General features: G+C 65.9%; 51 protein-coding genes (2 of these 51 cut by a window edge). 17 read left to right on the forward strand and 34 right to left on the reverse strand.

What is annotated here, in order from left to right; translation table 11 throughout:
• Nucleotides 1-1080, forward strand: partial view of a DHA2 family efflux MFS transporter permease subunit gene (locus MFF62_RS13385; RefSeq protein WP_238263621.1) — the 3' portion only. 468 nt of this gene lie to the left of the window's left edge; the window shows 1080 of its 1548 coding nt (coding positions 469-1548); the start codon falls outside the window, past its left edge; the stop codon is at nt 1078-1080.
• Between the two features lie 41 nt (nt 1081-1121).
• Nucleotides 1122-1367 carry an FmdB family zinc ribbon protein gene (locus MFF62_RS13390; RefSeq protein ID WP_238263622.1) on the forward strand — a complete coding sequence of 82 codons (246 nt, stop codon included), beginning with the start codon at nt 1122-1124 and terminating at the stop codon, nt 1365-1367.
• Here the strand turns inward: MFF62_RS13390 and MFF62_RS13395 are convergent.
• A complete protein-coding gene (locus MFF62_RS13395; RefSeq protein ID WP_238263623.1) occupies nt 1324-1515 on the reverse strand; it encodes a hypothetical protein in 192 nt (63 codons plus the stop codon). The two genes, MFF62_RS13390 and MFF62_RS13395, sit on opposite strands and share 44 nt — an antisense overlap.
• Before the next feature lie 237 nt (nt 1516-1752).
• Between MFF62_RS13395 and MFF62_RS13400 the strand changes: the two genes are divergently transcribed.
• Nucleotides 1753-3051 carry an Nramp family divalent metal transporter gene (locus tag MFF62_RS13400; RefSeq protein WP_238263624.1) on the forward strand — a complete coding sequence of 433 codons (1299 nt, stop codon included), beginning with the start codon at nt 1753-1755 and terminating at the stop codon, nt 3049-3051.
• 9 nt (nt 3052-3060) lie between these two features.
• On the opposite strand, the gene MFF62_RS13405 is transcribed toward MFF62_RS13400, so the two are convergent.
• The 4 genes from MFF62_RS13405 to MFF62_RS13420 all read right to left on the reverse strand — a co-directional run bounded on the left by MFF62_RS13405 (nt 3061) and on the right by MFF62_RS13420 (nt 7637).
• Nucleotides 3061-4662, reverse strand: coding sequence for an EAL domain-containing protein (locus MFF62_RS13405; RefSeq protein WP_238263625.1), 1602 nt, complete (start codon nt 4660-4662; stop codon nt 3061-3063).
• Between the two features lie 120 nt (nt 4663-4782).
• Nucleotides 4783-5625 carry a tetratricopeptide repeat protein gene (locus tag MFF62_RS13410; protein WP_238263626.1) on the reverse strand — a complete coding sequence of 281 codons (843 nt, stop codon included), beginning with the start codon at nt 5623-5625 and terminating at the stop codon, nt 4783-4785.
• A gap of 15 nt (nt 5626-5640) precedes the next feature.
• Nucleotides 5641-6549, reverse strand: a complete 909-nt coding sequence (gene ku, locus MFF62_RS13415) for a non-homologous end joining protein Ku (protein WP_238263627.1) — start codon at nt 6547-6549, stop codon at nt 5641-5643.
• A gap of 104 nt (nt 6550-6653) precedes the next feature.
• The gene (locus MFF62_RS13420) at nt 6654-7637 is read right to left on the reverse strand and encodes a cupin domain-containing protein (RefSeq protein ID WP_238263628.1); all 984 of its coding nucleotides are present in this window, start codon (nt 7635-7637) and stop codon (nt 6654-6656) included.
• Between the two features lie 173 nt (nt 7638-7810).
• Between MFF62_RS13420 and MFF62_RS13425 the strand changes: the two genes are divergently transcribed.
• On the forward strand, nt 7811-8353 hold the full coding sequence (locus tag MFF62_RS13425) for a carboxymuconolactone decarboxylase family protein (RefSeq protein WP_238263629.1): 543 nt from the start codon (nt 7811-7813) through the stop codon (nt 8351-8353).
• A 7-nt stretch (nt 8354-8360) separates the two neighbouring features.
• Here the strand turns inward: MFF62_RS13425 and MFF62_RS13430 are convergent, their stop codons facing one another.
• A complete protein-coding gene (locus MFF62_RS13430) occupies nt 8361-9449 on the reverse strand; it encodes a BamA/TamA family outer membrane protein (protein WP_238263959.1) in 1089 nt (362 codons plus the stop codon).
• 584 nt (nt 9450-10033) lie between these two features.
• Here MFF62_RS13430 and MFF62_RS13435 point away from each other — a divergent pair.
• Complete coding sequence (locus MFF62_RS13435) at nt 10034-10474, forward strand: MarR family winged helix-turn-helix transcriptional regulator (protein ID WP_238263630.1); 441 nt, start codon at nt 10034-10036, stop codon at nt 10472-10474.
• 84 nt (nt 10475-10558) lie between these two features.
• Here the strand turns inward: MFF62_RS13435 and MFF62_RS13440 are convergent, their stop codons facing one another.
• From MFF62_RS13440 to MFF62_RS13475, 8 genes are all read right to left on the reverse strand, one after another.
• Nucleotides 10559-12397, reverse strand: a complete 1839-nt coding sequence (locus MFF62_RS13440) for an NAD(P)-binding protein (RefSeq protein ID WP_238263631.1) — start codon at nt 12395-12397, stop codon at nt 10559-10561.
• Nucleotides 12394-13689, reverse strand: a complete 1296-nt coding sequence (locus MFF62_RS13445; RefSeq protein ID WP_404990746.1) for a c-type cytochrome — start codon at nt 13687-13689, stop codon at nt 12394-12396. Before MFF62_RS13445 ends, MFF62_RS13440 begins: the two co-directional genes overlap by 4 nt.
• 34 nt (nt 13690-13723) lie before the next feature.
• Complete coding sequence (locus MFF62_RS13450; protein WP_404990755.1) at nt 13724-15226, reverse strand: glycine betaine ABC transporter substrate-binding protein; 1503 nt, start codon at nt 15224-15226, stop codon at nt 13724-13726.
• 82 nt (nt 15227-15308) lie between these two features.
• Complete coding sequence (locus MFF62_RS13455) at nt 15309-15653, reverse strand: cupin domain-containing protein (protein ID WP_238263632.1); 345 nt, start codon at nt 15651-15653, stop codon at nt 15309-15311.
• A gap of 27 nt (nt 15654-15680) precedes the next feature.
• Entirely contained in the window at nt 15681-18890 is a 3210-nt protein-coding gene (locus MFF62_RS13460) for an FtsK/SpoIIIE family DNA translocase (RefSeq protein ID WP_238263633.1), read from the reverse strand.
• Between the two features lie 97 nt (nt 18891-18987).
• Nucleotides 18988-19596: a DUF4136 domain-containing protein gene (locus tag MFF62_RS13465; protein WP_238263634.1), complete on the reverse strand. Its 609-nt coding sequence runs from the start codon at nt 19594-19596 to the stop codon at nt 18988-18990.
• A gap of 10 nt (nt 19597-19606) precedes the next feature.
• Nucleotides 19607-20020 carry a DoxX family protein gene (locus tag MFF62_RS13470; RefSeq protein ID WP_238263635.1) on the reverse strand — a complete coding sequence of 138 codons (414 nt, stop codon included), beginning with the start codon at nt 20018-20020 and terminating at the stop codon, nt 19607-19609.
• Between the two features lie 113 nt (nt 20021-20133).
• A complete protein-coding gene (locus MFF62_RS13475) occupies nt 20134-21132 on the reverse strand; it encodes a LysR substrate-binding domain-containing protein (RefSeq protein ID WP_238263636.1) in 999 nt (332 codons plus the stop codon).
• 114 nt (nt 21133-21246) lie between these two features.
• Between MFF62_RS13475 and MFF62_RS13480 the strand changes: the two genes are divergently transcribed.
• Entirely contained in the window at nt 21247-21867 is a 621-nt protein-coding gene (locus MFF62_RS13480; protein ID WP_238263637.1) for an FMN-dependent NADH-azoreductase, read from the forward strand.
• A 238-nt stretch (nt 21868-22105) separates the two neighbouring features.
• A complete protein-coding gene (egtB, locus tag MFF62_RS13485) occupies nt 22106-23401 on the forward strand; it encodes an ergothioneine biosynthesis protein EgtB (RefSeq protein ID WP_238263638.1) in 1296 nt (431 codons plus the stop codon).
• Between the two features lie 12 nt (nt 23402-23413).
• Here egtB and MFF62_RS13490 read toward each other — a convergent pair whose 3' ends face one another.
• Nucleotides 23414-24562 (reverse strand): Fic family protein, encoded by a 1149-nt coding sequence (locus tag MFF62_RS13490; protein WP_238263639.1) that lies wholly within the window; start codon nt 24560-24562, stop codon nt 23414-23416.
• A 235-nt stretch (nt 24563-24797) separates the two neighbouring features.
• A complete protein-coding gene (gene prpR / locus MFF62_RS13495; protein WP_238263962.1) occupies nt 24798-26720 on the reverse strand; it encodes a propionate catabolism operon regulatory protein PrpR in 1923 nt (640 codons plus the stop codon).
• Between the two features lie 372 nt (nt 26721-27092).
• On the opposite strand from prpR, the gene prpB reads away from it, so the two are divergent.
• The 5 genes from prpB to MFF62_RS13520 all read left to right on the forward strand — a co-directional run bounded on the left by prpB (nt 27093) and on the right by MFF62_RS13520 (nt 34532).
• Nucleotides 27093-28001: a methylisocitrate lyase gene (prpB, locus tag MFF62_RS13500; RefSeq protein WP_238263640.1), complete on the forward strand. Its 909-nt coding sequence runs from the start codon at nt 27093-27095 to the stop codon at nt 27999-28001.
• 103 nt (nt 28002-28104) lie between these two features.
• Nucleotides 28105-29262: a bifunctional 2-methylcitrate synthase/citrate synthase gene (gene prpC, locus MFF62_RS13505; RefSeq protein WP_238263641.1), complete on the forward strand. Its 1158-nt coding sequence runs from the start codon at nt 28105-28107 to the stop codon at nt 29260-29262.
• Nucleotides 29263-29341: 79 nt separating this feature from the next.
• Complete coding sequence (gene acnD / locus MFF62_RS13510; RefSeq protein ID WP_238263642.1) at nt 29342-31939, forward strand: Fe/S-dependent 2-methylisocitrate dehydratase AcnD; 2598 nt, start codon at nt 29342-29344, stop codon at nt 31937-31939.
• 22 nt (nt 31940-31961) lie between these two features.
• Nucleotides 31962-33155 carry a 2-methylaconitate cis-trans isomerase PrpF gene (prpF, locus tag MFF62_RS13515; RefSeq protein WP_238263643.1) on the forward strand — a complete coding sequence of 398 codons (1194 nt, stop codon included), beginning with the start codon at nt 31962-31964 and terminating at the stop codon, nt 33153-33155.
• Between the two features lie 255 nt (nt 33156-33410).
• On the forward strand, nt 33411-34532 hold the full coding sequence (locus MFF62_RS13520) for an asparaginase (RefSeq protein ID WP_238263644.1): 1122 nt from the start codon (nt 33411-33413) through the stop codon (nt 34530-34532).
• A 35-nt stretch (nt 34533-34567) separates the two neighbouring features.
• Here the strand turns inward: MFF62_RS13520 and MFF62_RS13525 are convergent, their stop codons facing one another.
• Nucleotides 34568-35011, reverse strand: coding sequence for a PaaI family thioesterase (locus MFF62_RS13525; protein WP_238263645.1), 444 nt, complete (start codon nt 35009-35011; stop codon nt 34568-34570).
• Nucleotides 35012-35181: 170 nt separating this feature from the next.
• On the opposite strand from MFF62_RS13525, the gene MFF62_RS13530 reads away from it, so the two are divergent.
• On the forward strand, nt 35182-35436 hold the full coding sequence (locus tag MFF62_RS13530) for a DUF1289 domain-containing protein (protein WP_238263646.1): 255 nt from the start codon (nt 35182-35184) through the stop codon (nt 35434-35436).
• On the opposite strand, the gene MFF62_RS13535 is transcribed toward MFF62_RS13530, so the two are convergent.
• The 4 genes from MFF62_RS13535 to MFF62_RS13550 all read right to left on the reverse strand — a co-directional run bounded on the left by MFF62_RS13535 (nt 35437) and on the right by MFF62_RS13550 (nt 40941).
• A complete protein-coding gene (locus tag MFF62_RS13535; RefSeq protein WP_404990748.1) occupies nt 35437-36168 on the reverse strand; it encodes an MOSC domain-containing protein in 732 nt (243 codons plus the stop codon).
• Nucleotides 36144-36863 carry a glutamine amidotransferase gene (locus MFF62_RS13540; protein ID WP_238263648.1) on the reverse strand — a complete coding sequence of 240 codons (720 nt, stop codon included), beginning with the start codon at nt 36861-36863 and terminating at the stop codon, nt 36144-36146. Before MFF62_RS13540 ends, MFF62_RS13535 begins: the two co-directional genes overlap by 25 nt.
• 77 nt (nt 36864-36940) lie before the next feature.
• On the reverse strand, nt 36941-39406 hold the full coding sequence (locus MFF62_RS13545) for a penicillin acylase family protein (protein ID WP_238263649.1): 2466 nt from the start codon (nt 39404-39406) through the stop codon (nt 36941-36943).
• Nucleotides 39407-39510: 104 nt separating this feature from the next.
• Entirely contained in the window at nt 39511-40941 is a 1431-nt protein-coding gene (locus MFF62_RS13550; RefSeq protein WP_238263650.1) for an aldehyde dehydrogenase family protein, read from the reverse strand.
• A gap of 201 nt (nt 40942-41142) precedes the next feature.
• Here MFF62_RS13550 and MFF62_RS13555 point away from each other — a divergent pair, with 201 nt between their 5' ends.
• On the forward strand, nt 41143-41808 hold the full coding sequence (locus MFF62_RS13555; RefSeq protein WP_238263651.1) for a hypothetical protein: 666 nt from the start codon (nt 41143-41145) through the stop codon (nt 41806-41808).
• 97 nt (nt 41809-41905) lie between these two features.
• Here the strand turns inward: MFF62_RS13555 and creD are convergent, their stop codons facing one another.
• From creD to creB, 3 genes are all read right to left on the reverse strand, one after another.
• The gene (creD, locus tag MFF62_RS13560; protein ID WP_238263652.1) at nt 41906-43255 is read right to left on the reverse strand and encodes a cell envelope integrity protein CreD; all 1350 of its coding nucleotides are present in this window, start codon (nt 43253-43255) and stop codon (nt 41906-41908) included.
• 125 nt (nt 43256-43380) lie between these two features.
• A complete protein-coding gene (gene creC, locus MFF62_RS13565; RefSeq protein WP_238263653.1) occupies nt 43381-44820 on the reverse strand; it encodes a two-component system sensor histidine kinase CreC in 1440 nt (479 codons plus the stop codon).
• Nucleotides 44821-44844: 24 nt separating this feature from the next.
• Complete coding sequence (gene creB, locus MFF62_RS13570; protein WP_238263654.1) at nt 44845-45540, reverse strand: two-component system response regulator CreB; 696 nt, start codon at nt 45538-45540, stop codon at nt 44845-44847.
• Here creB and MFF62_RS13575 point away from each other — a divergent pair.
• Nucleotides 45539-45694 carry a hypothetical protein gene (locus MFF62_RS13575; protein WP_238263655.1) on the forward strand — a complete coding sequence of 52 codons (156 nt, stop codon included), beginning with the start codon at nt 45539-45541 and terminating at the stop codon, nt 45692-45694. The genes creB and MFF62_RS13575 overlap by 2 nt on opposite strands.
• A 232-nt stretch (nt 45695-45926) precedes the next feature.
• Here MFF62_RS13575 and MFF62_RS13580 read toward each other — a convergent pair whose 3' ends face one another.
• From MFF62_RS13580 to MFF62_RS13610, 7 genes are all read right to left on the reverse strand, one after another.
• On the reverse strand, nt 45927-47549 hold the full coding sequence (locus tag MFF62_RS13580) for an ABC-F family ATPase (RefSeq protein ID WP_238263656.1): 1623 nt from the start codon (nt 47547-47549) through the stop codon (nt 45927-45929).
• 157 nt (nt 47550-47706) lie between these two features.
• Nucleotides 47707-48627 (reverse strand): muramoyltetrapeptide carboxypeptidase, encoded by a 921-nt coding sequence (gene ldcA, locus MFF62_RS13585; protein ID WP_238263657.1) that lies wholly within the window; start codon nt 48625-48627, stop codon nt 47707-47709.
• 45 nt (nt 48628-48672) lie between these two features.
• Nucleotides 48673-49272 carry a tRNA adenosine(34) deaminase TadA gene (gene tadA, locus MFF62_RS13590; protein WP_238263658.1) on the reverse strand — a complete coding sequence of 200 codons (600 nt, stop codon included), beginning with the start codon at nt 49270-49272 and terminating at the stop codon, nt 48673-48675.
• A gap of 2 nt (nt 49273-49274) precedes the next feature.
• On the reverse strand, nt 49275-49751 hold the full coding sequence (locus MFF62_RS13595; protein ID WP_238263659.1) for a 6-pyruvoyl trahydropterin synthase family protein: 477 nt from the start codon (nt 49749-49751) through the stop codon (nt 49275-49277).
• Between the two features lie 3 nt (nt 49752-49754).
• Complete coding sequence (gene queE, locus MFF62_RS13600) at nt 49755-50390, reverse strand: 7-carboxy-7-deazaguanine synthase (protein ID WP_238263660.1); 636 nt, start codon at nt 50388-50390, stop codon at nt 49755-49757.
• A gap of 198 nt (nt 50391-50588) precedes the next feature.
• Entirely contained in the window at nt 50589-51098 is a 510-nt protein-coding gene (locus MFF62_RS13605; RefSeq protein WP_238263661.1) for a DUF1993 domain-containing protein, read from the reverse strand.
• Nucleotides 51099-51212: 114 nt separating this feature from the next.
• Nucleotides 51213-52256: an endonuclease/exonuclease/phosphatase family protein gene (locus tag MFF62_RS13610; protein WP_238263662.1), complete on the reverse strand. Its 1044-nt coding sequence runs from the start codon at nt 52254-52256 to the stop codon at nt 51213-51215.
• 408 nt (nt 52257-52664) lie between these two features.
• On the opposite strand from MFF62_RS13610, the gene MFF62_RS13615 reads away from it, so the two are divergent.
• Nucleotides 52665-53900: an MFS transporter gene (locus MFF62_RS13615; RefSeq protein ID WP_238263663.1), complete on the forward strand. Its 1236-nt coding sequence runs from the start codon at nt 52665-52667 to the stop codon at nt 53898-53900.
• Nucleotides 53901-54002: 102 nt separating this feature from the next.
• The gene (locus MFF62_RS13620) at nt 54003-55175 is read left to right on the forward strand and encodes a GGDEF domain-containing protein (RefSeq protein ID WP_238263664.1); all 1173 of its coding nucleotides are present in this window, start codon (nt 54003-54005) and stop codon (nt 55173-55175) included.
• Nucleotides 55176-55265: 90 nt separating this feature from the next.
• Here MFF62_RS13620 and guaA read toward each other — a convergent pair whose 3' ends face one another.
• The 3 genes from guaA to guaB all read right to left on the reverse strand — a co-directional run.
• Nucleotides 55266-56885 carry a glutamine-hydrolyzing GMP synthase gene (gene guaA / locus MFF62_RS13625; RefSeq protein ID WP_238263665.1) on the reverse strand — a complete coding sequence of 540 codons (1620 nt, stop codon included), beginning with the start codon at nt 56883-56885 and terminating at the stop codon, nt 55266-55268.
• Nucleotides 56860-57534, reverse strand: coding sequence for a hypothetical protein (locus tag MFF62_RS13630; RefSeq protein WP_238263666.1), 675 nt, complete (start codon nt 57532-57534; stop codon nt 56860-56862). The genes guaA and MFF62_RS13630 overlap by 26 nt, the downstream gene beginning before the upstream one ends.
• Nucleotides 57535-57631: 97 nt before the next feature.
• Nucleotides 57632-57671, reverse strand: partial view of an IMP dehydrogenase gene (gene guaB / locus MFF62_RS13635; RefSeq protein WP_238263667.1) — the end only. It continues 1424 nt past the right edge of the window; 40 of the gene's 1464 nt are visible here — the last part of the coding sequence; its start codon lies off the right edge, out of view; it ends in the stop codon at nt 57632-57634.

Below are 57671 nucleotides of genomic sequence, written 5' to 3' on the forward strand. Positions count from 1 at the left end.
CCGATCCTTGGCCCGACGCTGGGTGGCTGGCTGACCGACAGCTACAACTGGCGCTGGGTGTTCTTCATCAATGTGCCGATCGGCGCGTTTGCACTGTTCGGCGTGCTCGCCACGCTGCCAGACCGCGCCCCAGCGCGCAGCATGCGCTTCGACGCCTTCGGATTTGCCACGCTGAGCCTGGCCATCGGCGCCCTGCAAGCCATGCTCGACCGTGGCGAGCAGCTCGACTGGTTCAGCTCGCTGGAAATCCGGCTGGAGGCGCTGATCTGCGTGCTCGCCTTTGCCTACTTCGTTCTCCATACGGCCACCGCCGGCGAACGCTCGTTCTTTCGGTCGACCCTGCTCAAGGACCGCAATTTCGTTACCGGCGCGTGCTTCATCTTCGTGATTGGCGCCGTGATGTACGCCACCCGCGCGCTGCTGCCGCCGATGTTGCAGAACCTGATGGGCTATCCCGTGGCCACCACGGGGCTCGTCACCGCGCCGTCGGGCATCGGCACCATGGCGGCGATGATGCTGGCCGGGCGCCTGCTGCGGCGCGTGGACGCCCGCCTGCTGTTGCTGTCCGGCTTCCTGATCTCGGCGTTCGCGCTCTGGCAGATGATGGGATACACGATCGTCCTGTCGGTATCCGACATCGTCTGGCCCGGCGTGATCCAGGGCTTTGGCCTGGGGCTGGTCTTCGTGCCGCTCTCGGCGCTCACGTTCTCGACGCTGGCCCCGCACCTGCGTGCCGATGGCACCGCTACCTACAGCCTGATGCGCAACATCGGCAGCAGCATCGGCATCTCGCTGATCCAGACCCTGATGACGCGCAACGCGCAGGTGGCCCACAGCGACCTGGTGACGCACATCAATCCGTACAACCCGGCCGTGCAGTCCCTGCTGGCACACGGCTCGCGCGTGGACCTTGCGCTGCTGAACCAGACCATCAACCAGCAGGCCGCGATGATCGCGTACCTGAACGACTTCAAGGCCATGTTCATCGCCACGCTGGTGGTGATACCACTGATCCTGCTGATCCGCCCCAGCGGCAAGCGCGCCGACGACGACAACCTTGCACACGCCGCCATGGATTGAGCTAAGCTGGTCGCCAATCTGGCCTGTCCCCTGGAGCGGCGATGCCGACGTACGATTACCGATGTTCAACCTGCGGCGATTTCTCCGAGCTGCGCCCGATGGCGCGCCGCGATGAGCCCGCAACCTGCCCGGGCTGCGGCCAGCCTTCCGCCCGCGCGCTAGTCGCCGCGCCGGGCCTGGCCGGCGGCAGCACCGACAGCGGCGGCGCCTCCCACGGCGGATCGTGCGCCTGCTGCGGACCAGTCAAGCTGGCGGGCCGCGCCAGCGGCGGCGGCTGGAGCCGCTAGACTGGCTTTGCCCGGCCTCCAGTTCCTGCGCTACTTCCACCAGTTCCGCCATGGGCACCTCGTGAGCGCGCAGCATGATTTTTCCTACGCGCGCATCGGCCAGGGCATCGAAGCCTTCGACCAGGTCACCGAATACATCGAACGTCATCGCACGTCATCTCCTTGAATTTCGCCGTCTGTGGCACCAGCAGCACCAAGCCGCAGTGTAGACACGCAAAACCTCCTAAAACGTGTCCGGATGTGACGAGAACGTTAAACGTTGTGTCGGCGTGCGCGCACGAAAGCAATGTCCCTTTTAGGCAAAGCCAATTGGGAATAATTCTCAACAACGGCATAGAATGGCTGCATGTGGGTCACTCGACCCAGCGTCACTCACGGACGATCCATGCCGCCGCCTCCAGTCGAATCTGCCGCCCTGCCCGCCGTGCAACCGCCGCCGCGGTCGCGCCTTGCTTTTCTGGGCGCTGGCGCGCTGGTGGCCGTGGGCTACATGGACCCGGGCAACTGGGCCACGGCCATCGCGGGGGGTGCCAAGTATGGCTACAGCCTGCTGAGCGTCATCGCGCTGGCCAGCCTTGTGGCGATGCTGCTTCAATGGATTGCAGCCCGCGTGGGCGTGGTGACCGGGCGGGATCTGGCCCAGCTTTGCCGCGAGCGCTTTCCGCGGCGCGTGACTTTGGGCCTTTGGGTGGCCAGCGAGATCGCGATCATCGCCTGCGATGTGGCCGAGGTGGTCGGTAGCGCGGTGGCGCTGCAACTGTTGTTCCACGTCAAGCTCTGGGTGGGCGTGCTGATTGCCGCCGTGGTGACCATCGTCATGCTCGCCGTGCAGCGTTATGGCCAGCGCACCATGGAAGCCATGGTCGCCGGGCTGATCCTGCTGGTGGCGCTGTGCTTCGTGGCGCAGCTTGCGATGGCGCAGCCCGAGTGGGCGGCCGTGCTGGGCGGCATGGCACCGACCTCCGACCTGGTGCGCGATGCCGGCATGCTGTGGCTGGCGGCCGGTATCGTCGGCGCCACCGTCATGCCGCACAACCTCTACCTGCATTCTTCGCTGGTGCGCCGCTTCACGCCGCCGCCGGGCACCCGCGTCGCGCGCCGCCGCACGTTTGTGGAAGTGCTGCGCGGCATGAACCTGGACACCTTCGGTTCGCTCGGGTTCGCATTCCTGATCAATGCGGCGCTGCTGATCCTGGCCGCGTCGGTGTTCCATGCCAACGGGCTGACAGATATCGAGGATCTGGCCGATGCCCACCGGTTGCTGGCGCCGCTGCTGCACTCGGACCTGGCCAGCCTGCTGTTTGCCGTGGCACTGCTGGCGTGCGGGCTCAATTCCACGCTGACCGGCACGCTGGCCGGCCAGGCTGTCATGGAAGGATTCCTTGATCTGCGCATGTCGCGCATGCGGCGTGCGCTGCTGACGCGGGCCGTGGCCATCGTGCCGGCGCTGGGGGCCGTCTGGCTGTTCGGCGAGCACGGTTCGGCCAGCCTGCTGGTGGCCAGCCAGGTCGTGCTCAGCCTGACCCTGCCGCTCGCGGTGGTGCCGCTGATCCTGTTCGGCGCCGACCGCAGCCTGATGGGCGTCTGGCGCGTGCGCGGCCTGCCGCTGATGCTCGCGGGCGCCTCGGCTGCGCTGATCATCCTGCTCAATGGCGCGCTCCTGTGGCAGACCGTGCTGTCCTGAACCCCTCGGCTAGATCGCTTCTTCCGGCTCCTGCCGCACGTCTTCGCGCTCGTTGACCCAGATGCCGCGTCGCCCCAGGATACTGGCCGGCGGCGCGGGCCGCTGGTACAGGTAGCCCTGGGCCAGGTCCACGCCCGCCTCCGCAATCAGCGCGTGCTGGGCTTCGGTTTCGATGCCCTCGGCAATCACCGTCAGGTGGAAGTGATGCGCCATGCCGACAATGCCGCGCAACAGCGCGCGGGCGTTGGCATCCACGTCCTGCGTGAACTGGCGATCGATCTTCAGATAGTCGAACGGGAAACTCTTGATCAGGTCGAGATTGCTGTTGCGCGTGCCGAAATCGTCCACGGCCAGCCGGATGCCGGCCTGGTGCAAGCGGTCGAACGCCTCGCGTGTTGCGCCGGTGTCCGCCAGCAGGTGGCGCTCGGTGATTTCCAGCACCAGCCCCGAACCGTCGGGCATGGCGCGCTGCAAGGCCGCCAGGTCGCCTAGGAAGGTGCGCCGCCGCAGGCTCAGCGGTGCGGCGTTGACGGCGATATGCAACGGTGCCGGCGGCCCGTAGCGGTTGACGTCTTCCACCACGCGACGCAGCACGAAGTGGGTGATGTCGTCGATCAGCGGCGTCGACTCCACCGTCTCGATGTACGCCCCGGGCGCAATGCTGCCCCAGCGCGGGTGCTGCCATCGCAGCAATGCCTCGGTGCCCATCCAGCGGCGCGAACGGACTTCCACGATGGGCTGGTACGCCAGATGGAATTCGTCGCGCTTCAACGCCTGGCGCACGGCCTGCAGCAGCAGGCGCCGGGGCGCGGCCACCAGTAGATAGGCGGCCAGCGCCAGCAAGCCCGCCAGCAGGCCGATGGCGCAGTACAACAGGTCGTACTTGCGATGCAGTCCGGTCACGTATTCGAACGATGCCAGCACGTGCACTTGCATGGGCCATGTGTTCGAGCCCGTGGTCACCCCGCTGCGCGGCGTGTCCGGCGACGGCAGGAATGTCCCGTCGTGATGGATCGAAGCCTTGCCCACCGTGAGGATGACGTCCGACGCGCCAAAGCCGATGCCTTGCGACAGCGCATCGGTGATATACCGTCCCTCGATCAGCAGGAAGCTGCCCGCGTCCGGCTTGCCCGGCCGGGCCAGGAATATCGCCAGCGCCGGTGCGTACGCGCGAAACGGCGTGCCTTGCACGAGCACGAACCGCTCCGGCACGGCTGGCTGCGGGTCGGTGAAGTAGTAGGACAAGGGCACATGCACGGCGCCGCGCGTGCCCGAGCAATAGATCACGCCGTGATCCACCGTGGCCGCCGTGCGGACGTACGGGATCAGGCTTTGCGACGTGCTCAGTGTCTGGCTGACCTCCGCGCACGGCCGGCCGGCCAGCGGCACCACATGGTGCAGGCCCTGGGCCTTGACCGCATCGACCATGCGTTCGAGCGTGGCCACGATCTCGCTACCGATGCTGGCTTCGCGCCGGGTGACGAGGTCGTCGACGTGGCGCCTCCCGATCCAGATGGCCATCGCGGCAAAACACAGGCACGTAAACGCCCACCCCAGCAGTGTCAGGGGCGACACGTGCCAGCCGCCAAAGCGATCCTGCCAGAAATTCAAGACCAAAGTCCCCTCGTTGTCGTCGTGCGTCGGTTCTTGCCGATTGTGGGCTGACCGCGTGTATGAATGCTGTCGGTTGCACGCCTACAAAAACGACCGGGGATCCGGGCATCGTGCCGGCTACATCACAGGTTCGAGCTTGCGATACTGGTTGTAATGCCGGATGGCGCGATGCGGGTCGCCCAGCGCCTCATGCAAACGCGCGGCGTTGTAGTGGGCATCGGCAAAGTCGGGCGCCAGTGCAATGCACGCGTGGTAGCTCTCCAGTGCCTCCCGCTGCGCACCGGCATCCTCCAGTGCAACGCCGAGATTGAAATGGATTAACGGTTGGCTGGGCAGATAACTGAGCGCCGTGCGGTATTCGGCGATGGCTTCGGCCACCCGGTGGTGGTCGCTCAGCAGGCAGCCCAGATTGAGCCAGGCATCGAGGTAGTCGGGCGCCTGCGCCACGGCCTGGCGGTATGCAAATTCGGCGTCACCCGGCGCCGTGCGCTCCAGCGCCACGCCTCGCTCGAACCATGCCGCCGGGTCGGTTTCAGGCGGCTCAGCACGGGCTGCCGGTAGCGTGGCATCGCGGCGCATCTCGACAACCTCAGCGGAAGCGGGCGGGCTGCCCGCATCATCGAGATCGAGCACGAACTGGCCGGAATCGACATGCCAGCGGCCGCGCCGGTCCTGCACCGCGACATCGCCACCCACGGCGGTCACGCGCATGCCGGTGGGCGGCCGCCCTTCTCCCAGCCCCTGCAGGCGCCGCAGTGACCGCGTGACATGCCGGGTTGGGATGCCCGCCTCGCGCAGCGACTGGGCCGTGCGCAGCAGCACCACATCCTGGAAGCTGAAACGGTATTCGCGGCGCGTGCCGCGCCGGGGCGCAATCACGCCGGACGCAATCAGTGCGGTGATGACGGTACGCGAAATGCCCAGCAGCGCCTGGACATCGCGCGTGGAATAGGCTTGCATTGCCGGCGGCGCCCCCTACTTGCGAGCCGCGCGGCGCGGCACTTCAACGGGCGCGGCGGCAGCACGCCGGGCTGTCTTGCGCGCCGGGGCCTCCGGCGCGGCCTTGGCCGCCGCCTTGCCCGCGCTCTTGGCCGCGGGTTGCCGCTTGTTGCTGCCGATGCTCTTGCGCAGCGCTTCCATCAGGTCGATCACCTCGCCGCCGGCCGGCGCCGGGGTCTCGGCGGCCACCGTGATCTTCTTGCCGGCGATCTTCTTGTCGATCTGATCCAGGATGCGCTGCTTTTCCTCGTCGGCGTAGGCGGTGGGGTCGTACCCTTCCACCGCGTTCTGCTCGATCAGTTGCTGGGCCAGCTTGAGTTCGGCCGGCGCCACGTCGGCACGCTCCACATGCAGGTCGGCCATGTCGCGCACCTCGTCCGCGTACAGCAGTTGCTGCAGGATCAGGCCATCGTCGCCCACCCGGATCTGCACCATGTACTGCTTGCCCTTCCAGGCCCACTTGGCCAGCGCGCAGGTGCCGGTTTCGCGCATGGCCTCGGCCAGCAGGTTGTAGGGCTTGGCGCCGCGCTTGTCGGGGCCCAGGTAATACGCCTTGTCGAAATAGATGGGATCGACGGCGCCCACGGGCATGAACGACACGATATCGATGGTCTGCTCCGCCGCATCCTCCAGCGCCTTGAGTTCTTCGGGCGTGAAGGTCACATAGCGGTCCTTCTCGAATTCGTAGCCCTTGACCATGTCGGCGCGCTCGACGACCACATCTTCCTTCAGGCAGATGTACTGCTGGCGCAACCTGGAGCCGCAGCCCTTGTGCAGCATGTTGAAGCTGATGGCGGACTTGCTCTCCGTGGCCGAATAGACCTTCACGGGGATGGACACCAGCCCGAAGCTGATCGATAGCGAAGCAATGGAACGTGCGGCCATGGCGACATCCTCCCGCAAGACGCAGGTCATCGTTCCAGCAAGTCTAGTGCGCGAGACGCGGACCCTGCCAGTGGCAGGCCGCCATGTGCGGCGTCAGACGCGTCCTACGCGTCCTGAGCTGGATCGGCGGCGTCCGGGGATGCATCGTCAGCATGGCCCGCGCGAAGCTGGCGGTGCTGACGGCGATAGGCGCCCGGGCCAACGCCGAAGTGTTGCGTGAAGACCCGGCCAAAAGCGGCCTGCGAGGCATAGCCACATTGATCGGCCACCGCTGCCGCGGACTGTCCGTCGCGGCGCAGCAGCCGTGCGGCGCGCTCCATGCGCAGCGTGGTGACCAGTTCCAGCGGGGTGATGCCAAGCTGGGCAAACCGGCGCGCCAGCGTGGCACGCGACACGTTGCAGATGTCCGCCAGGCTGTCGACGGTCCACGGCTTCTCCGGGTTGCGCACCACGGCATCGACGGCCCGCGCCATGCGCCCGTCGGCCATCAGCGCCAGCACCCCGTGCGATATCGCGCCCTGGGCGATCAGCGTGCGCAGCAGCACCGTGAACAGCGCGGTCGACAGATCGCCGATGATGGCCACGCTGCCGGGCCCCGGTGCGCCCGCTTCCACATGCATCATGCCAATCAGGCCGCGCAGCCAGCCCAGGCTGGCCTCGCCATTGCCCTGGGCCTGAGCGGTCTTGACGCACAGCATCTCGGGAAACGCGCGCAGCAGCACGTCGGCCGAACTGCCGAGCACAAAGGTGCCGCACAAGATATCGAGCGGTTCGGCGGCCCCCGGCACGGTCACTTCCGTCACCACGCCATTGAAGTGCCGCGATTCGGCCGGGCGCGTCTTGCCGCCATGCACGCCGGACAACGTATGCGCCGCGCCGTGCGGAAACAGCAGCACATCGCCGGCCGCCACGCGCTGCAAATCGGCACCCATCGACACATCGGCCTCGCCATCGAGGATCGCGTGGTAAGGCACGTGCCCGGGCGCGGCCTGCGCATTGTGGGCGGACCAGGCGCCCGCCACGCGGCAATGCAGGTCGACGGTGCCCGATGGCGCCAGCAGGCGTATCAGTTCGCTGAGACTGTCCATTTTTGGAGTGAGACGATCGAGCAAAAAGTTGAGCGGATTCTAATCCATTCGGATCTTAGCCGCACCTACTATTGAGTCCAAGGAAGCGCCGCACACCAACCGGTTCAGCGCCCGAAACCACCCGAAGTTACTCGACAACTCGCCATACCAGTCAATCCGAAGGAGCTTTCATCATGACCACCCGCCTGCACACCATCGCCGTCCACGAAGCCACCGGCCAGACCGCCGAACTGTTCGGCGCCATTCGCAAGGCCGTCGGCAAGGTGCCAAACGCCTACGCAACCATCGGCAGCAACGCCCCGGCCGTACTGGCCCAGGCACTGCAGACCAACGCCGTACTGAAGCAAGGCAGCCTGTCCGGCAAGGAACTGGAGGCCATCAACCTGGCCGTCAGCGAAAAAAGCGGTTGTGATTATTGTGTGGCCGCCCATACCCTGATGGCCACCAAGCTGGCGGGCCTGACCGTGGAGCAGACTCAGCAATTGCGCCGTGGCAGCTACCCGGAAGATGCAAAGATCGAAGCTCTGACGCACTTCGCCTTGGAACTGGTGAGCACCAGCGGCACCGTGCCCGCCGCCAGCGTGGAAGCAGTGCGCGCCGCCGGCTACAACGACGCGCAGATCGTTGAAGCGATTGCCGCGATCAGCGCGATCCTGTTCACCAACATGATCAACCGCGTCAACGACACGACGCTCGACTTCCCCGCCGTGGTCTGAGGCGAGGCTACTTCCAGGCGCTGCCGACCTGGATGTAGAACGCGTTCTGGTCCTTGCTGTGGGCCACGTCGATCCCCATCGACAGCCCCAGCTTGCGGGCGATCATGTAGCGGAAACCGCCACCGACACTGAACACGGTGGCGGCGTCCGAGAAATCATTCCAGCGGCCGTACGCCTTGCCGGTGCCCGTGAACGCCAGCAACGACCAGCGCGGCGTCACGTCCCAGCGCAACTCCACCTCGGCAGCCAGCGCGTTGCGGTCCTGGTAGCGGCCTTTCTGCACGCCACGCAGGTCAACATACGGCTGCGCATAGAACGGGACATCGCCCGTGGAAAACTGCGTATCGGCCCGCAGGCCCAGGATCCAGGTGCGCGCCAGCGGCAGCCACGTAAAGCCCCGTGCGTTGAACATGTTGAAGCTCTGCGTGCTGCCAAATCCGCCGCGCGCGAACTGGGCCTCGATTTCCGCGTAGCTGCCCTTGTTCGGATAGAAAATGTTGTCGCGCGAATCGTAGTCAATCACGATGCCGCCCTTGCCGATGCGCTGATCCTTCTGGATCGGCCCCAGCTCGTCCGACGCCGCGCCGAACTTGAACGTGGCCGAGGTATCCGCATAGACGTAGCGCGGACCGACATACCAGTGGGAATCCGCCAGACGGAACAGCAGCTGCTGGACCAGCGCAAAGCCATCGAGCGTGTACGAGCGCGGCTGGTTCTGCTGGCCGAAATATTCGAGGTTTGCGTTGACCTTGCCGATGCCGCCGAGGTAGCGGATGCGGTCACCGCCCCAGGTATGGAAATGCAGGGCGCCGGCGGCCCAGGTACCGTTTTCCGTATAGGCGCCACCCACTGCCGTGATATTGGGCGGGGCCGGCCCCTTGCCCGATTCGCGGGCCGCCTGCGCGGCCTCCGCCATCGACTCCGAGAAAAACGCCAGTCCCAGCCCGAATCCATATCCGACTGCCGGTTCGGTGATGACCATCGGCACCGGCAACGCGCCCTTGTGATGAAGCAGGAAGTCGCTCATGTCGAGCATCCCGTCTTCCGGATCGAAAAAGGACAGCTTGGGCTTGGCTGCGGGGTCCGCCGGCGTCATGGGCTTGGGGGCGGGGTCCGATGTCTCGGGTTCGGCGGCGGCCGGCGCTGCCGCGCTGGCCAGACACGTCAGTGCCATCGTTGCGAAAAAACTGCCGACGTACTTCCGGGCGGATTGCACTGGCATGCCGTGAACTCCGGTGGCGGTGACTGGCGCTGGCTTGCCTGGCACGTCAAGCCCCGTCCGCCGAATGTACTGGAGTGCAGGCCCCGGTGCCCGCCGCAACGTGATGAACTTTCTTGCACTACGCCTTAAGTACTTTCGCCAGCTTTTCCGGCGCCCTCCCCTGCACGCATCCTTGTATCACGCATTGACATAATGTCGAGTCATTACATAACCCGTACGGGGGATTATCTCTGACGCCGCCAATTGACCAATTGGTAAATCCCTACGTCACAGTTTCATGCATTCCATTTCATCTAATTCGAGACACAATAAAATTGAATTCCCATTCCGCAATGGTTTTGCCAGACTACCGTCCGACGAATGCTTGAAACACAAGGATTCGCTCGAGGCGTGGATCGGTTGCTGACCGATCAACTTTCTATCAGTGCAACATCAGTGCAACGCAAAGGAAAACCGTCGTGAAGCACTACACACCAGACAATTTCCAACTGACGCAAAGCATTGGCTTTCACCTTAACCGGGCGCGCAACAGCCTGCTGATGGAAATGGACTCCGCGCTCCGCCCGCTGGACATCAACGGCCAGCAAATGGGTATCCTGCTTTCACTCACTCGGGGGATGGCCAGTACCCCGTTCGAAATCAGCAAACTGCTCGGCGTAGATAGCGGATTGATGACCCGCATGCTGGACAAGCTAGAGGAAAAAGGGCTAATCGAACACAGCCGTAGCATCGACGATCGCCGTGTGGTGAATTTGACCCTGACCACCAAGGGCAGAAACATTGCGCAGCAGATTCCCACTATTGCACCGGAGGTGCTGAATCACCGGTTGCAGGGATTTACCGTTGAGGAATTCGAGGAATTCCGCCGGCTTCTGCAGAAATTCGTTACCGGCGGTTGAGACGAATATCAGAGGTAGTCTGAGGCAATTACCGCAATGTCGATGTTCATGATGTTCGGACGAGCAAATAGCACCGTATTATCTTCAATTATCTGACCGTAACGAAGATACTGCGCGTTGCGATTGCTCGATGGCGGCCGTCACCGAAGGGCTTGCGGCCACGTCGGCACCAGCGATGCGGATATTGCCGATACCGCGCCCTGCCTGCTCCAGCGCGGCCTGCAGCCCGGCATCGTCGGGCGTCAGCGTCGATGGCATATAGCTGTAGCCATGCGCCCACCGATTGACCGTAATGCCACGGATATCGCGCGCGCCCTGGAAACCGCCGGGAGCCAGCATGCGGTCGAGCTGCGTCCGGATGTCCTGCTCCAGCACGTCGAATGGTGTGCCCAGCAGGAACGCCCGCCCGGCACGAAAACGCTCGCGAGCCTGCATGCCGCTGTCCGGCACCGTGGGCACATAGAGCATGTGCAGCACCACCGGATCGTCCCGGCCGCCCGACACCGGCTCCAGCCAGATATCCGAATACGGCATCGTCGGCGCGTGGATGCGCCACGCCTTCAGGGCATCGAACGCCCGCCAGTTATCCAGCGCTACCTTCGAATAGACCACCGGCGCCTTGACGTCCGATCTCAGCGCCTGCTTGGCCGCCGCCGGCAAGGTGGGCAGGATGAACGGCACCATCATCCCGTAGCCCGCCACAATCACATGCTGCGCTTCCACCCGCTGCAGATTGCCCTGCCAGCCATAGGTGACGCGCGTGATGCGCACATCGGGTTCGATTGCAATGGCAGTGCTGTTCAGCCGGATGCGCACGGGCTGGCCATCCTGGTCCAGCTTGCCGTAATCGATGCGGGCGTCCCGCGCCGTGGCCGCGCGCCCTGCGGGCAGCGCGGCGGGCACCAGTTGCCCCACCAGCGCGCGGGCCAGCGTGGCGTTGCCATCCGGGAACCATTGCCGCGACAGCGGCGACTTGCCGAGCCGCGCGTCTCCGGCTGGCGCGGGCATCCCGGCGCCAGCCGGCAGGCCGATCGCAATGGCCTGCGCCACCGAAATACCGTCCGCATCCAGCGCATAGGCGTCCTGGCTGCGGCTGCGCAGAAAGCGCAGGCCCGCCAGACCGACGCCGGCCTTGTCGCGCAGGAATGCCGCGTAGCGTGTGGTCTGCAGATACTGGCGCCGGGCATCCCCGGGCATGCCCGCCAGGAAATCGGTCGCACCCAGTGCCAGCCTTAGCAGCGCCTCGCGATCGGCCGCTGGTAGTGGCGCTTTCGCCAGAAAATCGCGCAGCGCATCGGGTGCTACCGTGGCACCGCGCACGCGGGCGTCGATGGCTGCCGCATACGGATCGCCCGCCAGCCATTGATCGCGCCCGAAATGTTCGCTGTCGAAAAAGACCGCGCGGCCCAGACCACGCCGCTCGTAGTCCTCGCCGGGCGCCATGCGCGCCTGCGCTGTCGGTTCGATGGCCAGGCCCGCCAGCAGGCTCCGCACGGCGGCGTTGTCGTTGGCCGACGGCGGCATGTCGGCGCTGCCGCCATAGGTGACCAGGGTCCGGCCGCGCACCGTGAATTCGTTGCGCTTGGCGTGACCGCCAAAATCGTCGTGATTGTCGAGGATCAGGATGCGGCGCCCGGCACCAAAGCGGCGCTGATAGAACCACGCCGCCGCCAGCCCGCCGATGCCGCCGCCCACCACCACCAGGTCGTAGGCCTCCTTGGCCAGCACGCCGGGGTAGACCGCGCCTTCGCGCGCCAGGCTGTGGGCCAGCGTGAAGGTGCCGGCATGATTGCCGCGCAAGCCGGTCAGCGCGGGCGGATAGGCAGCGGCCGGCGCGCCGGCCGCCAGCAACTGGGCGGGCGCCAGGCCGGCCGCGACCGACAGCGCGGCCCCGTTGAGAAAGTCTCGACGCGTGATGGTCATGGTGTCTCGGGGGCACTCAGGCCCATCGCGCGGCGGCGATCCGCAACCGCTTCCGTTGTTACCGGCGAGGCGCGGTTACCCCAGCTACCCCGGATGAATGTCAGCAGATTGGCCAGCTCCTGGTCTTCCATGGTCCAGCCATAGCCAGGCATGTGGTAATCGGTGGGCGCCGTATTCACCCTGGCCGTCACGGCGCCGTCCAGCAGCAGGTTGATCAGCGAGGCCGGGTTCGGATCGACCACCGTGGGATTGCCGGCCAGCGGCGGAAAGACCCGCGCAAAGCCCTTGCCGCTGCTCTGGTGGCAAGGCATGCAGAAGGTGGCGTACTGGCGCGCGCCCGCCGCATCGAAGCGCCCCTGTTCGAGTCGCGTGGCCGCCGCCGGCTCAGGGCGGAACGGCTGGGTCTCGCCGCGCGCACCGGCTATCGACTTCAGGTAGGTGGCCACCGCATCGAGATCGGTGGCGCTCATGTATTGCGTGGACGTGGCGATCACCGTCGACATGGGCCCGAACGAGGTGGCGTGCGCATTGCGCCCCGTATGCAGGTACTCGACGAGATCGGCCTTCGACCACGACCCAAGACCGGTCAGCGTGTCGCCAGTGAGATTGGTGGCTGACCAGCCCTCGACGGTGGCACCGGACAGGAAATGGCGGCTGCGTTCGTCGATCCCCTTCTCGCCGTACAGCGCGCCGCGCGGCGTGTGGCAGGCGCCGCAGTGCGCCACGGCCTGGACCAGATAGGCACCGCGCCGCCATGCCTCGCCCTGCTTCGCGTCGGCACGCACCGGATCACTGCGCAGGTTCAGCCAGTTCCAGGGCACCAGCAGCCAGCGCATGCTGTAGGGCCAGCGCAGCGCCGTTTCGCGATTGGCCTGCCGCACCGGTTTCACTTCGCTGCGCAGCCAGGCATGGATCGCCGCCACATCGTCGCGCGTCATCTTGGCGTACGACGTGTACGGCATGGCTGGATACAGGCGCCGGCCGTCGCGCGCCTGCCCGTGACGCACGGCGCGATCGAAATCGTCGAGCGAGTAGCGACCCAGGCCCGTATCGGCGTCGGGCGTGATGTTGGTCGAATAGACCGTGCCGACATCGGTTTCCAGCGGCAGGCCGCCGGCCATGGGCGCACCGCCCGGGACCGTGTGGCAGGCCACGCAGTTGGCAATGCGCGCTAGATAGCGTCCGCGTGCCACCTGGTCGGCTGGGGCTGGCGGCGCGCCAAGCACCGCGCCGGCCATTGGCAGGAACGCCAGCGCCAGCAACCCGTTTCTGAATCGGCTTAGTCCACGCATCGCGGTTTCTTCAAGTCAGGCAATCCGATTGGCATCAGGACACGCGCCGCCGGCGCGTCCACCATTCCACGCCACCAAATGCGCCCTGCACCAGCAGCGCCAGCAGCGCGGACGGGATGGCGCCGCCCAGCAGCAACGTCGAATCATTGAGCGCGAGCCCGGTGACGATGCGTTCGCCATAGCCGCCCGCACCCACGAACGCGGCGATCGTCGCCGTACCCACGCTGATGATCGCCGCGGTCTTCACGCCGGCCAGCACCACGGGCATGGCCAGCGGTACTTCCACATAGCGTAGTACCTGCGCCGGCCGGAATCCCAGCGCCCGCGCCGCATCGCACATGCCCGGCGGGATTTCCTGCAGGCCCGTGCAGGCGTTACGCACGATCGGCAGCAACGCGTACAGGAACAGCGCGATCATCGCCGGCCACACGCCGATGCGCCCCAGCAGCGGAATCAGCATCGCCAGCAGCGCCAGCGACGGCACCGTCTGGAGCATGCCCACCAGCGCCAGCAGCACCTGTCCCAGCCGGCGGCGCCGTGCCGCCACGATGCCCAGCGGCACGCCCAGCAGCGTCGCCGCGCCCACCGCGCCGCCCACCAGCGCCAGATGGCGCACGGTCAGGCGCCAGGTATCGGGCCCCGACAGCACGGCAAGCAGGCCGTTCGCCTGCTTGTTCCCTTCACCACCGGGCGCCGCCACAGGCAGGCCCGACAGGAAGCGTCGCGCGATGACCGAAAACGACTCGCCGTCGATTTCCGCCGCCGCGTTCATGTCGATCATGTCCGTCACCGTGATTCGCCCGGCCAGTTCTCGCAACGCCTGCCAGGCGGCCGGAAAGCGTTGCGGCACGTCCAGCCGGTAGACGATCACGGCGTCGTAGCGTGGAAACACGTGCAGGTTGTCTTCCAGCACGCGCAGGTGGAATTTGCGGATCTTGGCGTCGGTCGCGTAGATGTCGGTGGCATCGATCTGGCCGTCGGCCAATGCCTCGTAGGCAATGCCGTGGTCGATTCCGACCGGCCGTTGCGGCAGGCCGTAGCGCTGTACCAGCGCCGGCCAGCCATCGGCACGGCCCAGGAACTCGTGCGACAGGCCCAGCCGCAGCGCCGGCTGGCGCGCCAGGTCGGCCAGCGTGCGCAAGTTGCCGGCGCGCGCGTCTGACACCGCGATGGCGTAGGTATTGTCGAAACCGAGTGGAATGGCCGCGCCCAGCCCCATCGGGGCCAGCGCGGCGTTGATGCGTTCCAGCGAAGCATCGCCCTGCAGTTTCAGGATTTCACTGGCCAGCGTACCGGTGTAGTCGGGGTAGGCGTCGACGCTGCCGGCCTTGAGGGCTTCGAAGACGATGGCGGTATTGCCCAGGCCCGGCAGGTGCCGGGCGTCGCCGTGCGCGGCGGCGGTCTGCGTCAGGATCTCGCCAAGGATGAACGATTCCGTGAAACGCTTGGAACCGATGCGCAGCGTGTCGGCATGGGCCGTCGGCGCCAATGCCAGCAGCCCGGGCAACCAGGCAAGCGAGAACCACGCGACGAGCAGCCGGCGGATGTGGGGCAAACCGGAGTCTCCGGATCAGTTATCCCGACATCATACGGCCATACGAGGCCCATACAAGGCGCAGCTATGCGGCCGGCGTTGCGTGCACCGCCAGCCAGACGGTGGCCTGCGCCGCGTCGGTCCATGCCACGCGATGGCGGCAATGGGCCGGCAGGTGCAGCCAGTCGCCGGCACCGAGCGTGTAGCTGGTGCCATCGTCGGTTTCCACGGCCGCGCTGCCGGTGATCACCAGCACCCACTCGTCGTCGGCGCTGTCGTACCAGAAGCCGGGCGGGCTGGCCTGCCCGTTCGACACGATGCGCTCCACGCGCGCCCGGCCGGAGGCCGGCCAGGTCACCAGGTCGGTGAAGACCTCGCCATCCGCATGAACCGGCACGTTGTGCAGCAGGTTGCCTTGCGTCACTGTCATGGCGATGTCCGGGTGAAGTTGGCGGAATCAGTCGGCCGGGCCGCCCGGCGCGATCACCTCGCGGGTGCCGTTGCGCCCCATCAGCGACACCAGCCCCGCGGCCTCCATCTGCTCGATCAGGCGCGCGGCGCGGTTGTAGCCGATGCGCAGTTGCCGCTGCACGGCGGAGATCGACGCACGGCGCGACGTCAGCACGAACTGTGCCGCGTCGTCGTAAAGCGGATCCGCCTCGCCGTCCGGCCCGGCTTCGCCAAACAGGTCGGCGGCGCCCTCCGGGACATCGCCGGCCAGGATGGCTTCTTCGTAGTCCGGTTCGCCAAACTGCTTCCAGTGTTCCACCACGCGATGCACTTCGTCGTCGGCCACGAACGCACCGTGCACACGTTGCGGATAGCCGGTGCCCGGCGGCAGGAACAGCATGTCGCCCTGGCCAAGCAGGCTTTCGGCACCCATCTGGTCCAGAATCGTGCGCGAATCGATCTTCGACGACACCTGGAACGCCACGCGCGTCGGGATATTGGCCTTGATCAGCCCCGTGATCACGTCGACGGATGGCCGCTGCGTGGCCAGGATCAGGTGGATACCGGCCGCCCGCGCCTTCTGCGCCAGCCGGGCAATCAGTTCTTCGATCTTCTTGCCCGCCACCATCATCAGGTCGGCCAGCTCGTCGATGACGACGACGATCAGCGGCAGCGTCGACAGCGGCTCGGGCGCATCGGGCGTCAGCGAGAACGGATTCCGCACCTTCTGCCCGGACGCCTCGCCCGCGCGGATCTTCTGGTTGTACCCGGCCAGGTTGCGCACGCCGAGCGCCGACATCAGCCGGTAGCGCTTTTCCATCTCGCCCACGCACCAGTTCAGCGCGTGCGCGGCCTGCTTCATGTCGGTCACCACCGGCGCCAGCAGGTGCGGAATGCCCTCGTAGACCGACAGCTCCAGCATCTTCGGGTCGATCATGATCAGGCGCACATCTTCCGGCGTGGCCTTGTACAGCATCGACAGGATCATGGCGTTCACCGCCACGGACTTGCCCGAACCTGTGGTGCCGGCCACCAGCAGGTGCGGCGCGCGTGCCAGATCGGTCACCACCGGATTGCCGATGATGTCCTTGCCCATGGCCAGCACCAGCTTCGACGCATGCGCATCGAACGCGCTGCCAGCGACGATCTCGGACAGCCGGATCATCTGACGCCGGGCATTGGGCAGTTCCAGCCCCATGCAGGTCTTGCCCGGGATGGTCTCGACCACCCGGATCGACGTCACGCCCAGCGCACGGGCCAGGTCCTTCATCAGGCCCACCACCTGCGCGCCGCGCACGCCCACCGCCGGGTCCACCTCGAAACGGGTAATCACCGGGCCAGCGCTGGCGCCCACCACCGACACCGGCACCTTGAACTCGGCCAGCCGCTGCGCGATCAGTTCGCTGGTCTGCTGCAGGTGCTCTTCGGAAATATGTTCGGCGTTCTCGCTGGTGGCTTCGAGCAGATCGACGCCAGGCAGCCGATAGTCGACCACTGGACGAGGCGCGGGCGGCGCCACGACCACGGGCGCGACCGGTGCCACCGGCTGCGCGGGCGCCAGCGGCACCGTGTTGCCCACCACCGCCTGCAGCACGATGCGCGGCTTCGGCGTGGGCTGCACGAACACGTTGGCGTCCTCGACCGGCGACGGATCTTCCGGGGTGATGGCTTCGGGCGCGGAATCGGTCGTGAAATCGGGGGCGAAATCGGTCGTGCCCTCCCCTGCCGTATCGGTCGCAGCCTCTTCTTCCGATTCTTCCGATTCGGCCTGCGAAATCGACGCGGCCACGGCGGCATCAATAGCTTCCGACGTGGACGGCACCGGGGCGTCAACCTCCGGCGCGTTGATATCGGTGTCCGTAGCTACGGGGGCGTCGGCCAGAACCATTTCGGCCGGTACGTCCGGGGATGGAGCGGGTTCGACTTCGGTCGGGGCTTGGGCCAGCACGTCGATCGCAGCTTCGGACGGTACTTCGGCCAGCGCTTCCGTCGCGACTGCGGCCGGCTGTTCCGCCGCCTCTGCCTCCACGACGAGCGGCTGCTCCGGCTTGCCGGCAAGCACCCGCAGTTCGGCCAGCAACGCCAGCGCTTCGTCGCGAATCGACTCCAGCGTGACCTGCTCGTCGGCCGTGTCGGCCGTGTCCACTACGTTGTCTGCTGCCGACTTCTCGACGACGGTGTCTTCCACCGCATCACCCGCCGCCGCGATCATGGCGATGTCGGCCGCGATCTCGGTGGCACGCGCCATGGCTGGCGCTTCCAACACCGCCACGTCCGCCTCTGCCGTAGCGACTGCCGCCGTCGTGGCGGCCGCGGCCTTCGACATCGATTCCGGTAGCGTCGTGATGGCCGACCGCAGTCCCAGTTGCGGATTGCGGAACGGGCTGCTGACTACCGTCGCCTGCGGCGCGGTACGCGCGGGCTGGGCCTGTGGCCGCGGCTGGGGCTTCGGTTGCGAGGTCGGGTGCTGGTTCGCTTGTGGAGTCGCCTGTGGATTCGATTGCAGCGGTGCGGCCGGACGAGCCACCACGGGAGCCGAAACCGGCTCGCTCTTCACAGGGCCCGGCGCGCCGGCCTGATGCAGCCAGATCTCACCCGGTTGCGGCGGCGATTCCCGTGTGCGCGGCGGCGGTTGCCAGGCCGGCTGACGGCGTGCGGACACCGCCTCGATACCCTTGTTACGCGGCGCCGGACGGCTCTGGCCCGGCATCGACGTGGTTTCCCAACGCTCGGCGTTGTCGCGCGGCGCAGGCTGCGGCGGCGCGCTGTCAGTGCGATAGTCGGAGCGGAAATCGGTACGGGAGTCAGCGCGGAAATCGGCACGCGACTCTTGTCGCGCCGGCGCCGGTGCGGGTGCCTCGTCGGCTTCCATGCGTGGACGGCGCAGCAGGAACAGGCTGCGCCAGGTTTCGCCAAACACCATCGGCGCGGCCAGGCCCAGCACGGCCAGCATCATCAGCAGCGCGCCGGTCCAGCCCAGCATGCCGGTCACCGTGCCGGCCAATGCGTGCCCTGCGGCGCCACCAGCCGTGGCACCCTCACCGCCGGTCAGCGCCTCCAGCGTGGCACTGGCGCCCAGCACCAGTACCGTACCCATCCATACACGCAGCGAGCCGCGGCCGAACAGTCGGCGATCGCCGGCAAGCACACGGCCCACCGTTCGCCAGACAAGCGGCAACAGCCAGAAGGTCGACAATCCGAACCAGCCCAGACCCATTTTAGATATGACACGTCAAAACCACGGGCAGCGATTGTAGCGGGTCTGGCTGTGCGGGACGGGCCCGGCGCGGAAAAACTTACGCTTTCGGCGGGCGCTATTGACTGGGCGCACCCATGCCGGCACGGAACGGGTACTTGGCGAAGATCATCCCCACCACCTTCTCGATGACGAGCTGGCTGCTTTGCCGTTCCGGCTCGTTGGCATCGCCCTGCGCCACGCCTTCCCAGACGAGCTGGTTGCGTTTGGCATCGACCAGGTCGATGTTCAGCGTGCCCTCGGTATAGGTGTAGGTATCACTGTAGAAGCCATAGCCGGGCCACGGCGCGTACAGGCCGCCCCGGTAGGCGTAGTAGCCCATGTAGCCCGGCGGCGGCATCGGTGCCGGGCTGCTGGCGATCTTCTGCTGGAACTGCATGTTGAAGTTGACCAGCAGGTCGGGCTGGCGCGGCGCGTACTCGTAGCCGCGCGCGGCCATCTCCTTCTGCACGGCGTTCTTCAGGTACTGCGTGGTCAGGCTTTCGTAGCCCTGCCGATCGGTGCCGGGGCGCGGCACGAAGGCAAAGGTGCGGTACTGCGAGAAGTCGGTGGTGCGGTTGTAGTCAGTGCGAATGTCCGGGCTGGTGGCACAACCCGCCAGTCCCAGCCCAGCCAGCAAGGCGCCCGCCAGCGGCGCCCGGATACGCGAAGTCGTCAGGCCAGCCATCGCAGTCTCCCTAGTTCCATTTGCCGTCGACGCCGCCCACGCTCATCCGTCCGGCGCCGAACAACGCCACGGCCAGCGCGGCGGCCAGGTACATCCCCTGCAATTCCAGCGCCCAGCCGCCCGTAGGCGCCATCTCTCCAAGCTGTTTCGCATGCACCAGCGCAAACGCGAACAGCATGTTGATGGCTACCACCAGAGCGGCCGCGCGGGTCCAGAGCCCGATGATCAAAAGGATAGGCGCCACAATCTCGCCAATGTAGACGCCGTATGCCACGAATGATGGCAGGCCGGCCTGTGCCACCACCTGCATGACGAAACCGGGGCCGGACATCAGCTTGGAGATTCCGTGCACCAGAATCAGCGCGCCCAGCACGATACGGAGAATGGCTTTGCCCAGGTCCTGCGTTCCTTGCGTGCGACTCATCGCGTTGGCTCCTTGCGGTGTTGGCGCAGGCGCATGTGACCTGCACAACTACCTTAGATCGTGCCGGCGTGAAGGTAAAGGCGCAGCATGGGGGGCTTGACGCCCGCCCGGACTCACTCGGTGTCCGGCGGCTGGGGACGGATGCGTGCCGATGGCGGCTCAAGGGGCGGCGCAGCATTCAACGGCACGGTGGCCATCGACATCATCCCGACCTTGCGGCCATGCTCGGGCAAGACCTCAGCGAGGAAATCGAGGAACCGGCGCAATGGCGGTGTTACGCCCTGCCGGGACGGAAAGACCGCGTGCAGCACGCCCATCGGCAGGTCCCACTGGGGCAGCACCACTTCCAGGTCGCCCCGGTCGATATCGTCGCGGCAGTACATGCGCGGCAGCATGGCCAGGCCCACGCCGGCAATCGCAGCCTCGCGCAGGATGGCGAACTCGTCGGAAACCAGGCGCGGGTCGTAGCCGATATTGACGGGCTCGCCAGCCTGGTCGAACAGCGTCCAGACGTGGCGGCCCTCGTGCGGCTTCTGCCCTACCCCCGGCATGCCTTCCAGTGCCTGGGGTGTGCGCGGCCGGCCGATGCTGTCGAGCAAGGTCGGGCTCGCCACCAGTTTCAGGTCGCTCTTGCCGAACGTGCGCACCGCCAGGCTGGAATCGTCCAGGACGTTGCGCACGCGCAGGGCCAGGTCGTAGCCCTCGGCAATCACGTCCACGCGGCGGTTCGTGGCGTCGATCTCAAGCTGGATGCCGGGGTTGGCGCGCATGAAATGGCCGATATTCGGCGCCAGCAGGATCTGCACGATAGCCACCGGGCAACTGATCTTCAGGCATCCACCGGGCTGCTCGCGCGACTGCTCGATCACTTCGCGGGCCGCTTCGGCTGCCTGCAGCATGTCCCGGCAATGCGCGTAGTACGACTCGCCGAGTGGCGTTACGCGCACCTGTCGCGTGGTTCGGCGCAGCAGCAGCACCCCCAGGTCGCGCTCAAGCTGGGCAATACGCCGCGACAGGCGCGACTTCGGCACCCCGGTCGCGCGGCTGGCAGCCGAAAAGCTGCCGTGCTGCACCACCTGAGCGAACAGCGACAAATCGTTGAGATCCTGCATGATCAGAGTTCCGTTGCACGTATAGAACAATCATTTGCATTTTGCCTCACTACCGGCATCAATGGCCAGTCTATATCTTTCAGCCATCCCAACCGAACTTAGTGGAGCCAGACAATGAACATCCTGCAGATCGATTCGAGCGTACTGGGCGACAACTCCGTCTCGCGCAACCTGACCGCCGGCATCGTGGCCGACCTCGTGGCAAAGAATGCCGGTGCAAACGTCACCGTGCGCGACCTCGACCGCGAAGCCCCGGCCCACCTGGGCAACCACCTGCTGCCCGTGCTGGGCGGCCCGAAGGACGGCCTGAACGCCGCCCAGCAAGCCGAGCTGGACATCACCGAAGCCTATCTGGCCGAATTCCTGGCCGCCGACGTGCTGGTGATTGGTGCCCCGCAGTACAACTTCGGCATCCCGAGCCAGCTGAAGTCCTGGATCGACCGCATCGCACAAGCCGGCCGCACGTTCCGCTACACCGAGAACGGTCCGGAAGGCCTGGCCAAGGGCAAGAAGGCCATCGTGGTGTCGTCGCGCGGCGGCGTGCGCCAGGACGGCGCCGCCCTGGACCTGCATGAAGTGACCGTCGACGTGGTGCTGCGCTTCCTGGGCATCACCGATATCACCTTCGTCCGCGCCCACGGCCTGGCCATGGGCCCGGAAGCGCGCGAAGCCGGCCTGACCACGGCCCGCACCGAAATCGCGGCCCTGAACGATGCCGTGCGCGCCGCCGCCTGAAGCAGGCAACCTCCTCCTCCGTGGAGCAACCGGCGCCATCCCGTAGGCGCCGGCCGCTACTTCAGACAGGTATCCCGTTGCGGATACCTGTCTTTTTTTGGGTCGTCAGATCGCGAGCCCGCGTAGGCAATGACCTACATCGATGGCGGACCCCACCCTGCTCGCCCCCCGGCGCAGATGGGTCTATGATGATTCGACCATTCGCCAGTCAATCCTCGTTCGCCATCCGGGAGCCTGCATGACCGCCGCCTCAGCTCTGCTGCCTGCCAACGCCAGTCATCCGCCGCACGAACCAGCGCTGCTGAGCCAGTACCGCCATGTGCGCGCCGCCAGCGAGGCCCTGGTGGCGGACCTGTCCGATGCCGACGCGACAGTGCAGTCGATGGACGACGCCAGCCCCGCCAAATGGCACCTGGCGCATACCACGTGGTTTTTCGAGGAGTTCGTGCTCGGCGCACGCATCCCGGACTACGAGCCCGTGGATCCGCAGTACCGGTACCTGTTCAACTCCTATTACGAAGCAGTTGGTGCGCGCCATCCGCGCCCACGGCGCGGCCTGCTCACGCGGCCGTCGCTCGACGAGGTGCTGGCCTACCGCGAGGCGGTGGACGACACCATGATGTCGCTGCTGATGTCCGCGCAGACCGACGACGAAGCCGCGCTGATCACGCTGGGACTCAACCACGAACAACAGCACCAGGAACTGCTGCTGACGGACATCCTGCACCTGTTTGCGCAGAATCCGCTGCGGCCCGCCTTTGCGCCGGCCCTGAGCGTGCCCGTCATCGCCGATCCCCGGCCCGCGCCGGACTGGATCGCCATGCCCGGCGGCATCGTCACCATCGGCCATGGCGGCGACAGCTTTGCCTTCGATTGCGAAGCCCCGCGCCATCAGGTGCTGCTGCAACCGTACACACTGTGTTCACACCCGGTCAGCAACCGGCAGTGGTTCGAGTTCATCGAGGACGGCGGCTACCAGACGGCCGGCCTGTGGCTGTCCGATGGCTGGCGCTGGGTCTGCGACAACCGCATCGAGGCACCGCTGTACTGGGAAGACCGCGACGGCACGTGGTGGCACATGACGCTGCGCGGCATGCAGCCTGTCGATCCGGAAAGCCCGGTCACCCACGTGAGTTTTTTTGAAGCCGACGCGTTCGCGCGCTGGGCCGAGCGGCGCCTGCCCACCGAAGCGGAATGGGAGCACGCGGCGCGCAACCTGCCCGCCACCGGCAATTTCATCGAAGGGCGGTCACTGCGACCGCTGCCGGATCGCCAGAACACCTCGGGCGTACTGCGCCAGATGTTCGGCGATGTCTGGGAATGGACGGCCAGCGCCTTCCTGCCCTACCCCGGCTTCCGGCCCAGCACTGGCGCCGTGGGCGAATACAACGGCAAGTTCATGAGCAGCCAGATGGTGCTGCGCGGCGGGTCCTGCGTGACACCGGAATCGCATATCCGTGCCACCTATCGCAACTTCTTCTATCCCCACCAGCGCTGGCAGTTCACGGGCGTGCGCCTGGCGGACGATGTCTGAACCCCACCCCTGTCACTTGCGCCCGTCGGCGCCCGACGGCACGGCGGCCAATTCGTAGCTGGTGCTGCGGCCACCTCCGGCCGCGCGGCCCAGCACACCCTGCTCGACCAGATCGGTAAGATCGCGCAGTGCCGTATCGCCGGAGCATTTGGCGATGGCCGCGTACTTGCTGCTTGTGAGCTTGCCGTCGAAGCCGTCCAGCAACCGGTTCAGCACCTTGACCTGCCGTGCGTTGAGCGGCTGCATGGCCCAGTGCTGCCAGAAGCGGGCCTTGGCCAGCACGTCGTCGAGCGTGACCTGCGCCTGATCCACGGCGCGGTGCAACGTTTCAAGAAACCACGACAGCCACGGCGTGACGTCCATTGAATCCTTCTGCGTGCGTTCGAGGATGTCGTAGTAGGCCACGCGCTCGCGCTGGATCTGCGCCGACAGGCTGTAGAAGCGTTGCGGACTGCCATCGGCCCGCGCCAGCATCAGGTCGCCGATGGCGCGTGCGATACGGCCGTTGCCGTCGTCGAACGGGTGCAGTGTGACGAACCACAGGTGCGCCAGGCCCGCACGGATCAGCGGGGGCTCGGTGGCAGCGCCGTTGACCCACTCCACGAAGCGCGCGGTTTCCATGGCCAGGCGTTCGGCGGGCGGCGCCTCGAAATGGACGCGCTGCCGCGTGATCGGCCCGGACACCACTTGCATCGGGCCTGCCGAGTCATCGCGCCATCGCGCCACGTCGATCCTGGACAAGCCGGAGTAGCCCGTGGGGAACAGCGCTGCGTGCCAGGCAAACAGACGCTCGCGGGAAACCGGCTCCTCGCTGCTGAGGGTGGCGTCCAGCACCAGCTCGACCACGCCCTCGACATTGCGATCGGCCGGCGCCATCGCGCCGATGTCGACACCGAGCCGTCGTGCGATCGACGAGCGAACCGAGTTCACGCTCAGACGCTCGCCCTCGATTTCGCTGGTCTTGACCACGTCGTCCGTCAACGCGGCCAGGCAAGCCTGGTCGCGCAATCCCATGCCGAGGTCCGCCAGACGTCCCAGCAGCATGCCCTGGGCACGACTGACCTCGGCCATCGGCGCCGCCAGCGCGCCAAGGTCGTAGCGCCAGACGGGCCAGTCCGGGGCCTGCCAGATATAGGTGGGAGAGTATTCACCGCGATTCATGCGGTGATTATGCTCGCTATTCACCGCAAGGCCAAATTATTCGCCGCATGTTTTGCGGTGAATAATGGCGTTATTCACCGCAAGTGCCGTATTGAATACATAAAACCAACACCTGCTACCCAACCCTCCCATCTTGAAAGCCTTGTCCTTACCTTCGTGGTTGGGTAAAAATCTCGGCAGTTAATTGCTTTATTAGGAACGGAAAACATGGGGAAGCGGCCCCAACCCACCCAGATCAGTTCTCCCGCAAGCGTCTCCACAGGGTCGTCGCACTGATTCCCAGCTTCGCGCAGGCCGCAGTGCGATTTCCTCCGCAGTCGGCCAGCACCTGGCGGATATGTTCGGCCTGCCGGGCCTTTGCCACACCCGCCAGCGACTGCTCTTCCGCCGCACCTTCCTCACCATGTTTCGCCGCCGTGGGCAGAAAGACCGCCCCCTCCTGCCCCGAAAACAGCTCGGGCACCGCTGCCTGCAGTTCGCGCTGCAAGACTGCAGGCGGCAGATCGGCCCCGGCCATCAGTACGGCGATGCGCTCGGTCACGTTCTCCAGCTCGCGGATATTGCCCGGCCATGCGTAGCGCGCCAGACGCGCGCCAACGAGATCGGGCAGCGCATGGGGGGCGTCGATGCCAAGACGCTCATGGGCACGCCGATACAACAGCGTCGCCAGCGCGGGCAGGTCGGCGGCGCGCTCGCGCAGCGGCGGCATTTCGATCCGCAGGATATTGAGGCGGTAGTAGAGATCCTGGCGGAACGTGCCCTCGCGCACCAGCGTGGCCAGGTCGCGGTGCGTGGCGGCAATCACGCGCACGTTGACCGGCACGGCCTCGATGCCGCCAATCGGCAGCACCTGCTTTTCCTGCAGCACGCGCAGCAGCCGGGTCTGCAAGGCCGGCGGCATGTCGCCCACCTCGTCCAGGAACAACGTGCCGTTGTGCGCCGATTCGAACAGGCCGGCCTTGCCGCCACGCCGGGCCCCAGTGAAGGCGCCCTCCTCGTAGCCGAACAGCTCCGATTCGAGCAGCGTTTCCGGGAACGCCGCGCAGTTGACCGCCACGAACGGAAAGGCGCGGCGCGGGCTGGCGTCGTGCATGCCTTGGGCCAGCACCTCCTTGCCGGTGCCGCTCTCGCCGCTGACCAGTACCGTGGAGTCGACCGCCGCATAGCGACGGGCCAGAGCACGCAGATCACTCATCGCCGGAGAATCGCCGGCCAGGTCCTCCAGGCTGTAGCGCACGCCCGCCGCACGGGCCCGCGTGCGCGAGCGCAGGTTACGGTCGGCGCGATGAATCGCATTGGCATCCTGGATGGTCAGCACCGCGCCCGACGTGCCCGCTTCGCCAACAATCGGGATGCGGTTCACCACCACCATCCGGTCACCCAGGCGATGGATCGCTTCCAGCTCGCTTGCGCCGCTTTGCATCACGCCATCGAGTGACAGCCCCGGCGCCAGCGTCGACAGCCTGCGTCCCACGGCCACGCCGGCGGGCGTGCCAAGAAAGCGCTCCATTGCCGGATTGAACGCCTGCACGCGCCCTTCCGCGTCCACAGCCGCCACGCCCTCGTTCAGGTGGGCCAGGATCGCATTGACGTAGTCGCGTCGCGTGGATTCGATGCGGCGCAGCCGTGCAGCCTCGATGGCATCCTCCAGCGCCAGCCGCACCGCGTTGCCCGAGTACAGGAACACGCCCATCAGGCCGTACTTGTCGGCCAGATCGGTCACCATACCGGGCCCCACCACCACGCGGATGCCTTCCTCCTTGAGCGCACGGACCAGCGCGGTGGCATCGTCCTCGGTCAGGTAGGTGTAGCGCGGGATGTCGAGCCCGAAGGCGCCCACGAATTCGTCGACTTCGGCATAGGTGGACGCATGGGTCACCAGCGCCACCCGAGGTGAAATGCGCCGCGCCGTGGCCAGCGCGTTCATCACGTCGAAGCCGGTGACCTTGACCAGCACCACCGGCACGTCCACGTGCTGGCGCAGGTAGGCGCCATTGGAGCCGCCAGCCACCACCACATCGACGCGATTCTCGCGGGCCTCGCGGTTGATGGCACTGGCCGCGGCCTCGAACGCCCGTCCGACGATGCGGAACTCGGCGCGCGCGGCATAAGCTGGAATCAGGTCGGCGAACGCGCGGGACAGGCGGCTGATGCCCATGGCCCAGATGCGCGGACGCGCGCCGACGGCAAGCGGTGCAGCGGGATTGAGCGGGATCGGGGAAGGTAGCGACGACATGACGGCCAGCAGGTGGATTTCGCGATGCCTGCATTCTGCGCTCTTACGGGTTGCATTTCAATTTTGAAATGCAAGTCTTTCACCATTGCAAGGCAATTGCGCAGCAAGCCTCTCCCGGAGCGCTGGGCCCCGCCGCGAAAGGATCACTCAAACCACTGAAACTTAAGGGTTTTCGCTCAAGCACATGCACGCGGCCTCACCCCGAAAGGCCGTCGCACCATCCTGGCACACCCCTTGCGCCTATAGCCGGCCCTGTATTGCACGCAGGCTTGAACCAACAAGAGACCCACGCCAATGACTTTCTCCGCCAACGAACTCGCCCGCTCCGCGGGAGCCCGCTTCCGCCAGGCCCTGATCGACGAAACCCCGCTGCAGATTCCGGGCACGATCAACGCCAATCACGCGCTGCTGGCCAAGCGTGCCGGGTATCGCGCGATCTACCTGTCGGGCGGCGGCGTGGCCGCCGGCTCGCTGGGCCTGCCGGACCTGGGCATCTCGAACCTGGACGATGTACTGACCGACATCCGCCGCATCACCGATGTCTGCGACACGCCACTGCTGGTCGATGTCGACACCGGCTTCGGCTCGTCGGCGTTCAATGTGGCGCGCACCACGCGCTCGCTGATCAAGTTTGGCGCGGCCGCCATGCATATCGAAGACCAGGTGGGCGCCAAGCGCTGCGGCCATCGCCCGAACAAGGAAATCGTGGGCAAGGACGAGATGGTCGACCGCATCAAGGCCGCCGTCGATGCCCGTACCGATGAGAACTTCGTGATCATGGCCCGCACCGACGCGCTGGCCGTGGAAGGCCTGGACGCCGCCATCGAGCGTGCCGTGGCCTGCGCGGAAGCCGGCGCTGACGCCATCTTCCCGGAAGCCATGACCGATCTGGACATGTACGCGAAGTTCGTCGACGCGGTGAAGGTGCCCGTGCTGGCCAACCTGACCGAATTCGGCGCCACGCCGTATTTCACGCTGGACGACCTGCGCGGCGTGGGCGTGGCCATGGCGCTGTACCCGCTGTCGGCGTTCCGCGCCGCCAACAAGGCCGCCGAGAACGTATTTGCGGCCATCCGCCGTGACGGCACGCAGAAGAACGTCGTGGATACCATGCAGACGCGTGCCGAACTCTACGAGCGGATCGACTACCATGCCTACGAGCAGAAGCTCGACGCCCTGTTCGCCCAGGGCAAGGCTCGGTAACCCACGATCGCGCAGATTTCGCACAAACTCCGCGCTGCAATCAGGACAGATACCCACCATGGCTGCACGCAAACCAAACACACCAAAAACCAAGGAGACCCAGATGTCCGAAGCCCAACCGCTGGCCACCCCCAAGCCCAAGAAGTCCGTTGCCCTGTCGGGCGTTGCCGCCGGCAACACCGCGCTGTGCACCGTTGGCCGCAGCGGCAACGATCTCCACTATCGCGGCTACGACATCCTTGACATCGCCGACACCTGCGAATTCGAGGAAATCGCCCACCTGCTGGTGCACGGCAAGCTGCCGAACAAGTCCGAGCTGGCCGCGTACAAGACCAAGCTCAAGGCGCTGCGCGGCCTGCCCGCCAACGTCAAGGCCGCGCTGGAATGGGTGCCCGCCAGCGCCCACCCGATGGACGTGATGCGCACGGGCGTGTCGGTGCTGGGCACCGTACTGCCTGAAAAGGACGATCACAACACGCCGGGCGCGCGCGACATCGCCGACCGCCTGATGGCCAGCCTGGGTTCGATGCTGCTGTACTGGTATCACTACAGCCACAACGGCCGTCGCATCGAGGTGGAAACCGACGACGAGTCGATTGCCGCCCACTTCCTGCACCTGCTGCACGGCGAAGCGCCGTCCAAGCTGTGGGAACGCGCGATGCAGACGTCGCTGATCCTGTACGCGGAGCACGAGTTCAATGCGTCGACGTTTGCCTGCCGCGTGGTGGCCGGCACCGGTTCCGACATGTACTCGGCCATCTGCGGCGGCATTGGCGCGCTGCGCGGCCCCAAGCATGGCGGCGCCAACGAAGTGGCGTTCGAGATCCAGAAGCGCTACGACACGCCGGACGAGGCCGAGGCCGACATCCGCCGCCGCGTGGAGAACAAGGAAGTGGTGATCGGCTTTGGCCACCCGGTGTACACGATTTCCGACCCGCGCAACGTGGTGATCAAGGAAGTGGCGCGCAAGCTGTCGAAGGACGCCGGTTCGCTGAAGATGTTCAACATCGCCGAGCGCCTGGAAACGGTGATGGCCGACGCCAAGAAGATGTTCCCGAACCTGGACTGGTTCAGCGCCGTGAGCTACCACATGATGGGCGTGCCCACGGCAATGTTCACGCCGCTGTTTGTGATTGCCCGCACGTCGGGCTGGGCCGCGCACGTGATCGAGCAACGGATCGACAACAAGATCATCCGTCCGACGGCCAACTACACCGGCCCGGAGAACCTGAAGTTCCTGCCGATCGAAAAGCGCGCCTGATTTACTGCAACAACAACAGTGCCGCCACCCTGCCGGCCCCGCGCCGGTGGTGGCAGGCACGCAATGTCCTCACGTCGCCATGAACACTGCCTACCGCAAGCCGCTGCCCGGCACCCAGCTCGAATACTTCGATGCCCGCGCAGCCGTCAATGACATTTCCCCGGGCGCCTGGGACAAACTGCCGTACACGTCGCGCGTGCTGGCCGAAAACCTCGTGCGCCGCTGCGACCCCGCCACGCTGACCGATTCGCTCAAGCAGCTCATCGAACGCAAGCGCGACCTCGACTTTCCGTGGTTCCCGGCACGCGTGGTGTGCCACGACATCCTGGGCCAGACCGCGCTGGTGGACCTGGCCGGCCTGCGCGACGCCATTGCCGATCAGGGCGGCGACCCCGCCAAGGTCAACCCGGTGGTGCCGGTGCAACTGATCGTCGACCACTCGCTGGCCGTGGAATGCGGCGGCTTTGATCCCGATGCGTTCGCCAAGAACCGCGCCATCGAGGATCGCCGCAACGAAGACCGTTTCGATTTCATCAACTGGACCAAGAAGGCGTTCCGCAACGTCGACGTGATCCCGCCGGGCAACGGCATCATGCACCAGATCAATCTGGAAAAGATGTCGCCCGTGATCCATGCCGACCATGGCGTGGCCTACCCCGACACCTGCGTCGGCACTGACAGCCACACACCGCACGTGGACGCGCTGGGCGTGATCGCCATCGGCGTGGGCGGCCTGGAAGCCGAGAACGTGATGCTGGGCCGCGCGTCGTGGATGCGCCTGCCCGACATCGTCGGCGTGGAACTGACCGGGCGCCGCCAGCCCGGCATCACCGCCACCGACATCGTGCTGGCACTGACCGAATTCCTGCGCAAGGAAAAGGTCGTCGGCGCCTACCTGGAATTCCGCGGCGAAGGCGCGTCCAGCCTGACGCTGGGCGACCGCGCCACGATCTCGAACATGGCGCCCGAGTACGGCGCCACGGCCGCGATGTTCTTCATCGACGGCCAGACCACCGAATACCTGCGCCTGACCGGCCGCGACGAGGCCCAGGTGCAACTCGTCGAAACCTACGCCAGGACGGTCGGCCTGTGGGCCGACGCGCTCAAGGACGCCGAGTACGAACGCGTGCTGACGTTCGACCTGTCCACCGTGGTGCGCAACATGGCCGGCCCGTCGAACCCGCACAAGCGGCTGCCGACGTCCGAGCTGGCCGCTCGCGGCATCGCCGGCAAGTGGGAAGAAACGCCGGGCCAGATGCCTGACGGCGCCGTGATCATTGCCGCCATCACCAGCTGCACGAACACCAGCAACCCGCGCAACGTGATTGCCGCCGCGCTGCTGGCCCGCAACGCCAATGCCCGCGGCCTGACGCGCAAGCCGTGGGTCAAGTCGTCGCTGGCGCCGGGGTCGAAGGCCGTGGAGCTGTACCTGGAAGAAGCCAAGCTGCTGCCCGACCTGGAAAAGCTCGGCTTCGGCATCGTGGCCTTTGCCTGCACGACCTGCAACGGCATGTCGGGCGCGCTGGACCAGAAGATCCAGCAGGAAATCGTCGACCGCGACCTGTACGCCACCGCCGTGCTGTCCGGCAACCGCAACTTCGACGGCCGCATCCACCCGTATGCCAAGCAGGCGTTCCTGGCGTCGCCGCCGCTGGTGGTGGCCTACGCCATCGCCGGCACCATCCGCTTCGACATCGAGCGCGACGCGCTGGGCACGGGCACCGACGGCCAGCCGGTCTACCTCAAGGACATCTGGCCGAACGACGATGAAATCGACGCGATCGTGCGCCAGAGCGTGAAGCCGGAGCAGTTCCGCAAGGTCTACGAGCCGATGTTCGCGCTGCAAGCCGAAAACGACACGTCGATCGACCCGCTGTACGACTGGCGCCCGCAAAGCACGTACATCCGCCGCCCGCCGTACTGGGAAGGCGCGCTGGCCGGCGAGCGCACGCTGAGCGGCATGCGTGCGCTGGCGGTGCTGGGCGACAACATCACCACCGACCACCTGTCGCCGTCGAACGCCATCCTGGCCAACAGCGCGGCCGGCGAGTACCTGACGAAGATGGGCCTGCCCGAGGAAGACTTCAACTCGTACGCTACCCATCGCGGCGACCACCTGACCGCCCAGCGCGCCACGTTTGCCAACCCGACGCTGCTCAACGAGATGGCCGTGGTGGATGGCGCCGTCAAGAAGGGTTCGCTGGCGCGTATCGAACCCGAAGGCAAGGTCGTGCGCATGTGGGAAGCCATCGAAACCTACATGGATCGCAAGCAGCCGCTGATCGTGGTGGCCGGGGCCGACTATGGCCAGGGCTCATCGCGCGACTGGGCCGCCAAGGGCGTGCGGCTGGCCGGCGTGGAAGCCATCGTCGCCGAGGGCTTCGAGCGCATCCACCGCACCAACCTGATCGGCATGGGCGTGCTGCCCGTGGAATTCTTCCCGGGCACGAACCGGCTGACGCTGGGCATCGACGGCACCGAGACGTTCGACGTGGTGGGCGAGCGCCGCCCGCGCGCCGAGCTGACGCTGGTGATCCATCGCCGCAACGGCGAGAAGGTGGAAGTGCCGGTGCTGTGCCGCCTGGACAGCGACGAGGAAGTGTCGATCTACGAAGCCGGTGGTGTGCTGCAACGCTTTGCGCAGGACTTCCTGGAATCGTCGCGGGCGGCAGCCTGACCTCTTGATTAGGAAAACAACGATGGCTCACGTACCCCAAATCAAGATTCCCGCCACGTACATGCGCGGCGGCACCAGCAAGGGTGTGTTTTTCCGCCTGCAGGACCTGCCCGAGGCGGCACGCAAGCCGGGCGAGGCGCGCGACCGCCTGCTGCTGCGCGTGATCGGCAGCCCCGACCCGTATGGCAAGCAGATCGACGGCATGGGCGCAGCCACATCGAGCACCAGCAAGACGGTGATCATCTCGAAAAGCACGCGCCCTGACCACGACGTCGACTACCTGTTCGGCCAGGTATCGATCGACCAGCCGTTCGTGGACTGGAGCGGCAACTGCGGCAACCTGTCGGCCGCCGTGGGGCCGTTCGCGATCAGCAACGGCTTTATCGACGCATCGCGGATTCCTGAAAACGGCACCGTGACCGTGAAGATCTGGCAGGCCAACATCGGCAAGACGATCATCTCGCACGTGCCCATCACGAATGGCGCGGTGCAGGAAACCGGCGACTTCGAACTCGACGGCGTCACGTTTCCAGCGGCTGAAGTGCAGCTCGAATTCATGGACCCGGCCGCCGAGGAAGGCGACGACGGCGGCGGCGCGATGTTCCCGACCGGCAACCTGGTCGACGACCTGGAAGTGCCGGGCGTGGGCACGCTGAAGGCCACGATGATCAACGCGGGCATTCCGACGATCTTCGTCAATGCCGAGGCCATCGGCTACACCGGCGCCGAACTCCAGGACGCCATCAACGGCGACCCGAAGGCGCTGGCCATGTTCGAGACGATCCGTGCCTACGGCGCCAAGCGCATGGGCCTGATCCAGGACATCGCCGAGGCGCAGAAGCGCCAGCACACCCCCAAGGTGGCGTTCGTGGCAAAGCCGACCACCTATACGGCGTCGAGCGGCAAGACGGTGGAAGCCGGCGCGGTGGACCTGCTGGTGCGCGCGCTGTCGATGGGCAAGCTGCACCACGCGATGATGGGCACGGCTGCCGTGGCCATTGGCACGGCGGCGGCGGTGCCGGGCACGCTGGTCAACCTGGCGGCCGGCGGCGGTGAACGTGAGGCAGTGCGCTTCGGCCATCCGTCCGGCACCCTGCGCGTGGGCGCCCAGGCCGAGCAAGCGGACGGCCAGTGGACCGTGAAGAAGGCCATCATGAGCCGCAGCGCGCGCGTGCTGATGGAGGGCTGGGTGCGCGTGCCGGGCGACGCGTTCTAACGCATCCGCAACCAAGCGGTTTGTCGTCACGAGGCGGCATCTTTCCGAGAGGGAAGATGCCGCTTTGTCTTATCCAGCATACGTTTGCGGGAGATCAGCCTCATGTGTGCGGATGCTGTTGTGGTTGTCGACGCAACACCGATGCATGGTTATAGTGCACGCTCCGTGGCACATGCCAACGGTCTCATGAACCAACCAGAAGCGGCGCCGCGGTTTCCAAAAGAAGCACGCATCGCGCCGAGATGAGGAGAAATCATGCAACGTTTTGCCAAGCTCACCCCCCTGTCCGCCCTGCTGCTTTCCGCCACGCTGTTTACCGGCGTCGCGCATGCACAGCTGGCCCCGTCCACCAGCGCCACCGCGCCGGCCGGCACCACCGCCGAGGCACGCAAGGCCAACATCGTGATCATTGGTACCGGCGGCACCATCGCCGGCGCCGGTGCATCGGCTACCAACACCGCGGCTTACCAGTCCGCCGTGGTGCCGGTCGACAAGATCATTGCTTCCGTGCCGGAAATCTCGAAGGTCGCCAACGTCAAGGGCGAGCAGATCTTCCAGATCGGGTCGGAAAGCTTCAACAACGAACGCCTGCTCAAGCTGGCCAAGCGCGTGTCCGAACTGCTCAAGCAGCCCGACGTGGACGGCATCGTGATCACGCACGGTACCGACACCATCGAGGAAACCTCGTACTTCCTGAACCTGACGCTAAAGAGCGACAAGCCCGTGGTGGTGGTGGGATCGATGCGTCCGGGCACGGCGCTGGGCGCCGACGGCGCGCTGAACCTGTATGACGCGGTGCTGGTGGCGTCGAGCCCGGCCTCCAAGGGCAAGGGCGCGCTGGTGGTGCTCAACGACGAGATCCACACCGGCCGCGACGTGACCAAGACCAACACGTTCAAGACCGAGACGTTCCGCTCGCCGTTCGGCCCGCTGGGCTACGTGGTGGAAGGCCGCACGCTGTACTACCGCACGCTGGCCCGCCCGCACACGCTGCAGACCGAGTTCGATATCGACAAGATCGACCGCCTGCCCGAAGTGGCCGTGGTCTACGCCTACGGCAACGTGAACCCGGCCAGCATCGATGCCGCCGTGAAGAACGGCGCCAAGGCCATCGTCTACGCCGCCACCGGCAACGGCAGCGTGGGCGACTACATGGTCGAGCCGCTCAAGGCCGCGCAGGCCAAGGGCGTGCAGGTGGTGCGTGCGTCGCGTACCGGCAGCGGCATCGTGGTGCGCAACGCAGAACAGCCGGACGACAAGTACAACTGGATCGTCACCGACGACCAGTTGCCGCAGAAGGCTCGCATCCTGATGGCCCTGGCGCTGACCAAGACCAACGACCCGAAGGCGCTGCAGCAGATCTTTTGGAAGTATTGATGTGTTGAAACGACCGATCTCGTAACTCCACGAGATCAAAGGAGTGCCGTGCTCATCAGCGCCTTGGCGGCGAGCACGGCCTCATCATCGCGTTCCGCGAAGACCGACACCTCGGTCACCACCTGCCGCTTGCCCCGCCGCACCACGTCGGCCACGGCGCGCAGGTCCGCCGACTTTGCCGGCGCCAGGTACTGGATCGACAGCGATCCGGTCGCCCCGCCCTTCACCACTTCCAGGTCCACGGCTGTAAAAGCCGCCGCCGCGCCGGCCACGTCGATCAGTGTCGCAATGACCCCGCCGTGCACCATGTCGCCGACGGTGATGTTCTGCATGCTGAACGGCAGCAGCAATTCCACGTGATCGACCTCGACCAGATCGAAGCGGATGCCCAGCGCGCGTGCGACCGGCGATCCGATCAGCACCGATTCGAGCATGGCGGCATTGCGAGCGTCGACTGGCTTTGAAGACGTGTGGGACATAAGGGGGCTCCCTGGCATCAGCTGGACTGGAATCATGACCTGTCCATCCTAGGTGTCGACCGGGCGCCGCACAATGACCTTGGGAGTAATAAGGGCGCAGCGCAGAAGTGGCGGAAGCGCCAGGGCCGGACGTTTATAATGTGCGGCCCATTACCGTAGCCCCAGTTTCGATGTCCGACCAAGCTCCCGATTTGCCGATCCAGCAGGCCGCTTCCGCCCAGGACGAGGCCCAGGCCCGCCTGAGCGACCGTCCGGACAGCCCGTGCATCGGCATCTGCTCGACCCTGTTCGACGAGGTGTGCCAGGGCTGCGGCCGCACCGCGTTCGAAGTCAGCAACTGGGTGTTCTACGAGGAAGCGGAAAAGCAGGTCATCTGGGAACGGATCACCCGCGAAGGCACCGCGTGGCGCTTCCGCCAGGAATAATCAGCCGCCCGCGAGACGTTTTTCCATATCCTCGACGATCTGGTTCGCCACGCGCTGGCGTGCCAGCTTGCGCCAGCTTTCCGCCAGCGGCGGCAGCTCGGCCATCTCCGACAGCGCATCCAGATTGAGCCGGTCCACATACAGCACGTGCAGCAGGCGCTGCAGGCTCCATTGCGGATACGGCCGCGCCACCAGCACCAGGTGGTCGCCAGCGGCAACCTCGCCTTCCTCGATCACGCGGTAATACCAGCCCGTGCGGCCACTGCCCTGCACCGCCCGCGACATGCCGGCAAACCCGAAGCGATGATTGAGTTTCCAGCACGGCTGGCGGGCCTGTGACACCTCCACCAGCGCCGTGCCCAGCCGGTAGCGGTCGCCAATGCAGACATCGGCTTCCGTCAAACCCGTGGTGCTCAGGTTTTCGCCAAAGGCGCCCGCATGATCGAGCATGGCCAGATGCGCGCCCTGCTCCGCCAGATCGCCGCGCCAGCCTGCATAGTGGTCACGCGGATAGTGGTGCAGCGCCTTTTCGGGGCCGCCGTGATGCTTCGGGTCGCCCTGTTCGTCGATGTCGAGCCCGACCGTGGTCACGCGTGCCAGGCCCTGCACCGCCGTCTTGTCGATGCCGCTCGGCACGCCCTTGGGTCCGAACGAGCGTACCTTGCCCGCCAGCAGCGCGTCGATGCGGATGTCGATTCCAGCCACGCTCACAGCCCTGCCTCCTCCATCCATCGCGCAAACATCAGTTCGCCCGCGCTGGCCACCGTGGCGCCGATCTCGGCCGTGCGGCGCCGGATCGTGCGCGGATCGACGCCAGCCTTGGCCAGCTCGACGGTATGGCCGATCAGCCAGGTTTCGATATCGCCTGGCTTCACCTCGGGGTGGAATTGCAGCGCCAGCACGTGCTTGCCGACGGCATAGGCCTGGTTCGGCGTGGCTGCCGTCGACGCCAGACGCTCGGCGCCCTCGGGCAGGTCGAAGGTATCGCCATGCCAGTGCAGCACTTCCCAGTCGGCATTGGCCAGCACGGCCAGCGGCGAGGCGCGTCCCGCGTCGGTGGGCTGGATCTGCCCCCAGCCAATCTCGCGCGTGCCCGGGTAGACGCGCGCACCGGACGCGGCGGCGATCAACTGCGCGCCAAGGCAGGCGCCAAGAATGGGCAGTTCCTCTTCCAGCCGGTGCCGGATGACGTTGACTTCCGCCTCCAGCCACGGATACGCCTCGGTCTCGTAGACGCCGATGGGCCCGCCCAGCACGACGAGCAGGTCGGCCGGGTCGGTCTGCACCAACGTCAGGTCGTCCACGCCGGCCTGGTAGATGCGGATGTCATGGCCGCGATCGCGTGCCACATCGGCAATCACGCCCGCATGCTCGAAAGCGACGTGCTGGATCACGTCGGTTCGTAACTGGCGTTTGGGTTCGCTCATCGATGGGCACTCCTGTCAGTAAATTCGTTCGTGGTTCGGCGCCGGCGGCGCGAAGCTCCATACGATACCGCACTGCATCATTGCTTGCCCACGGCCGGCTGCAAAACCAATGTATCGAAGCTGTCGCCGCCCGGGTTGCGCCGGTGCGAGCCGATCGTGATGTACTGCACCGCCGCCCATTTGTCGGTCCAGTCACGGTAATGCGGGGACAGCGCATTGCCCGACTGCCCGGTCGACGTCATGAAGCGCGAATCGGACAGATCAGAAAGGTCGTAGATCGCGCGCAGGCTTGCCGCGTGCACGCTTTCGAACGGCGCCTGTTCGTCGCGCAGGTTGTGGCGGCCCACGTCCACCGTATAGGTGTCGCCGCCGGTGCGCACGCGGACATTGAACAGGCTGGACAGGTACGGCACCTTGCCGAACGGCTTGTGCTCGGAACGGGCCGTGTGGGCCTTGCCCCACCGCCATTTGGCCGGATCGTCGCCATAGCGCTGGTCCAGGTCGGCCACGGCACGGCGCCACGCCTGGCCGATCGCATCGGCGCAGGTTTCGCGCGTGGTCGTGCGCGCGTTGTCGCACCAGAACGCGCCCAGCCCCTGCGGGTCGCGCATCGCATTCAGCATTGGCAACTGCACGTTGCGCTGGTCCCACAGGCTATTGAACAGCGGATCGCCGACCTTGTCCTCGAACAGCACGCGCGACAGCTCGCGCAGCCATGCGGTCACCACCAGCGGCTCGGCGCGATCGGCGGCCATCGTGCCGTCCCACTTGCGCAGCGCATCGAACAGCCGCCGCTCGCGCTCGGGGCGGGAGGCATCGCTGGCCACCGGCGCGGCCAGCAGCAGCGGCAGCGCGTCGCGCACCGCCAGCGACACCACGTCCTTCTGGATCACGCCGAAGGTGTCCGGCGTATGGCGCTTCTCGGCATCGAGCAGCGTCTGGATACGCTGGGCCCGGTACGGCACGCTCCATTCACTGGTGATGTAGAACGGGTAGTTGTCATCCACGATCTTCTGGTTGGCCGTGACGATGCTGCCCGATGGCGGATTGAACCGGTGCGGCAACTGGTCGAACGGGATAAAGCCCTGCCAGTCGTACTTGGCGTCCCAGCCGGGGGCCGGCGCCAGGCCCATCAGGTCGTTGTCGGCCCGGCGGATCGGCACCAGTCCCGGCGCGATATAGCCGATATTGCCGTCCACGTCGGCGTAGACCATGTTCTGCTGCGGCGAATGAAAATCGCGCAGCGCGGCAACAAAGCTCTTCCAGTCAGTGGCCGTGCCGATTTTCAGGCTGGCCTGGAAGGTCCGGTCGTCGGGGCGCAGCGCAGTCCACTGGAATGCCACCACATATTGCGCGCCCAGCGGCTTGATCGCCGTGCCAATCGGCTCGGCCACATCCGACATCACCGGCCCATGTCGCGTTGTCCGGACATTGAGCGTCAGGTCGGGCTGGCCCTTGATCTTGATGACTTCGGTACGCGTCTCGAAATCGGCCCAGCCGTCGGGCGTCTGGTAGCGGCCCGGATTGGCCGGGTCGATGCGTTCGATATACAGATCCTGCACATCGGGCGCCGTATTGGTGAAGCCCCAAGCGATGCGCTTGTTATGGCCCAGCACCACCAGCGGCGCGCCAGGCAGCGTGGCGCCGGTCAGGTCCAGCCCCGGTGCCTGCAGATGCGCGAAATACCAGAGCGCCGGCGCCTGCAGCCCCAGGTGCGGATCGTTGGCCAGCAACGGCTTGCCGCTGCGCGTGTGGGCGCCCGATACCACCCAGTTGTTCGATCCCATGCCGTCGACATAACCGGCCGGCGCATGCTCGGACAATTGCGCCATGGCCGTGGCCACCGGGGCCAGCTGGCGATAGAAACTGGCGTAGTCCATGGTCCGCAACGGCTTGTCGCCGGGATACGGCGCCAGGATCTCGGCGATGCGCGCGGTGGGCAACTGCTGGGCCAGGCCCATGCGCAGCACTTCCTGCCGCCAGTTGCCGCCCAGGTCCCAGGCCATCATGGTCTGCCAGCCCAGCGTATCGGCGGGCTCCCAGTGTTCTGGCCGGGTGCCCACCAGCAGAAATTCCGGCGGCAGCGCCGCGCGGCGCGTATCGATATAGGCGTTGACCCCGTCCGCGTATGCCTGCAGCACAGCGCGGGTATCGGCCGGCATTTTGGCCAGCACGGCCTCGGCGTTGCGCCGTACGCCCATCGTGCGCAGGAAGCGGTCGGTATCGAGCGCGCTCGGGCCCAGGATCTCGGCCAGCCGGCCGGCCACGATGCGCTTGTTCATCTGCATCTGCCAGAGCCGGTCCTGCGCATGGACGTAGCCCAACCCGTAATAGGCATCGAGCGCATTGGCAGCCTGGATATGGGGCACGGCGTTGCGGTCGCGCACCACCACCACGCGGTCGCGCAGCCCGGGCAGGTGCAGGGTACCGGCCGTGTCCGGCTGCGATGCCTGCCGATACCAGACGTAGCCGCCGATGGCGCCCGTCAGCCCCAGCACCACCACGCACAGCAACAACCAGCCCAGCCGTTTGAACCAGCGCATCGCAACGTTCCCCCTTTGGAAAGACGCAAGCATCGCAGATTTCCGCCCAGACAAGAATGCCCGGACTTAGCCGGGCATTCCTGATACGTGGTGCCGAAGGCCGGTCAGCCGGACTTCTTCAGTTGCAGCGACTTGTATTCGAGGAATTCCTCCAACCCGAACTTGCCGCCTTCCCGGCCATTGCCCGACTGCTTGAAGCCGCCGAACGGCGCGTTCATGTTGAACGGGCCGCCGTTGATATCGACCTGGCCGGTACGGATACGGCGTGCTACCCGGATGGCGCGCGCCTCGTCGCCGGACCAGACGCCGCCGCCCAGGCCGTAGACACTGTCATTGGCGATGCGGATCGCGTCGTCCTCGGTGTCGTAGCAGATCACCGACAGCACCGGCCCGAAGATTTCCTCCTGCGCCACGGTCGCCTTGGGATCGACATTGCCCAGCACGGTCGGCTTGACGAAGAACCCGCGCTCGAAGCCAGCCGGGGTATCGGGGCCGCCGGCCACCAGTTCGGCACCCTCTTCCAGCCCGCGACGGATATACGCCGTCACGCGTTCCTTCTGCGTTGCCGAGATCAGCGGTCCCATGCGCGTGGTATCCGCCAGCGGATCGCCCAGTGCAAAACCTTCCACGACCTTGGCCGCCACGGCCTTCACCTCGTCGTAGCGGCTGCGCGGCACCAGCATGCGGGTGTGCGCCGAGCAGGTCTGCCCCGAGTTCAGGAAGCAGGCCGAGATGGTGCCCTTGACGGCCGCCGCCAGGTCCGCATCGTCCAGGATCACCGACGCCGACTTGCCGCCCAGCTCCAGCGCCACGCGCTTCACCGATTGCGCGGCCAGCTCGGACACGCGCTTGCCGGCACGGGTGGAACCCGTGAACGACACCATATCCACTTCCGGATGGCTGGCCAGTACCTCGCCCACCACCGGGCCATAGCCCGTGACCAGGTTGAACACGCCCGGCGGCAGGCCGGCGGCTTCGATCACCTCGGCCAGCACAAACGCATTGAGCGGCGCCACTTCCGACGGCTTGAGCACCACGGTGCAGCCCGCGGCCAGCGCCGGCGCCACCTTCAGCGTGATCTGGTTCAATGGGTAGTTCCACGGGGTGATGGCTGCCACCACGCCCACCGGTTCACGCACGACCAGCGAATTGCCGACCTGCTCCTCGAACGGGAACGCTTCGAGCAGTGCGGCGGCCTGGCCCCAGTTGTATACCGGCCCGCCCACCTGGATGGCGCGCGCCAGCTTGATCGGCATGCCCACTTCCCCGGCAATCAGTTGCGCCAGTTCCTCGGTGCGGTCCTTCAGCCCTTCGGCGATCTTGCGGATATAGCGGGCGCGCTCGGCGGCGGGCGTAGCGGCCCAGCCATCGAATGCCGCACGGGCGGCTGCAATGGCATCCTCGGCGTCACGCGCATGTCCCTCGGGGATCTTGCCCATGACCGCCTCGGTGGCGGAATGGATGACTTCAATATTTCCCGTGCCGTGGGGGGTCACCCACTTGCCGTTGATAAACAGTTTGTCTCGTTGTTGCATGGCCACAGCCCTCGTCAGGTGGATCGGCGGAGTGCAAAGTTTTTGTTACTTTTATGGTGCACCACATTGTAGGCTGGTTTGCGAGTTCACTTTTTTGTGATCGCAAGCAGGTCCAGACAACAAGATGGCGATAATCGGCCGCACAAGATTCACCCCGAGGGCCTCGCCGCGGGCGGCCGATCCATAACAAAGGAGCGAGACATGGTCGACCCGATCTATCACAAGACGGACGCTGGTCAGGAGGAAATCCGCACGCGCGCCCGCAAGCTGGACCACAAGCTGCGCGCGTTGCTGCTGATCGTGAACGGAGAGCGCGCCAAGTCTGAACTGCTGGCGCAAGTCAGTGGCATGGGCGTGGGCGAGGAGTCGTTCGACACGCTGCTGGCCCTGGGCCTGGTCGAACCGCTGCCCGACACCCAGAGCCAGGCGTCGGCACCCCCCGCCGCCCGACCGGCCAGGCAGCCGGCCACCGGCAAACCCACCGACACCAACCTGTTCGCCGCCTATTCGGGCTTCAATTCAGCCGGCGGCAAAGGCATCGACGACCGCGTCGACGACCGCGACGTGCTGGCCGACACCACCATCGCCCCGGCCATGACCCCAGTGGCCGCCACCGCCCCGTCCGGCGCCGACGGCTACAAGCGGCTGTACCACTTCTATACCGACGTGATCGGCAACCACCTGGGGCTGCGCGGCTACGTGCTGCAGGTGAAGGTGGAAAAGGCGTCCACCGTGGTGGAACTGGCCGCTCTGCGCGACACGCTGGGCACCGCCCTGCAAAAAGCCAAGGGCGACATCACGGCCCACGCGATCATCGACCAGCTTGACGATCTGCTGGCGGAGATGGGGGTGGCGCCGGCACGGTAGCGTGCTCGCGCTTCCGGCTCTCCCGTCTGCTTTTGCTCCCCTCTCCCGCCTTGCGGGAGAGGGGAGAAAGACAGCAGGTAGGCGACGGCTGGTGGCACTACTCCGCCGACTCCGCCGGCGTCCCCACCGTATACCAATCCACCTTCCTCGTCACCGCCATGATGCAGGCCAGCATCACGAACAGCAGCAGGGATCCCAGCACCAGCGCGTTGTCCTCGGACACCAGCAGCCCATAGAGCGCGCCGTAGAGTGCCGTGAGCAAACCCGCGAAGCCCGCGCCGCGCTGCCAGCTATGCAGCACGAAAGTCAGGTAAAAGCCCAGCAGGCCGATACATGCGGCGCTGGCGGCCAGGTAGGCCACCAGGAACGGCACGTGCTCCGACAAGCTGACCAGCAGCAGGAAGAACATCGCCAGCGCCATGCCGGCCAGCAGGTACTGGATCGGATGGATGCGCAGACGCTTGACCAGCTCGAACATGTACAGCCCGGCGAAAGTCAGCAACACAAACAGCAGGCCGTACTTCACCGCGCGTTCCGCCTTCACGTAGATGTTGACCGGCTCCATCAGCGTGACCGATGCCGCCTGCAGCGACATGACGTCACCTGCGCCGGGGTTGCCGGCCAGTTGATCGCGTACGCGGGTATTGAACGACGTCACCGACCATTCCGCGATAAAGCCATCGTCGGTCACGGTGCGCTGGCGCGGCAGGAAGTCGCCGTCGAAGCTGGGATGCGGCCAGGCCGATTTCAGCGTGAACTGGTTGTGGTCAGCCACCGGCGCCATCGCGATCGACCGCGCACCAAGTACCGACAACGTCAGCTTGAACGGCACCGTGCGCGACTCCACCGGCTTGCCGGCCGCGCTGCTGGCATCGATGCGCGCGTGCAGACCCTGCGACAGGCTTTCGAGCCGCGTGCCTTGCTGCAGGGCAATCGGCTTGCCGTCGAGCTGCAGCACCGGCTGCGCCAGCAGCCCGCGCATATCGCCCACGCCCACCACCACATAGGGCTGCCCCATGACGAAGCGAACGTGGCCGGCTGACTTCGGCATGTCCTCGTCCGAATTCAGGTCGGGCAGCGCGATGGTGCCCGACCACTGGCTCGCGGTTTCATAGACGATGGTCTTGTGGATGCCGCGATAACGCTCGCCCGGCGTCATTTCCGCGCGGACCTGCAGGGTCTTCGGAAACACCAGCAGGCGCCGGGTTTCCTCGCGCTGCTGCGGCGGCACCGTACCCGGGACGGTCAGTACTTCCTTGTAGGGCACCACGATGATCGGGCCCGACAGGGTCTGCGGCCCGGCGTAGCTCTGCCAGATGCCGCGCTCGGCGGCGTCGCGGTACTGGCTGCGCTCGCGCACGATGCCAAGCACCATCTGCAGCGCGGTCCACAACAGCAGGATCACGCCGGCAATGATCACGATTCGGTAAAACAGGGCCTTGTTCATGGAAAGTCTTGCGAGTGAAGATGCGGCAAGACTAGCCAGCGGATGTGCGGGCGATATGAGCGCGGTGTGGAGTGAATGTGGAGCCCCGTGGCCCCGCGTGAAGCGACGGTGAAGCCGGCTTGGCGTCAGGCCGCCACGGGCAGCACCAGCTCCGCGCGCGCCCCGCCGCCATCGCGATTGCCGACGGTCACCTCGCCCTGGTGCAGCAGCGCCACTTCCCGCACCAGGCACAGGCCCAGCCCCGTGCCACGGTCCGCACCATCGGGACGCGGCAGCGAGTAGAACCGTTCGAACAGCCGCGACATCGCGAAGTCCGGAATGCCCGGGCCCCGATCGTCGATGCGCAATACCACCTGGTCGTGCCGGGGCGCGCGCTCCAGCGTCACGTCGATCGTCGAACCCGCCGGCGCGAAATCGAGCGCGTTGTCGAGCAGGTTGACGATGGCCTGCCGCAGCAGGAACACGTCGCCAGTCACCGGGGGAATCGAGGCCGGCGGCGTCCATGCCAGCCGCACGCCGCGCTGGCGCGCCCGGGGTTCCAGCGACTGCACGATCTGATCGATTTCCGTCACCAGCCGCACGGGCTCGCGCTTTTCCAGGTGCTGGCGTTGCTCCACCTCGGCCAGCGTCAGCAGCTTGCGGATTAGCAAGTCCAGCCGCTGCGCCTGGCCGCGGATATTGCCCACAAAGCGCTGCCGGTCGGCGGCAGGCATGTCCTCCTGCAGCAACTCGGCCGCGCCGTGAATGGCCGCGAGCGGGCTTTTCATCTCGTGCGTCAGCGTGTGGATGTAGTGCTCCACGTACTGCTTGTCTTCGAGCCTTAGCCGCATGGTTTCCACCGCGCGGCCCAGCTCGGCCAACTCGCTGGCGCCTCGCAACGGCATTTCCGCGCGATCGCCAGCGGCCACGGCGCGCGCATAGCGCTGGAGCTTGCGCAGGCCAAACACCAGCCACAACGTGCACAGCACGCCAATCGCCGCCGCCCCGCCGATCAGCAGCAATCCGTAGGTCAGGATCACGCCCTGGCTGCGCGCAATGAACGGCGCCATGGTGCGATTGGGCTTGGCCACGGTCAGGACGCCGATGATGTGCCCGCCGTCGCGGATCGGCGCCGCCACGTACATCACCGAACTGCTCTCGTCATTGGGGTCAGACCGGGTGCTGCGTGCGCCATATTTTCCCTGAAGGGTCAGATGCACGTCGTTCCAGCGCGAATAATCGGCGCCCACCGCCGTGCCCGCCGTATCGAAGCGCACGATGCCGTGATTGTCAGTGATGTAGATGCGGTAGCCGACGGCGTCCTTGTGCAGGCCCCACACGCTGGCATCCACGGGCTGCTCGCGCAGCCGGGCCATCCGCTGGGCAAACGCACCCTGGGCGATGTTTCCGCTCTTGAGGTCATCGGCAGCCAGCACGGCCAGCACGTGGGCGGTATCCACCAGCGTGTCTTCCATGGCCTGCCGCACGCCCGGCTTCACCTCCTGCACGAACACGCGCAGCGTCAGGAACGCCGCCAGGCCGACGACGAGGAAGAAACCGAAGAAAATCCGCAGTCCAATGTGCATGGTGCAATCCGGGGCAGTCGGCGCTCAGGCTTCGAGCGAGTAGCCCATGCCGCGATGGGTGCGGATCGGGTCGCCGTCGGGGTCCACTTCGCGTAGCTTCGCGCGCAGCGTCTTCACATGGGTATCGACGGTGCGGTCGACCGTGTCTAGCGCGTCGTGCCAGACCAGGTCCATCAGCTGGGTACGGGCGTAGATGCGGCCGGGATGCTGCACCAGCAACGCCAGCAGCCGGTATTCATAGCGCGTCAGGTCCAGCCATTGGCCACGGTAGCTCACGCGTGCCCGGTCGGCGTCGTGATGGAAGCCTTCCGACTGCTCCGTGACTGGATTCGCTGGCGCGGCCTCGGGCTGCGACCGCACCCGCCGCAGGATTACGCGCACCCTTGCCGCCAGTTCCCGGGGCGAGAACGGCTTGACCACGTAGTCGTCGGCACCGATTTCCAGGCCCACGATGCGGTCGATTTCCTCATGGCGCGCCGTCAGGAAGATCACGGGCACATTGGAAAACGTACGCAGGGTGCGGCAGACCTCGAAGCCGTTGATGTCAGGCAGGCCAACGTCGAGGATCACCAGGTCTGGCTGCTTGGTTCGCAGCCGCGTCAAGGCATCGCCACCCAGCGTGCAGTGCTCGGCCAGCATGCCGTCCGTGCGCAGCGCGTACAGGATGGTATCGGCAATGGCGGATTCGTCTTCGACGACAAGGATGGCGGGTGGATTCATGGACGCTGCGCGGCTGGAGTGGCGCTGCGTATTATCCGCCATCGCGACCATTGCGCGCCGGTTCGGGCACATCGAGCAATTGCCTGAGGCGGCGGAGGAAGGCGTCGAGGTCGAGCGGACGGCGACGGTGCATGGCTGGATCTCCGGGGGATGAACGGGAGGCCCAGTGTCGGCGGGGGGAGTGAAGGGATTGTGTGGTGGGGGTGAAGCGGTGGGGGTGTTGCACCGCTGCTTTGTTGCTCCCCTCTCCCGCATGGCGGGAGAGGGGTTGGGGGTGAGGGTCGGTGGTTCAAATTGCCACTTTTCGGCCAGCAGAACCTCAACGCCCTCACCCCCGCCCCTCTCCCGGAGGGAGAGGGGAGAAAACCAAAGCGGGCGGAGGTTGCTTAAGCCTCGATACCCTGCGACTGCAGATACTCGTCGTACGTGCCCAGGTAGTCGGTGATCGTGCCGTCGGGGCGCACTTCGATCACGCGCGTGGCCAGGCCGTTGATCAGTTCGCGGTCATGCGACACGAAGATCAGCGTGCCCGTGAACTTGTCCAGCGCGATCTGCAGCGATTCGATCGACTCCATGTCCATGTGGTTTGTCGGCTCGTCCATGGCCAGCACGTTGTGGCGGCCCAGCATCAGCTTGCCCCAGATCATGCGGCCCTTCTCGCCACCGGACAGCACCTTGACGTTCTTCTTGATGTCGTCGGCCGAGAACAGCAGGCGGCCCAGCGTGCCGCGCAGCGACTGGTCGTCGTCGCCGGCCTGCGTCCACTGGCTCATCCAGTCCATCACGTTCACGTCGTTCGGGAATTCCTCGTACGTGTCCTGGGGCATGTAGCCCACGTTGGCGTTCTCGGCCCACTTGACCAGGCCGCGGTCCACTTCCACCCCGCGCTGCACGCCGTCCTGCACGATGTTGTTCAGCAGGCTGCGCAGCAGCGTGGTCTTGCCCGCGCCGTTCTCGCCGATGATGGCCACGCGCTCGCCGGCCTGCACCGCCATCGACAGATGGTTGATGATCTTGCGGTCGTAGGTCTTGGTGATTTCCTCGACTTCCACGGCCAGGTTGTGCAGCTTCTTCTCGAATTCGAAGCGCACGAACGGGTTCTGGCGCGACGACGGCTTGATGTCCTCGACCTTGATCTTGTCGATCTGCTTGGCACGCGACGTGGCCTGGCGCGCCTTGGACTTGTTGGCCGAGAAGCGGCGCACAAAGTCCTGCAGTTCGGTGATGCGCTCCTTGGCACGCGCGTTGGCGGCCATCTGGCGCTCGCGGGCCTGCATCGACGCCTGCATGTAGTCGTCGTAGTTGCCCGGGTAGACCTTCAGCGTGCCGTAGTCCATGTCGGCCATGTGCGTGCACACGGAGTTCAGGAAGTGGCGATCGTGCGAGATGATGATCATGGTGGAGTTGCGCTCGTTGAGCACGTCTTCCAGCCAGCGGATCGTGTTGATGTCCAGGTTGTTGGTCGGTTCGTCCAGCAGCAGCACGTCCGGATTCGAGAACAGCGCCTGCGCCAGCAGCACCCGCAGCTTCCAGCCCGGGGCGATGTCGCTCATCGGGCCCTGGTGCTGGTCGGTGGGGATACCCACGCCCAGCAGCAGCTCGCCGGCACGTGCCTCGGCCGTGTAGCCGTCGTACTCGGCGTACTTGGCTTCCAGCTCGGCGGCCTTCATGTAGTCTTCGTCGGTGGCCTCGGGGTTGGCGTAGATGGCGTCGCGCTCGCTGGCGGCGGCCCACATCTCGGTATGGCCCATCATCACCACGTCGAGCACGCGGTTGTCTTCATACGCAAACTGGTCCTGGCGCAGCTTGCCCAGGCGGATGCCCGGCTCCAGCATCACCGTGCCGGCCGACTGTTCCAGGTCGGCGCCCAGGATCTTCATGAACGTGGACTTGCCGCAGCCGTTCGCGCCAATCAGGCCGTAGCGGTTGCCCTCGCCGAACTTGACCGAGATATTCTCGAACAACGGCTTGGGGCCGAACTGCATGGTGATGTTTGCGGTAGAAAGCACGTCTGAACCTTGTCTGGAGTGTGGCAATGCCCCGTGGGCATCGCCCGCTGGCGGCCGGTTTCTGGCGGCACGCACCCGATTGGCGTGCCCGGCGCAGCGAAATTGAGGAGATAACCCGTGATTTTACCACTCACGGGGCGTATCCGTCAGCCGTGGCCTAGAGCGTCGGATATCCCGACAACGCCAGGGTGAAGCCATCGGCACTGGCTTCGAGCCGGGCCTGCGCGCCCACCGGCAGCGTCAGCTTGCGCGGGCAATGTCCGAACGGCAGGTCGGTCAGCACCGGAATACGCAGATGCTCGCGCAGGTAGCCGAATACGGCGGCCATGTCGTAGCCGTTGTCGTAGTCGGTGGTGCGGTAATTGGAGAAATCGCCCAGCACGATGGCCTGTTGCGAGTCCAGCACGCCGGCCTGCAGCAACTGCAGCAGCATGCGCTCCACCCGATACGGTGGCTCGTTGATGTCTTCCAGAAACACGATGCCGCCCGCCACCTTTGGCATGTACGGCGTGCCCAGCAAACTGCACAGCATGGCCAGGTTGCCGCCCCAGAGCGTGCCCTCCACCGTGGCCGGCGCCGCCACCTGCGGCGCGGACACTTCGATCCGGTGAGCCGGATCGCGCAGGATGGCCTCGAAGTGGCTCCACATGAACGGATCGACGTGTTCCTCGCCGAAATCGGCCAGCAGCATCGGGCCGGCGAACGTGACACCGCCAGTGGCGGCCAGGTACGCCAGCTGGAACGCGGTGAAATCGCTATGACCGACGATGGGCGTGCCGCTGGCGCGAGCCTGTTCGGCAATGCGCGCGAAATCGATCCGGGCCAGCAGGCGTGCCAGACCGTAGCCGCCGCGTACCGCCAGCGTCAGCTCCTTGCCCTTGCCGGTGCCGATGGCATGCAGGTCGGCCAGACGCTCGTCGTCGGTGCCGCCAAAGCGCTGGTAACGGCGCGCGAGGATATCGGGATTGCTGACGTGGTACCCGTGGTGTTTCAGCCAGGCGCAGCCGCGCGCGGCAATCGCCACGTCGTGCGGGTATCCCGAGGATGCGATCAGTCTGACTTCGGTGGGTTGGCTCATGCTTCGGATGTTGACGGTACGGCAGTCGGAAGCATGGATTCTCGCCTAATCGGGCGACGATGGCGAGGGTGGCGCCGCCTGCCCTTCGGCCTTTGCTTCGCCGTCGGCCTGGCTGGCCGCCGGTTGTGTAGCCAGTTGCGCAGCCTTCTGCGCGGCTTTCTGCGCGCGGCGCCGGGCGCCAAAGAAATCGCGCAGCATCTGACCGCACTCTTCCGCCATCACGCCCCGCGCGAGCGTGGTCTGATGATTCAACGTGGCCTGCGCGAACAAGTCGACGACGCTGCCTGCCGCGCCGGTCTTGGGGTCGGTGGCGCCAAACACCACGTGCTTGAGCCGCGCATGCAGGATGGCGCCGCTGCACATGGCGCACGGCTCCAGCGTCACATAGAGTTCGCACTCGGGCATGCGGTAGTTACCCAGCACCTTGGCTGCGGCACGCAACGCCTGCATTTCTGCGTGCGCCGAGGGGTCCACCGAGCGGATCGGCAGGTTATGGCCACGCGCGATGATCTCGTCGTTCCAGACCACCACGGCGCCCACCGGCACCTCGCCGGCCGCCTCGGCCAGGCGCGCCTCTTCCAGCGCCGCCGCCATGAAGAAGCGGTCGCGCGCGGCTTCGTCGGCGAACGTCGGCGCGACGGACATGGTCAGTCCTGCGCCGGCAGCGACAGCGGCGCGCTGACCTCGGCCCAGCAGTTCGGCGTTTCGAACAGCACCAGGCGGGTCAGTTGCAGATGATGGCCGAAGCAGTCCTTGAACACGGGCGACAGAATGTCGAAGGCTTCCTGCGCCAGGTTTTCGACGGTCGGGATGCTGTCGATCACCACGGTCTTGTGGTCATCCATCGACTGCAGGAAGTTCAGCAGCGCGGTGTCGCCCCGATAGATCAGGAAGGCGTGGTCCCACTTCGACACCAGGTGCTCGTTGGCCAGCGCCTTGATATCGCCAAAGTCCAGGATCATGCCGTCGTCGGACGCACCTTCCTGGCGCAGTACCTCGCCGGACAGGGTCAGGTCCAGCCGATAGCGATGGCCGTGGATGTTGCGGCATTGGCCGCCGTGGCTCGGGATACGGTGGCCAGCGTCGAATTCGAGCCGGCGTGTAATGGAAACTTGTTTGCTCATGTGTCAGCGAATGCCCAGCAGCTTGTGGGTCTGCAGCGACAGGCGCCAGCGCGGATGGCGCTGGCAGAAGTCAACCGCGGCGGCCGTATTTTGCCGGGCCAGCGGGCCATCCATGGCTTGCACCAGGAAATAGCGGAAATCCAGTTGCTCGTATGCCGCGAAGTCCTGCCCTTCCTGCGGCATCACGACCTTGAGTTCGTCGCCCTTCCTGACCACGAGTTCCGAGCCCATTTTCGGGCTGACGCAAACCCAGTCGATGCCCGGCGGCACTTCGATCGTGCCGTTGGTTTCGATCGCGATCTCGAACCCTTGTGCATGCAGCGCGTCGATCAGCGGGGAGTCGAGCTGCAGCAGCGGTTCGCCGCCCGTGCAGACGACCAGCGGCGTGCCCCCGGCACCCTGCGGCCATTCCGACGCCACCACGGCCGCCAGTTCCTCGGCGGTCTTGTACTTGCCGCCGCGCGTGCCGTCGGTACCGACGAAATCGGTATCGCAGAACTGGCATACGGCGCGGGCGCGATCTTCCTCACGGCCGGTCCACAGGTTGCAACCCGAGAATCGGCAGAACACCGCTGCGCGGCCGGCGTTGGCGCCTTCCCCTTGCAGCGTATAGAAGATTTCCTTGACGGCGTATGTCATGCGTGGCGACGAGCGTGATGGTAATGGTGGTGCGCGTGGAGTTCCTGCTTAAAAATTAGGCAAAAGCCGGGGCGCGAGCAACCGGCGATTGTATCAAGAACCTAGGGTTTCTGCTAAGAACACTGGAATTCGCCACCGCCCGAGGCGCGCCTTCCAATGAAAAACGGGCCTCGCGGCCCGCTTTCTGCACATTTGCGCTTAGCGCGGTGCGCCCAGGTAGTCCATCTTGCCGATCTGCACCCCCTTGTGGCGCAGGAGGTCGTAGGCCGTGGTCACGTGGAAGAAAAAGTTCGGCAGCGCAAACCCCAGCATGTAGCTCTTGCCGTCGAACGTCACAGCCCCGCTACGGAGCTTCAGTTCGACCACGCGCGTTTCGCTACCTTCCAGTTGCTCGGGTCGGATCGACTTCAGGAAGCCCACCGTCTTGGCAATGCGTTCCTGCAGCTCGGGAAAGGTCACTTCGTCATCGGGGTACGACGGAATGTCGATGCCGGCCAGGCGTGCCGCGCAGCCCTTGGCCGCATCGCTGGCCCGTTGTACCTGGGCGGGCAGCGGATCCATGTCGGCAATCAGACGCGTCTGAATCAGCTCGCTGGCATCCATGCCCTGCGCCTGGGCATGGGCGGCGCCTTTGTCGAGAATCGCAGACAGGTTGGTCAGGGCCCGGATGAACACCGGGATCGAAACGTCATACATCGAGAGGGCCATTTGGGCTCCTTGGATGGGTCGTGGAATGTCGTGGCACTGCGTCGTCCGACGGCAACTGGCCGCCTGCCGGCGCCGCAGCCGAGAGCATAGACGGTAACCGAAGGGCTTGCTCGGCTAGGGTTTTAACGCCGCCAGCCAGGCGTCCGCATCGTCGATGCCGAACTCGACCCACATCGGCAAATGGTCGCTCATGCGGTAGGTGCGCCAGTCCTTGAAGCTACGTCCGGGCCGTGCCTGCCGCTCGGACTGGTAGGCATCTGCATCGGCCAGCCGGTAGATGTGCTCGTACATATCGAACACGCCGGCGCGCCCCGTGGGCGCCATCCGCGACAGGCGGCGCAGGTACGCGATCTGGTCGTAGTGCCGGTTCTTGTTGACGTTGGAGCCCGGCACCGACTGCAGCGGCTCCGGCACGACAAACCCGGCCTGGGTAATGGCCTGCATCGTGACGTCGCCGCGATTGAAGATATTGAAATCGCCGAGCAGGATCAGGTTGCCTGGATCCGCCTTGACGCCCGGCGCCGGTTGCGGCGCGGCGGTCAGCTTGGCCGCCGCCCGGGCGATGGTCTGGCTGAAGGCCGTGATCTCGGCAAGCCGGCGCCGGTCGTCGGGCTTGCCGGTGCCGTAGTAGATATGGACGGTGGCAAGCGTCAGGTACGCCCAGCCCGCCTGAAACCCGGCAAGGTATGGCGAGCGCGCAAGCTGCACCGGAGCCGGCGCAGCGCCGCCCGGCGTGGGCAGCACCAGTTCGGCGGCCAGCCCGGTGAAGCGCACCTTGCGCCGGTCATAGAGATACGCCATTCGTTCGGCATTGCCCGACACGCCCAGCGTGACATCGGTCACCAGATAGCCCCACCAGCTGCCAAGCATGGCCTGCAGCCGTTGCAGCGGGTACAGGCCATCCCTCACCTCCTGGATCGCGATCATGTCGAAGCGGCTCAGGATCTCGGCAATGTAGAGGTACGCCTCGTCGGACCGGTAACCGTACTTGCCGGAATCGAACTCGCGGATATTCCACGTCGCCAGCAGCAGCGTGTTGGTGGCCGTGCGCGCAGGAATGTCTTGCGCCAGCGCATGCCGCAGGCGCGCCAGGCCGTCGATGGTACGGGCGCGGGCAGCCGTGCCCTCTATCCCTTCGATGAACGCGTAGTGGGTCATGGAACCGGTGGCAGTTGGAAGGCGGCCATCGTCCCGGGCAAGCCATGTTGCCTGCATTGGCCTGCATCAACGCAGCACGTCGGCCGCGCGAATTCCAGAGGAGTGCGATGCCGCGTCCACACCCGTGACGCATGGAAAAAGCCACGGTTACCGCTGCAGGCGGTCCTGCAATAGCGCCAACGACGGCGCACGCACAACCCCCGAATTTCGTCCGCAATGACCGGCTCCTGTTCGGCATCGTTCTTGGCGTGATCACGTTCTGGCTCTTCGCGCAGACCACGCTGAACATCGCCCCCGACATGGGCCGGGATCTCGGCCTGCCACCCACCACCATGAACATCGCCGTCGCGATCACGGCGCTGTTCTCCGGCATCTTCATCGTCTTCATGGGCGGCATCGCGGACCGCATTGGCCGCTACCGCTGCACTCGGCTTTGGCCTGAGCATCGTCGGCTCGCTGTTCGTCGCCCTGGCGCCTTCCGGTACGCTGGCCGCGCCGTGCCTGATCCTCGGGCGTGCGTTGCAGGGCCTGTCGGCGGCGTGCATCATGCCGTCGAGCCTGGCACTGCTCAAGACGTACTGGGAAGGCGCGGCACGCCAGCGCGCCATCAGCATCTGGTCGATCGGCTCGTGGGGCGGCTCGGGCGTTTGCGCGATCTTCGGCGGCATGGTAACGGCCAATTTTGGCTGGCGCGCGATCTTCTTCACGTCGGTGGTGGCCGCCGTGGCCGGCTTGCTGATGATCCGTGGCACACCCGACAGCCGCGCCGAAGGCAGGCGCGACGCGAAGATCGACCGCAAGGGCATCCTGACGTTCATGGTCGCGATGATCTCGCTGCAGGTGGTGGTCACCCAGGGCGCCCGCTTTGGCTGGACCAGCATCAATACCCTGCTTCTGGCCGCGCTGGTAGTGATCTTCGGCGCGATCTTCCTGCGCCATGAGTCGCGCGCGACCGACCCGTTCATCGATTTCCGGCTGTTCCGCAATCGCACCTACACCGGCGCGACGATCTCGAACTGCATGCTCAATGGCGTGGCCGGCACGCTGATCGTGGTCATGCAGCTTGTGCAGATCGGCGGCAAGCTGACCGCGCAACAGGCCGGCGTGCTGACGATCGGGTTCGCGGTCACGATCATCGGCTTCATCCGCGTCGGTGAAAAGCTGCTGCAGCGCTTTGGGGCCCGCAAGCCGATGCTGTGGGGCTGCGTGCTGACCGCGGCGTCGGTAATCTGCCTGTCGCTGACGCACCTGACGCTGGTCGACTACAAGATCGCCGCGATGATCGGCTTTGCGCTGCAGGGCATCGGGCTGGCGTTCTATGCCACGCCGTCCACCGACGCAGCGCTGTCGTCCCTGCCCGAAGCCCAGGCTGGTGCCGGGGCCGGTATCTACAAGATGGCCTCGTCGCTGGGCGGCGCCTTTGGCGTGGCGATTTCCGCGACCATTTTCACGGCCGTACGTAGCCATCCGGAAGGCGCATCGCTGCTGGACGGCCTGATCCAGTTCCAGGGCTTGCAGGACGAGGTGGCCGTGCGGTCGGCCGCCATCCTGGCACTGATGTTCAACCTGACCATGGTTGTGGTGGCGGCCATCTCGATCATGATGACCATCCCACGCGCCGCCACGAACCGGCCGCACGCATAAATCGCTGCACGGAGATCTTCGGAACCACCCACGGGCTGCCGTAATTCCAACGTAGAATTCGACAGCCGGCGCCCAGCATCGGCGCAATGTCTTTACATCTGGATGTACGTCGATCTCCTTACCCTTTATCTTCTCGCGATTGGAACGCTGCTGGCCAGTGCCGGCATGACGTTCTGGGAGCATCGCGCCAACCCGAAGCACAGCAAGGCGTTGCGGATCGTCGCGGCGGGTTTTGCCACGCTTGCAATTGGTTGCACTGGCGTCCTGTTTCGCCGGGCCGTGCCTGGCGTCATCGGCTCGGCACTGTGCAACCTGGTCATGGTCTGCGGCTACCTGCTGATTCTCAACGGCATTGCGGCGTTGAGCGGCCGGCGCTATCGGACCAGCGCCGCTGTCGTGCTGGTGGGCATGGCACTGGTTTGGGCAGTATCCGGCACTCGCTGGATGGATGTCGTGTGGAATTACGTTAGCGCGTTCCCAATTGCGGTCATCAGTGCCATGACCACGCGGGAGATGCTGCGTTGCGACGCCATGAAGTCGTTCTTTGCCCGGCACATCATCGTCGCCGTGACCGGCATCCACGCCCTGCTCTACGCTGGCCGGGCCTTCATCCTGCCCTGGCTCGTCGACGCCTACGGGCCGACTATGCAGTCGGCGGCCAGCAAGTTCACGATGTACGAAGGGGTGCTGTACTCGGTGATCCTGCCGATGACCATCCTGAAGCTGATCCGGGAAGACGCCCACGGCCAGTTGCTGAAGGAATCCCAGACCGATTACCTGACCCGCCTCGGCAATCGCCGGTGGTTCTTCGAGCAAGGCGCACGCATTCTCGACGGCGCGGGCCGCCACGGTCCCGTTGCCGTGCTCGCGTTCGACCTCGACCAGTTCAAGGCCATCAATGACCGATATGGCCACCAGGCCGGCGACGAGGTGCTGAAGTCCTTTGCGGCCATCGCTGCCAGCGTAGTGGGGCCGGCTGCCCTGCTGGCGCGCATCGGCGGGGAGGAATTTGCAGCGCTGCTGCACGGCGAGGATGCCCGCCGCGCCAGATCGCTTGGTGAAGCGGTCGCGGCGCAATTTGCCGAGAAGATCTCGAACCGGATGGGCAGCGTCGGCATTCCCGCGACCGTCAGTATTGGCCTGGCCCAGTTCGAAAACGATGCACCGGCGCTCGGCGATGCACTCGCCGCCGCCGACCGTGCGTTGTACCGCGCCAAGGCACTAGGCGGAAACCGGCTGGAAATTGCGACATCAGAGCTGTCGACGGTGAATTGATCGGCAACCGGAGCCATCCACGCCGCTGCGAGACAAAAAAAAGCGCCGAACGGCGCTTTTTTCTTGAGCCTGCGAATCACAGGCTGTCGATCATTCCCACTCGATCGTTGCCGGCGGCTTGCCCGACACGTCGTAGACCACCCGGTTCAGCCCGCGTACTTCGTTGATGATGCGGTTCGAGCAGCGGCCCAGCAGCGCGTACGGCAGGTGCGCCCAGTGTGCGGTCATGAAGTCCGTGGTCTGCACGGCGCGCAGCGCCACGACGTAGTCGTACGTGCGGCCATCGCCCATCACGCCCACCGACTTCACCGGCAGGAACACCGCAAAAGCCTGGCTGGTCAGGTCGTACCAGCTCTTGCCGACTTGATTCGACTCGCACAGCCCCGCTGCGGCGTCCTGCTCCGTGGCGATGGTCTTGCGCAGTTCCTCGATGAAGATCGCATCGGCGCGGCGCAGCAGGTCAGCGTATTCGAGCTTCACTTCGCCAAGGATACGCACGCCCAGGCCGGGACCCGGGAACGGATGGCGGTAGACCATCTCCGGCGGCAGGCCCAGCGCCACGCCCAGTTCGCGGACTTCATCCTTGAACAGGTCGCGCAGCGGTTCCAGCAGCTTCAGGCCCAGCGTCTCGGGCAGGCCACCCACGTTGTGGTGGCTCTTGATCGTGGTCGCTTTCTTGGTCTTGGTGCCGCCCGATTCCACCACGTCCGGGTAGATCGTGCCCTGCGCCAGCCACTTGGCGTTGCTCAGCTTCTTCGCTTCGGCCTGGAACACCTCAACGAATTCGCGGCCGATGATCTTGCGCTTCTGCTCGGGGTCGGTTACGCCGGCCAGATGGCCCAGGAACTGCCCCGCGGCATCGATATGGACGACCTTGGCGTGCAGGCGGCCCGCGAACATGTCCATCACCATCTTGCCTTCGTCCAGGCGCAGCAGCCCATGGTCGACGAACACGCAGGTCAGCTGGTCGCCAATGGCGCGATGGATCAGCGCGGCAGCCACCGACGAATCGACGCCACCGGACAGGCCCAGGATCACCTCTTCGTCACCCACCTGCTCGCGGATATTCGCCACGGCTTCGGCGATATGGTCGCGCATCACCCAGTCGGCCTTCGTGCCGCAGATCTGCAGCACGAAGCGTTCGATCATCTCGCGGCCCTTGGCCGTGTGCGTGACTTCCGGATGGAACTGCACGCCGTAGTAGCCGCGCGCCTCGTCGGCCATGCCGGCGATTGGGCAGCTCGGCGTCGACGCCATCAGCTTGAAGCCGTCCGGCAGTGCCGTGACCTTGTCGCCGTGGCTCATCCAGACCTTCAGCATGCCGTGGCCTTCGGGTGTGCTGAAATCCTCCACACCCTTGAGCAGGTTCGTGTGGCCATGGGCGCGGACCTCGGCGTAGCCGAACTCGCGCGAATCGCTCCATTCCACCTTGCCGCCCAGTTGCACAGCCATGGTCTGCATGCCATAGCAGATGCCCAGCACCGGCACGCCCAGATCCCACACGGCCTGCGGCGCGCGCAGCTGGTGGTCTTCGTAGGTGCTGGCGTGGCTGCCGGACAGGATGACGCCCTTCGGCGCGAACTCGCGGACGAATTCGTCGGTGACGTCGTTCGGATGGATTTCGCAGTAGACGTGCGCTTCGCGGACACGGCGGGCGATCAGCTGCGTGACTTGCGAACCGAAATCAAGAATGAGGATTTTGTCGTGCATGATTGGCAGTGGGCAGTGCGTCCGGATCGGGTTCGGGCATCACCTCCGTGCCCGGGCCATAGCCGGGCGGCGGCGTGATGACCGGCTCGCGCCGGTATTCGGGGGATGCGGGGGACGTGGCCGGGCGCGCCGGGCGGCCCACGCCGCTTTCGGCAACGTCGGTCACGTCGCTTACGTCAGTAACGTCATTCGGATAGTAGACACCGGCCGCGCGCGCTTCGCGGTCAGCCTTTGCCTGCTCAGCAAGTGCCCGTTCGCGCAGCCGCACCTTCTTGGCCGACGGGATCTGCACGATGGCAAAGATCAGCAGCATGGCCGCCAGCGTCAGCAGCCAGATCTTGCCGGCCGGCTGTACGGGCATGTCCAGGAACAGCGTCCAGGCAGCGATCAGTATCGCGCTGGCCAGGTTGACCAGGCCGGCAACACGCGCCACCGCCACGGTCATATGGCCGTTGAACGTGGCCGTGAACAGCAACCAGGACATGCCAAGTGTTGCCACGCCCAGCAGTTGCCCGAACAGGGCCGGCTCCGGCACCGGCAGTTGCAGCGCGGCGTACAGCGTGGTGAACGGCGACATCAGCAGCAGCAGGCCAAGCAGCAAGTCGAGCAGCGCATCGAAGAACAACACGGCTCGCAGCAATACCTTCATGTGCGCTCCTTATTGCGGCGCGGCCGCGCAGGCCCCGTCAACCTCGACAGAACCGGCGCGGCCGTGGTGCCCGATATCCGGGCAGGCCAGATCGACATCAATCGATATGGTAGTTCGGCGCTTCCTTGGTGATCTGC

The organism is Cupriavidus pauculus (assembly GCF_022179805.1).
Classification (GTDB): domain Bacteria; phylum Pseudomonadota; class Gammaproteobacteria; order Burkholderiales; family Burkholderiaceae; genus Cupriavidus; species Cupriavidus pauculus_E.

Bases quoted from the DNA above. Each gene is read 5' to 3' on its own strand.
- MFF62_RS13390 (WP_238263622.1), top strand. From the start codon at position 1,122: ATGCCGACGTACGATTACCGATGTTCAACCTGCGGCGATTTCTCCGAG.
- MFF62_RS13395 (WP_238263623.1), bottom strand. From the start codon at position 1,515: ATGACGTTCGATGTATTCGGTGACCTGGTCGAAGGCTTCGATGCCCTG.
- MFF62_RS13400 (WP_238263624.1), top strand. From the start codon at position 1,753: ATGCCGCCGCCTCCAGTCGAATCTGCCGCCCTGCCCGCCGTGCAACCG.
- MFF62_RS13410 (WP_238263626.1), bottom strand. From the start codon at position 5,625: ATGCAAGCCTATTCCACGCGCGATGTCCAGGCGCTGCTGGGCATTTCG.
- ku (WP_238263627.1), bottom strand. From the start codon at position 6,549: ATGGCCGCACGTTCCATTGCTTCGCTATCGATCAGCTTCGGGCTGGTG.
- MFF62_RS13420 (WP_238263628.1), bottom strand. From the start codon at position 7,637: ATGGACAGTCTCAGCGAACTGATACGCCTGCTGGCGCCATCGGGCACC.
- MFF62_RS13425 (WP_238263629.1), top strand. From the start codon at position 7,811: ATGACCACCCGCCTGCACACCATCGCCGTCCACGAAGCCACCGGCCAG.
- MFF62_RS13430 (WP_238263959.1), bottom strand. From the start codon at position 9,449: ATGACGCCGGCGGACCCCGCAGCCAAGCCCAAGCTGTCCTTTTTCGAT.
- MFF62_RS13440 (WP_238263631.1), bottom strand. From the start codon at position 12,397: ATGACCATCACGCGTCGAGACTTTCTCAACGGGGCCGCGCTGTCGGTC.
- MFF62_RS13445 (WP_404990746.1), bottom strand. From the start codon at position 13,689: ATGCGTGGACTAAGCCGATTCAGAAACGGGTTGCTGGCGCTGGCGTTC.
- MFF62_RS13455 (WP_238263632.1), bottom strand. From the start codon at position 15,653: ATGACAGTGACGCAAGGCAACCTGCTGCACAACGTGCCGGTTCATGCG.
- MFF62_RS13460 (WP_238263633.1), bottom strand. From the start codon at position 18,890: ATGGGTCTGGGCTGGTTCGGATTGTCGACCTTCTGGCTGTTGCCGCTT.
- MFF62_RS13465 (WP_238263634.1), bottom strand. From the start codon at position 19,596: ATGGCTGGCCTGACGACTTCGCGTATCCGGGCGCCGCTGGCGGGCGCC.
- MFF62_RS13470 (WP_238263635.1), bottom strand. From the start codon at position 20,020: ATGAGTCGCACGCAAGGAACGCAGGACCTGGGCAAAGCCATTCTCCGT.
- MFF62_RS13475 (WP_238263636.1), bottom strand. From the start codon at position 21,132: ATGCAGGATCTCAACGATTTGTCGCTGTTCGCTCAGGTGGTGCAGCAC.
- MFF62_RS13480 (WP_238263637.1), top strand. From the start codon at position 21,247: ATGAACATCCTGCAGATCGATTCGAGCGTACTGGGCGACAACTCCGTC.
- egtB (WP_238263638.1), top strand. From the start codon at position 22,106: ATGACCGCCGCCTCAGCTCTGCTGCCTGCCAACGCCAGTCATCCGCCG.
- MFF62_RS13490 (WP_238263639.1), bottom strand. From the start codon at position 24,562: ATGAATCGCGGTGAATACTCTCCCACCTATATCTGGCAGGCCCCGGAC.
- prpR (WP_238263962.1), bottom strand. From the start codon at position 26,720: ATGGGCATCAGCCGCCTGTCCCGCGCGTTCGCCGACCTGATTCCAGCT.
- prpB (WP_238263640.1), top strand. From the start codon at position 27,093: ATGACTTTCTCCGCCAACGAACTCGCCCGCTCCGCGGGAGCCCGCTTC.
- prpC (WP_238263641.1), top strand. From the start codon at position 28,105: ATGTCCGAAGCCCAACCGCTGGCCACCCCCAAGCCCAAGAAGTCCGTT.
- acnD (WP_238263642.1), top strand. From the start codon at position 29,342: ATGAACACTGCCTACCGCAAGCCGCTGCCCGGCACCCAGCTCGAATAC.
- prpF (WP_238263643.1), top strand. From the start codon at position 31,962: ATGGCTCACGTACCCCAAATCAAGATTCCCGCCACGTACATGCGCGGC.
- MFF62_RS13520 (WP_238263644.1), top strand. From the start codon at position 33,411: ATGCAACGTTTTGCCAAGCTCACCCCCCTGTCCGCCCTGCTGCTTTCC.
- MFF62_RS13525 (WP_238263645.1), bottom strand. From the start codon at position 35,011: ATGTCCCACACGTCTTCAAAGCCAGTCGACGCTCGCAATGCCGCCATG.
- MFF62_RS13530 (WP_238263646.1), top strand. From the start codon at position 35,182: ATGTCCGACCAAGCTCCCGATTTGCCGATCCAGCAGGCCGCTTCCGCC.
- MFF62_RS13535 (WP_404990748.1), bottom strand. From the start codon at position 36,168: ATGGATGGAGGAGGCAGGGCTGTGAGCGTGGCTGGAATCGACATCCGC.
- MFF62_RS13540 (WP_238263648.1), bottom strand. From the start codon at position 36,863: ATGAGCGAACCCAAACGCCAGTTACGAACCGACGTGATCCAGCACGTC.
- MFF62_RS13545 (WP_238263649.1), bottom strand. From the start codon at position 39,406: ATGCGCTGGTTCAAACGGCTGGGCTGGTTGTTGCTGTGCGTGGTGGTG.
- MFF62_RS13550 (WP_238263650.1), bottom strand. From the start codon at position 40,941: ATGCAACAACGAGACAAACTGTTTATCAACGGCAAGTGGGTGACCCCC.
- MFF62_RS13555 (WP_238263651.1), top strand. From the start codon at position 41,143: ATGGTCGACCCGATCTATCACAAGACGGACGCTGGTCAGGAGGAAATC.
- creD (WP_238263652.1), bottom strand. From the start codon at position 43,255: ATGAACAAGGCCCTGTTTTACCGAATCGTGATCATTGCCGGCGTGATC.
- creC (WP_238263653.1), bottom strand. From the start codon at position 44,820: ATGCACATTGGACTGCGGATTTTCTTCGGTTTCTTCCTCGTCGTCGGC.
- MFF62_RS13575 (WP_238263655.1), top strand. From the start codon at position 45,539: ATGGACGCTGCGCGGCTGGAGTGGCGCTGCGTATTATCCGCCATCGCG.
- creB (WP_238263654.1), bottom strand. From the start codon at position 45,540: ATGAATCCACCCGCCATCCTTGTCGTCGAAGACGAATCCGCCATTGCC.
- ldcA (WP_238263657.1), bottom strand. From the start codon at position 48,627: ATGAGCCAACCCACCGAAGTCAGACTGATCGCATCCTCGGGATACCCG.
- tadA (WP_238263658.1), bottom strand. From the start codon at position 49,272: ATGTCCGTCGCGCCGACGTTCGCCGACGAAGCCGCGCGCGACCGCTTC.
- MFF62_RS13595 (WP_238263659.1), bottom strand. From the start codon at position 49,751: ATGAGCAAACAAGTTTCCATTACACGCCGGCTCGAATTCGACGCTGGC.
- queE (WP_238263660.1), bottom strand. From the start codon at position 50,390: ATGACATACGCCGTCAAGGAAATCTTCTATACGCTGCAAGGGGAAGGC.
- MFF62_RS13605 (WP_238263661.1), bottom strand. From the start codon at position 51,098: ATGGCCCTCTCGATGTATGACGTTTCGATCCCGGTGTTCATCCGGGCC.
- MFF62_RS13610 (WP_238263662.1), bottom strand. From the start codon at position 52,256: ATGACCCACTACGCGTTCATCGAAGGGATAGAGGGCACGGCTGCCCGC.
- MFF62_RS13620 (WP_238263664.1), top strand. From the start codon at position 54,003: ATGTACGTCGATCTCCTTACCCTTTATCTTCTCGCGATTGGAACGCTG.
- guaA (WP_238263665.1), bottom strand. From the start codon at position 56,885: ATGCACGACAAAATCCTCATTCTTGATTTCGGTTCGCAAGTCACGCAG.
- MFF62_RS13630 (WP_238263666.1), bottom strand. From the start codon at position 57,534: ATGAAGGTATTGCTGCGAGCCGTGTTGTTCTTCGATGCGCTGCTCGAC.